Origin of the sequence: Catellatospora aurea (assembly GCF_042663325.1) — a bacterium.
Lineage (GTDB): Bacteria > Actinomycetota > Actinomycetes > Mycobacteriales > Micromonosporaceae > Catellatospora > Catellatospora aurea.
In genome coordinates this window covers 157,032-200,933 of the sequence record NZ_JBHTAC010000011.1, presented here as the reverse complement: position 1 = coordinate 200,933, position 43,902 = coordinate 157,032, and the positions used below count along the sequence as shown (strand labels likewise).

The 43,902-nt window shown below is 71.6% G+C and carries 43 protein-coding genes and 1 riboswitch (1 of these 44 cut by a window edge); of the genes, 31 read left to right on the top strand and 12 right to left on the bottom strand.

The annotated features are described in order from the left end of the window. Positions 1-481 precede the first annotated feature (481 nt). Entirely contained in the window at positions 482-2,602 is a 2,121-nt protein-coding gene (locus ACFQO7_RS13870; protein ID WP_376806730.1) for a S9 family peptidase, read from the bottom strand. Positions 2,603-2,795: 193 nt separating this feature from the next. On the opposite strand from ACFQO7_RS13870, the gene ACFQO7_RS13865 reads away from it, so the two are divergent. The 8 genes from ACFQO7_RS13865 (at position 2,796) to ACFQO7_RS13830 (ending at position 10,855) form a co-directional block, all read left to right on the top strand. After that, on the top strand, positions 2,796-3,992 hold the full coding sequence (locus tag ACFQO7_RS13865; protein WP_376806729.1) for an FAD-binding oxidoreductase: 1,197 nt from the start codon (positions 2,796-2,798) through the stop codon (positions 3,990-3,992). 10 nt (positions 3,993-4,002) lie between these two features. Next, positions 4,003-5,325 (top strand): glutamate-1-semialdehyde 2,1-aminomutase, encoded by a 1,323-nt coding sequence (hemL, locus tag ACFQO7_RS13860; protein WP_376806728.1) that lies wholly within the window; start codon positions 4,003-4,005, stop codon positions 5,323-5,325. A 63-nt stretch (positions 5,326-5,388) separates the two neighbouring features. Beyond that, positions 5,389-6,018: a histidine phosphatase family protein gene (locus tag ACFQO7_RS13855; protein ID WP_360535485.1), complete on the top strand. Its 630-nt coding sequence runs from the start codon at positions 5,389-5,391 to the stop codon at positions 6,016-6,018. An 8-nt stretch (positions 6,019-6,026) separates the two neighbouring features. Beyond that, complete coding sequence (locus ACFQO7_RS13850; RefSeq protein WP_376806727.1) at positions 6,027-6,593, top strand: TlpA family protein disulfide reductase; 567 nt, start codon at positions 6,027-6,029, stop codon at positions 6,591-6,593. Further along, positions 6,593-7,372, top strand: a complete 780-nt coding sequence (locus ACFQO7_RS13845; protein ID WP_376806726.1) for a cytochrome c biogenesis CcdA family protein — start codon at positions 6,593-6,595, stop codon at positions 7,370-7,372. The genes ACFQO7_RS13850 and ACFQO7_RS13845 overlap by 1 nt, the downstream gene beginning before the upstream one ends. A gap of 49 nt (positions 7,373-7,421) precedes the next feature. Further along, positions 7,422-8,975 carry a cytochrome c biogenesis protein ResB gene (resB, locus tag ACFQO7_RS13840; RefSeq protein ID WP_376806725.1) on the top strand — a complete coding sequence of 518 codons (1,554 nt, stop codon included), beginning with the start codon at positions 7,422-7,424 and terminating at the stop codon, positions 8,973-8,975. Continuing rightward, entirely contained in the window at positions 8,975-9,967 is a 993-nt protein-coding gene (gene ccsB / locus ACFQO7_RS13835) for a c-type cytochrome biogenesis protein CcsB (protein ID WP_376806724.1), read from the top strand. The genes resB and ccsB overlap by 1 nt, the downstream gene beginning before the upstream one ends. 258 nt (positions 9,968-10,225) lie before the next feature. Further along, positions 10,226-10,855: a GNAT family N-acetyltransferase gene (locus tag ACFQO7_RS13830; protein WP_376806723.1), complete on the top strand. Its 630-nt coding sequence runs from the start codon at positions 10,226-10,228 to the stop codon at positions 10,853-10,855. Positions 10,856-11,118: 263 nt separating this feature from the next. On the opposite strand, the gene ACFQO7_RS13825 is transcribed toward ACFQO7_RS13830, so the two are convergent. Next, positions 11,119-11,949, bottom strand: a complete 831-nt coding sequence (locus ACFQO7_RS13825; protein WP_376806722.1) for a hypothetical protein — start codon at positions 11,947-11,949, stop codon at positions 11,119-11,121. A gap of 102 nt (positions 11,950-12,051) precedes the next feature. On the opposite strand from ACFQO7_RS13825, the gene ACFQO7_RS13820 reads away from it, so the two are divergent. Beyond that, positions 12,052-13,545: a menaquinone biosynthesis decarboxylase gene (locus ACFQO7_RS13820; RefSeq protein ID WP_376806721.1), complete on the top strand. Its 1,494-nt coding sequence runs from the start codon at positions 12,052-12,054 to the stop codon at positions 13,543-13,545. Continuing rightward, the gene (gene mqnP / locus ACFQO7_RS13815; protein ID WP_376806720.1) at positions 13,542-14,456 is read left to right on the top strand and encodes a menaquinone biosynthesis prenyltransferase MqnP; all 915 of its coding nucleotides are present in this window, start codon (positions 13,542-13,544) and stop codon (positions 14,454-14,456) included. Before ACFQO7_RS13820 ends, mqnP begins: the two co-directional genes overlap by 4 nt. A 120-nt stretch (positions 14,457-14,576) precedes the next feature. On the opposite strand, the gene ACFQO7_RS13810 is transcribed toward mqnP, so the two are convergent. Next, the gene (locus ACFQO7_RS13810; RefSeq protein WP_376806719.1) at positions 14,577-15,218 is read right to left on the bottom strand and encodes a UbiX family flavin prenyltransferase; all 642 of its coding nucleotides are present in this window, start codon (positions 15,216-15,218) and stop codon (positions 14,577-14,579) included. A 58-nt stretch (positions 15,219-15,276) separates the two neighbouring features. On the opposite strand from ACFQO7_RS13810, the gene ACFQO7_RS13805 reads away from it, so the two are divergent. Next, a complete protein-coding gene (locus ACFQO7_RS13805; protein ID WP_360535505.1) occupies positions 15,277-15,735 on the top strand; it encodes an SRPBCC family protein in 459 nt (152 codons plus the stop codon). Between the two features lie 15 nt (positions 15,736-15,750). Here the strand turns inward: ACFQO7_RS13805 and ACFQO7_RS13800 are convergent, their stop codons facing one another. Both ACFQO7_RS13800 and ACFQO7_RS13795 read right to left on the bottom strand, forming a co-directional pair. Then, positions 15,751-17,067: a VirB8 family type IV secretion system protein gene (locus ACFQO7_RS13800; protein ID WP_376806718.1), complete on the bottom strand. Its 1,317-nt coding sequence runs from the start codon at positions 17,065-17,067 to the stop codon at positions 15,751-15,753. A gap of 207 nt (positions 17,068-17,274) precedes the next feature. Continuing rightward, positions 17,275-17,544: a BldC family transcriptional regulator gene (locus tag ACFQO7_RS13795; protein ID WP_308440668.1), complete on the bottom strand. Its 270-nt coding sequence runs from the start codon at positions 17,542-17,544 to the stop codon at positions 17,275-17,277. A 224-nt stretch (positions 17,545-17,768) separates the two neighbouring features. Between ACFQO7_RS13795 and ACFQO7_RS13790 the strand changes: the two genes are divergently transcribed. Next, positions 17,769-18,218: an Lrp/AsnC family transcriptional regulator gene (locus ACFQO7_RS13790; RefSeq protein WP_203696163.1), complete on the top strand. Its 450-nt coding sequence runs from the start codon at positions 17,769-17,771 to the stop codon at positions 18,216-18,218. A 44-nt stretch (positions 18,219-18,262) separates the two neighbouring features. Further along, a complete protein-coding gene (cds1, locus tag ACFQO7_RS13785) occupies positions 18,263-19,354 on the top strand; it encodes an L-cysteine desulfhydrase Cds1 (RefSeq protein ID WP_360535509.1) in 1,092 nt (363 codons plus the stop codon). Positions 19,355-19,427: 73 nt separating this feature from the next. Here the strand turns inward: cds1 and ACFQO7_RS13780 are convergent, their stop codons facing one another. Together ACFQO7_RS13780 and ACFQO7_RS13775 are read right to left on the bottom strand one after the other, a co-directional pair. After that, the gene (locus ACFQO7_RS13780) at positions 19,428-21,287 is read right to left on the bottom strand and encodes a DEAD/DEAH box helicase (protein ID WP_465252384.1); all 1,860 of its coding nucleotides are present in this window, start codon (positions 21,285-21,287) and stop codon (positions 19,428-19,430) included. Positions 21,288-21,464: 177 nt separating this feature from the next. Further along, positions 21,465-22,856: a C40 family peptidase gene (locus ACFQO7_RS13775; protein WP_376806716.1), complete on the bottom strand. Its 1,392-nt coding sequence runs from the start codon at positions 22,854-22,856 to the stop codon at positions 21,465-21,467. 149 nt (positions 22,857-23,005) lie between these two features. Here ACFQO7_RS13775 and mqnE point away from each other — a divergent pair, with 149 nt between their 5' ends. The 6 genes from mqnE to ACFQO7_RS13745 all read left to right on the top strand — a co-directional run bounded on the left by mqnE (position 23,006) and on the right by ACFQO7_RS13745 (position 27,964). After that, complete coding sequence (gene mqnE, locus ACFQO7_RS13770) at positions 23,006-24,175, top strand: aminofutalosine synthase MqnE (protein ID WP_360535513.1); 1,170 nt, start codon at positions 23,006-23,008, stop codon at positions 24,173-24,175. A gap of 3 nt (positions 24,176-24,178) precedes the next feature. After that, on the top strand, positions 24,179-24,613 hold the full coding sequence (locus ACFQO7_RS13765) for a hypothetical protein (RefSeq protein ID WP_376806715.1): 435 nt from the start codon (positions 24,179-24,181) through the stop codon (positions 24,611-24,613). Positions 24,614-24,671: 58 nt separating this feature from the next. Next, positions 24,672-24,977: a DUF4229 domain-containing protein gene (locus tag ACFQO7_RS13760; RefSeq protein WP_360535519.1), complete on the top strand. Its 306-nt coding sequence runs from the start codon at positions 24,672-24,674 to the stop codon at positions 24,975-24,977. A gap of 29 nt (positions 24,978-25,006) precedes the next feature. Then, a riboswitch (cobalamin riboswitch) is annotated at positions 25,007-25,146 on the top strand. Positions 25,147-25,249: 103 nt separating this feature from the next. Beyond that, positions 25,250-26,167: an ABC transporter substrate-binding protein gene (locus ACFQO7_RS13755; RefSeq protein ID WP_376806739.1), complete on the top strand. Its 918-nt coding sequence runs from the start codon at positions 25,250-25,252 to the stop codon at positions 26,165-26,167. A 1-nt stretch (position 26,168) separates the two neighbouring features. Further along, complete coding sequence (locus tag ACFQO7_RS13750; RefSeq protein ID WP_376806714.1) at positions 26,169-27,197, top strand: FecCD family ABC transporter permease; 1,029 nt, start codon at positions 26,169-26,171, stop codon at positions 27,195-27,197. Next, the gene (locus ACFQO7_RS13745; RefSeq protein ID WP_376806713.1) at positions 27,197-27,964 is read left to right on the top strand and encodes an ABC transporter ATP-binding protein; all 768 of its coding nucleotides are present in this window, start codon (positions 27,197-27,199) and stop codon (positions 27,962-27,964) included. Before ACFQO7_RS13750 ends, ACFQO7_RS13745 begins: the two co-directional genes overlap by 1 nt. Here the strand turns inward: ACFQO7_RS13745 and ACFQO7_RS13740 are convergent. Then, positions 27,957-29,276, bottom strand: a complete 1,320-nt coding sequence (locus ACFQO7_RS13740; RefSeq protein ID WP_376806712.1) for an aminotransferase class V-fold PLP-dependent enzyme — start codon at positions 29,274-29,276, stop codon at positions 27,957-27,959. The two genes, ACFQO7_RS13745 and ACFQO7_RS13740, sit on opposite strands and share 8 nt — an antisense overlap. Before the next feature lie 188 nt (positions 29,277-29,464). Beyond that, positions 29,465-31,501: a HelD family protein gene (locus tag ACFQO7_RS13735; protein ID WP_376806711.1), complete on the bottom strand. Its 2,037-nt coding sequence runs from the start codon at positions 31,499-31,501 to the stop codon at positions 29,465-29,467. Positions 31,502-31,635: 134 nt separating this feature from the next. Here ACFQO7_RS13735 and ACFQO7_RS13730 point away from each other — a divergent pair, with 134 nt between their 5' ends. Together ACFQO7_RS13730 and ACFQO7_RS13725 are read left to right on the top strand one after the other, a co-directional pair. Beyond that, positions 31,636-32,205, top strand: a complete 570-nt coding sequence (locus tag ACFQO7_RS13730; RefSeq protein ID WP_360535533.1) for a metalloregulator ArsR/SmtB family transcription factor — start codon at positions 31,636-31,638, stop codon at positions 32,203-32,205. Positions 32,206-32,279: 74 nt separating this feature from the next. After that, positions 32,280-33,128 (top strand): menaquinone biosynthetic enzyme MqnA/MqnD family protein, encoded by an 849-nt coding sequence (locus tag ACFQO7_RS13725; RefSeq protein ID WP_376806710.1) that lies wholly within the window; start codon positions 32,280-32,282, stop codon positions 33,126-33,128. Positions 33,129-33,247: 119 nt separating this feature from the next. Here ACFQO7_RS13725 and ACFQO7_RS13720 read toward each other — a convergent pair whose 3' ends face one another. After that, positions 33,248-34,192, bottom strand: coding sequence for a serine hydrolase (locus ACFQO7_RS13720; protein ID WP_376806709.1), 945 nt, complete (start codon positions 34,190-34,192; stop codon positions 33,248-33,250). 54 nt (positions 34,193-34,246) lie between these two features. Continuing rightward, positions 34,247-35,254, bottom strand: coding sequence for a serine hydrolase (locus tag ACFQO7_RS13715; RefSeq protein WP_376806708.1), 1,008 nt, complete (start codon positions 35,252-35,254; stop codon positions 34,247-34,249). Between the two features lie 226 nt (positions 35,255-35,480). Here ACFQO7_RS13715 and paaA point away from each other — a divergent pair, with 226 nt between their 5' ends. The 9 genes from paaA (at position 35,481) to ACFQO7_RS13670 (ending at position 42,467) form a co-directional block, all read left to right on the top strand. Further along, on the top strand, positions 35,481-36,503 hold the full coding sequence (gene paaA, locus ACFQO7_RS13710; protein WP_376806707.1) for a 1,2-phenylacetyl-CoA epoxidase subunit PaaA: 1,023 nt from the start codon (positions 35,481-35,483) through the stop codon (positions 36,501-36,503). Next, complete coding sequence (gene paaB / locus ACFQO7_RS13705; RefSeq protein WP_239167770.1) at positions 36,500-36,784, top strand: 1,2-phenylacetyl-CoA epoxidase subunit PaaB; 285 nt, start codon at positions 36,500-36,502, stop codon at positions 36,782-36,784. The genes paaA and paaB overlap by 4 nt, the downstream gene beginning before the upstream one ends. Then, on the top strand, positions 36,781-37,479 hold the full coding sequence (gene paaC / locus ACFQO7_RS13700; RefSeq protein WP_376806706.1) for a 1,2-phenylacetyl-CoA epoxidase subunit PaaC: 699 nt from the start codon (positions 36,781-36,783) through the stop codon (positions 37,477-37,479). The genes paaB and paaC overlap by 4 nt, the downstream gene beginning before the upstream one ends. A 34-nt stretch (positions 37,480-37,513) precedes the next feature. After that, entirely contained in the window at positions 37,514-37,981 is a 468-nt protein-coding gene (paaD, locus tag ACFQO7_RS13695; RefSeq protein ID WP_376806705.1) for a 1,2-phenylacetyl-CoA epoxidase subunit PaaD, read from the top strand. A gap of 10 nt (positions 37,982-37,991) precedes the next feature. Beyond that, a complete protein-coding gene (locus ACFQO7_RS13690; protein ID WP_376806704.1) occupies positions 37,992-39,041 on the top strand; it encodes a 2Fe-2S iron-sulfur cluster-binding protein in 1,050 nt (349 codons plus the stop codon). Between the two features lie 152 nt (positions 39,042-39,193). Beyond that, positions 39,194-40,384 (top strand): cyclic dehypoxanthinyl futalosine synthase, encoded by a 1,191-nt coding sequence (gene mqnC, locus ACFQO7_RS13685; RefSeq protein WP_376806703.1) that lies wholly within the window; start codon positions 39,194-39,196, stop codon positions 40,382-40,384. A gap of 189 nt (positions 40,385-40,573) precedes the next feature. After that, positions 40,574-41,389, top strand: coding sequence for a hypothetical protein (locus tag ACFQO7_RS13680; RefSeq protein ID WP_376806702.1), 816 nt, complete (start codon positions 40,574-40,576; stop codon positions 41,387-41,389). Between the two features lie 54 nt (positions 41,390-41,443). Next, complete coding sequence (locus ACFQO7_RS13675) at positions 41,444-42,139, top strand: demethylmenaquinone methyltransferase (protein ID WP_203696104.1); 696 nt, start codon at positions 41,444-41,446, stop codon at positions 42,137-42,139. Between the two features lie 49 nt (positions 42,140-42,188). Next, positions 42,189-42,467, top strand: a complete 279-nt coding sequence (locus ACFQO7_RS13670; protein ID WP_376806701.1) for a hypothetical protein — start codon at positions 42,189-42,191, stop codon at positions 42,465-42,467. Between the two features lie 150 nt (positions 42,468-42,617). On the opposite strand, the gene ACFQO7_RS13665 is transcribed toward ACFQO7_RS13670, so the two are convergent. Next, positions 42,618-43,556 carry an LPXTG cell wall anchor domain-containing protein gene (locus ACFQO7_RS13665; protein WP_376806700.1) on the bottom strand — a complete coding sequence of 313 codons (939 nt, stop codon included), beginning with the start codon at positions 43,554-43,556 and terminating at the stop codon, positions 42,618-42,620. Positions 43,557-43,816: 260 nt separating this feature from the next. On the opposite strand from ACFQO7_RS13665, the gene ACFQO7_RS13660 reads away from it, so the two are divergent. Continuing rightward, positions 43,817-43,902, top strand: the 5' end (the start) of a protein-coding gene (locus ACFQO7_RS13660; RefSeq protein WP_376806699.1) for a geranylgeranyl reductase family protein. 1,183 nt of this gene lie beyond the right edge of the window; the window shows 86 of its 1,269 coding nt (coding positions 1-86); its start codon is at positions 43,817-43,819; its stop codon lies off the right edge, out of view.

Sequence of the window (43,902 nt, the reverse complement as noted above, 5' to 3'; positions counted from 1 at the left end):
CCCGGCCCAGTTCGCCGAGCTGATGGCCAACGCCTACCCGCCGCTCTCCTGACCGACGGCTGACCGAGGGGCATCCTTCGCGAGAAAGCTCGCGGGGGATGCCCCTCGCCCGTTTGGCAATCGATGTGCACAGATGGTTGAAGCATGCGTGCTGGCAAGTTTTGCCATGTATCGTTTCGAACGGCGCGAGGACAAAATGGTCGATCGCGCGATGTGAGTCCGATGGGGTAGATATCGGACAAACAGCGAGAACGTCGCCTCGCCATCGGACGGCCGATCACGAGGGATCGTGATTCGGGCAGCGGCAGGCGATGCGAGCGACGCCGACGCCGGTGTCAACGCTCCGGAACCGACGATCGCCACACGAATATGTTACTAAAGCGCGAGACGGTATAAATCGGACTTATTTGACAAATAATCCACAAAAGAGCGGCGGCGTCGCGCGGGGAGCGCGACGCCGCCGGTGGGGCGAACGTGGAGGTCAGCCGGCCAGGCCGACCCGGTCCAGGATCCAGGCCGCCACGAACGCCTCTTCCTTCCAGGCGTCGTAGCGCCCGGACGGGCCGCCGTGACCGGCACCCATCTCGGTCTTGAGCAGGTATTCGCCGTGCGGGGCGGTGTGCCGCAGGGCCGCGATCCACTTGGCCGGCTCGCTGTAGCGCACCCGTGTGTCGTTCAGGCTGGTCACCGCGAGGATCGCCGGGTACTCCAGGTCGGCGACGTTCTCGTACGGCGAATACGCCTTCATGTACGCGTACACCTCGGGGGATTCCAGCGGGTTGCCCCACTCCTCCCACTCGGTGACGGTGAGCGGCAGCGACGGGTCCAGGATCGACGACAGCGGGTCGACGAAAGGCACCTGCGCGACGATGCCCGCGAAGGCCTCCGGGGCGATGTTGGCGACCGCGCCCATCAGCAGGCCGCCGGCCGAGCCGCCGCGCGCGATGATGCGGTCGGGGCTGGTCCAGCCGCTCTTGGCCAGGTGCCGGGCGCACGCGACGAAGTCCGTGAACGTGTTGCGCTTGGCCAGCAGCTTGCCGTCGTCGTACCAGTGCCGGCCCAGCTCGCCGCCGCCGCGCACGTGCGCGACCGCGAAGACCACGCCCCGGTCGAGCAGGGACAGCCGGGGGATGGAGAACCACGGGTCCATGCTCGACTCGTACGAGCCGTAGCCGTAGAGCACCAGGGGCGCGCTGCCGTCGACGGGCGTGCCCGTCTTGCAGACCAGCGAGATCGGCACGCCGGTGTTGTCGTCGGCAGTGGCCCAGACCCGGTGCTGCTCGTAGTGGGCCGGGTCGAACGGCTGCCCGTCCGGGCCCGGCAGCACCGGCTTCCGCTTGCGCAGCAGCAGTTCGCCGGTGGCCACCACGTAGTCGAAGACCGAGTCCGGGGTGACCATCGAGGCGTAGGTCAGCCGGAGCTGGTCGGTGTGGTAGTCGGGGTTGCCGGACAGCCCGACCGTGTAGAGCGGCTCCGGGAAGGTGATGTCCCGCGGCTTCGAGGTGGGCTCGCCCGAGGTCGGGAACAGGCGCAGGCCGGTGAGGCCCTCGCGGCGCAGCGACACCACGTACTGGTCGGCGAAGGCGTCCACACCCTCCAGCCGTACGCCCTGGGTGTGGCCGATCAGTTCCTGCCAGTCCGAAGGGTCGGCGACCGGAGCCTGGGCGAGCGTGAAGTCGGCGGCGTCGCGGTTGTGCAGGATCAGCAGCCGGTCGCCCTGCGGCTCGACGGAGTACTCCAGGCCCTGCACGCGGGGGGTGACCACGGTCGGCGCGGTGGTCGGCTCGTCGGCCGGGATCAGCCAGACCTCGCTGGTGACCTTGCTGTGGATGTCGATCTGGATGAAGCGCTGCGAGCGGGTCAGCTCGACGCCGATCCAGAAGCGCTCGTCCGCCTCCTCCAGCACCAGGGCGTCGTCGCCGGTCGAGCCGACCGCGTGCCGCCACACCCGGTGCGGGCGCCAGGCCTCGTCCACGGTCAGGTAGAACAGCTGCGTGCCGTCCACCGACCAGGCGCTGCCGTAGAACGCGCCCTCGATCCGGTCGGGCAGGATCTCGCCGGTGGCCAGGTCCTTGATCTGGAGCGTGAAGCGCTCCTCGCCGGTGAAGTCGGTGGAGTAGGCCAGCAGCCGCCCGTCCGGGCTCACGTCGAGCGTGCCCAGGGCGAAGAAGTCGTGGCCGGCGGCCAGCTCGTTGCCGTCGAGCAGGATCTCCTCGTCGGCGGGCGGGGCACCGTCGGCCGGGGTCGGCGGCGCGGTCTCGCCGGCGGTGACCGGGCGCCGGCACTGGATGCCGTACTGCTTGCCGGCCTCGGTGCGGGCGTAGTACCAGTAGGCGCCCTTGCGGACCGGCACCGACAGGTCGGTCTCCTGGGTGCGGCCCTTGATCTCGCCGAACAGCGTCTCGCGCAGCCCGGCCAGGTGGGCGGTGGCGTGCTCGGTCCAGGCGTTCTCGGCCTCCAGGTACGCGGTGACCGCCGGGTCGTCCTTCGTCTCCAGCCAGGCGTACTCGTCGATGACGTCGTCGCCGTGATGGCTGCGCGTGCTCGCGATCCGCGGTGCGACGGGGGCCGTGACCGGCCCGTTGGGGAGATCGGAAGTCATGGCGGTAACGCTACCGGCAGGCCGGGTGGGAAGGCAGTGGTGATTGCCGGAACCGTCGACGTTGACTAGTATCGAACATATGTTCTAACGAGCTTTGTGCGCTGCGTGAAGATTTCCGTCTCACGTGTCGCCAGCCCGCCTTGCGCGGGGTGAACTGTCAGGAGCGGCACCTTCCATTCGGTAGGAGCGAGGGATGACGGCACCGGTGCGTGAGGAATCCGAGCTGGACGGGTTGCGGCTGGGCTGCCCGGTGCGCCCGGCGGGAGCGCTCGACACGGTCGACGGCGCGCTGGTGCGCTGGGTCGCCGCGCCGCGCGACCCGGCCGAGGCCGCCGCCCTGATGCGCCGCGCCCACGAGCTGGGGCTGACCGTGCTGCCCCGGGGCAGCGGGTCCAAGACCAGCTGGCTCGACCCGCCGCCGGTGGTCGATCTGCTCGTCGACCTCTCCGACCTCGCCACGCTCCACTACGACCCCACGACCGAGCAGCTCACCGTCGGCGCGGGCGCGGGGGTCGCGGCGACGCAGGACGTGATCGCCCGGTCGGGTCGCCGGCTGGCGCTGGACCCGCCGTCGCCGCGCGCGACGTTCGGCGGGGTGCTGGCGGCGGCCGAGTTCGGGCCGCTGACCCACCTCTACGGGCCGCCCGCGGTGCAGGTGGTCGACGCGACGGTGGTGCTGCCCGACGGCACGGTGACCACCGTGGCCGACCGCGCCCGCCTGCTCGGGTCCAGCATCTTCGATCTGCGCTGGACGCATCCCGGCGGGCCGCACCCCGCCTGCCTGATCGTCGAGGTGACGCTGCGGACCTATCCGCTGGCTCCCGCCGCCGCCTGGGTGGTCTGCCCGGTGCTGCAGCCGCTGCAGGTCGCGACCCTGCGCGACGACGTGCTGGCCGCCAACCTGGCCCCGGCCGCGATCGAGCTGGACATGCCGGGCATCCGCCGCACCCCGCAGGCGGGCGGGCGGCGCGACGCCACCGGCGTGATGGCGGTGCTGCTGGAGGGTTCGCCGGTCAGCCTGGCCGACCGCGGCCGCCTGCTGGTGCGCCGCCTGGGCGGGCACGCGCACCTGACCACGCAGGCCCCGCTGTGGTGGGGCAAGTACCCGTTCCGCCCCGGCGAGGTGGCGGTGCGGCTGTACGCGCCCGAGGGCGATCTGCACTCGGTCTGCTACACCCTGGTCGACGCGATCGGGTCGCCGGTGCCGGTGCGCGGGAGCATCGGGGTCGGGCAGGCGTGGGCCGCGGTGCCCGGCGAGCTGCCGGCGGGGCGGCTGGTGTCGGTGCTGGAGACGTTGCGGGAGGTGCTGCTGGCACGCAGCGGCTCCGCTGTGGTGCAAGCCGCCCCACCGCACCTGCGTGAGCTGCTCGCGCCGTACCGCGTGCCATAATTCGTACGCTGTGATCGACTTCAACGAGCCGGTGGGTTACCCGGCAGACGCACCCGCCTCCCAGGAACTTTTCGACCGGGCGGCGGCGATCGTGCCCGGCGGTGTGAACTCGCCCGTCCGGGCGTTCCGCGCCGTCGGCGGCACCCCGCGATTCATGGTTCGCGGCGAGGGCCCCTGGCTCTTCGACGCGGACGGCCGCCGCTACGTGGACCTCGTCTGCTCGTGGGGCCCGCTGCTGCTCGGCCACGCGCATCCCGAGGTCGTGGCCGCGATCCAGGCCGCCGCCGCCCGCGGCACCAGCTTCGGCACGCCCACCCCGGGTGAGGTCGAGCTGGCCGAGGAGCTGGTCGCGCGCACCGCCGCCGAGCAGATCCGCCTGGTCAACTCGGGCACCGAGGCGACCATGTCGGCGATCCGGCTGGCCCGTGGCTTCACCGGCCGCACGAAGATCATCAAGTTCGCGGGCTGCTACCACGGCCACGTCGACGCGCTGCTCGCCGCGGCCGGTTCCGGGGTGGCCACGCTCGCGCTGCCCGACTCGCCCGGCGTGACCGGCGCGGGCGCGTCCGAGACGATCGTGCTCAAGTACAACGACCTGGACGCGGTGGCGCAGGCGTTCGAGACGCACGGCGAGGACATCGCCGCGATCATCACCGAGGCCGCCGCGGGCAACATGGGCGTGGTCGCGCCGCGACCCGGCTACAACGCCGGCCTGGCCGAGATCGCGCACCGGCACGGCTCGCTGCTGATCATGGACGAGGTGATGACCGGCTTCCGGGTGTCGCGCTCCGGCTGGCAGGGCCTGGAGCCGGTCGACGCCGACCTGTGGACGTTCGGCAAGGTCATGGGCGGCGGCCTGCCCGCCGCGGCGTTCGGCGGGCGCGCCGAGGTGATGTCGAAGCTGGCCCCGGCCGGCCCGGTCTACCAGGCGGGCACCCTGTCCGGTAACCCGCTGGCCTGCGCCGCCGGTCTGGCCACGCTGCGGCTGGCCGACGACGCGCTGTACGCCAGGCTCGACGCCACCGCCGCGACCATCGGCGAACTGGCGACGAAGGCGCTGGCCGAGGCGGGCGTCCCGCACCGGCTCGCCACCGCGGGCAGCATGTTCTCGATCTTCTTCACCGACGCCGAGGTGCACGACTACGACGACGCCCGGGGGCAGAACACCGCCGCGTTCAAGGCGTTCTTCCACAGCATGCTGTCGCAGGGCGTCTACCTGCCGCCGAGCGCGTTCGAGTCGTGGTTCGTCTCCGGCGCGATCGGCGACGAGGCCCTCGACCACATCGCCGCCGCCCTGCCGGGCGCGGCACGGGCGGCGGCGGCAGCGTCATGACCGGGCGGCACGGAGCGGCCGGACGGGTGCCCGCGAGCCGGACGCGAAAGGCATGATCGGCCGATGAGAACCATCGTCCACCTGCTGCGGCACGGTGAGGTGCAGAACCCCGCCAAGATCCTCTATGGGCGGCTGCCCGGTTTCCAGCTCAGCGGCCTCGGCCAGCAGATGGCGAAGGCGGCCGCGACGGCGCTGGCCGACCGGGACATCACCTACCTGGTCTCCAGCCCTCTGGAGCGGGCGCAGCAGACCGCGCTGCCCTTCGCCGAGCAGCTCGGGCTCGACATCCACGTCGACCCGAACCTGATCGAGAGCGGCAACTACTTCGAGGGTATGCGGGTCGGCGCGGGCGACGGCGCGCTGCGTGATCCGCGCCACTGGTGGGTGCTGCGCAACCCGATGACGCCCAGCTGGGGCGAGCCATACCGGCTGATCGCGGCCCGGATGATCCTGGCCCTGCACGCCGCCCGCGAGCACGCCCGCGGGCACGAAGCGGTGTGCGTGTCGCACCAGCTTCCGATCTGGACGCTGCGTATGGCGCTGGAGGGCAGGCGGCTGTGGCACGACCCGCGCCGCCGCCAGTGCGGGCTGGCCAGCCTGACCTCGTTCGTCTTCGAAGGTGATCAGTTGGCGCAGATCACATACTCCGAGCCGGCAGCCCACCTGGGGACCGGAGCCGGGCGCGGGGCATGATGGGGCGCGTGACATCACGCCCCCGCACCCGCCGCGCCGTGCTGGCGCTCGCCGTGGCCGGGCTGGCCACGACCGCGCTGGCGGCCTGCGGCGACGACGAGAAGCCGCCCGCCGTCGGCGACGTGCTGCGCTTTCCGGCCGCCGAGCGCAAGGCGGCCCCGGCGGTCACCGGTGAACTGCTCGACGGCAGCCCCTACGACATGGCGGGCAAGCTCGGCAGCGTGGTGGTCGTGAACTTCTGGGCAAGCTGGTGCGCGCCCTGCCGGCTGGAGGCCGCCGACCTGGAGCAGATCGCCAAGGACACCGCGGGCTCCGGCGTGGTCTTCCTCGGCATCAACAACCGCGACGGCAGGGACGCGGCCAAGGCGTTCGTGGCCGCCCGCAACTCGTACCCGAGCATCTTCGACCCGGGTGCCCGGCTGTCGCTGCGCTTCGTCGACGTGCCGCCGGTGTCCACCCCCTCGACGCTGATCATCGACCGGCAGGGCCGGGTCGCCGCCGTGCTGCGCAAGGCGACCAACGCCGCCGAGCTCGGCCCGATCGTGCGTGAGATCGCCGCCGAGCAGGCCGGCTGATGGGTGCGGACTTCGCCGCCGTGGTCAACGGCGGGCCGCTGGCGCTGGCGATCGCCGTCGCGGCGCTCGCCGGGCTGGCCAGCTTCCTGTCGCCGTGCGTGCTGCCGCTGGTGCCGGGCTACCTGTCGTACGTGACCGGCCTGGTCGGCGCGGACCTCGACGCCACGCTCGGCGACGACCGCACCGGCCTGGGCCAGGCGCGCCGCGGCCGGGTGCTGGCCGGGGTGCTGCTGTTCATCGCCGGGTTCGCCGCCGTCTTCCTGACCACCACGATCGTCGCCGCGCAGATCGGCCGCCTGCTGCTCACCTACGAGCGGGCGCTGCAGGTCGGCATCGGCGCGCTGATCGTGCTGTTCGGCCTGGCCTTCCTCGGGGTCATCCCGGGCCTGGACAACGAGAAGCGCATCCAGAAGCTGCCCCAGGCCGGGCTGTGGGGCGCGCCGGTCTTCGGCGCCGTCTTCGCGCTGAGCTGGGTGCCGTGCCTGTCCCCGACGCTCGCCGCGGTCGGCGCGCTGGCCGGGGCGTACGGCGACACCGGCCGCGCCATCGTGCTGGGCCTGGCCTACTGCCTGGGCATCGGCATCCCGTTCCTGGTGCTGGGCCTGGGCATGCGCAAGCTCACCGGCGTGGTCGGCTTCATCCGGCGCAACTCGCGCTGGGTCACCCGCTTCGGCGGCGCGCTGCTGATCCTCGTCGGCCTCGCCCTGATCACCGGTGCGTGGGGCGACTTCGTGATCTGGCTGCGGGTCACCTTCGGAGCCGGAGAGATCTCCATATGAGCGAGCGCCGCACGACCCGTCGCGTTGCCACGGTCCCCGGGAACGCCGCATGAGCCTCACCGAAGCCGCCGTCGAGAACCGGCCCGCCGACGAGCCGCCGCACCGGCGTACCCCCCGCTTCGTCGCGGCCGGATGGGCCGCGGCGCGCAACGGGTGGCGGCAGCTGACCAGCATGCGCACCGCGCTGATGCTGCTGTTCCTGCTGGCCGTCGCGGCGATCCCCGGGTCGGTCCTGCCGCAGCGCGCGGTCAAGGTCGAGGACGTGCAGGGCTTCTACGCCGCCAACCCGAAGCTTGCGCCGGTGCTGGACCGGCTGTGGGGCTTCGACGTGTACGCCTCGCCCTGGTTCGCCGCGATCTATCTGCTGCTGTTCACCTCGCTGATCGGCTGCATCACCCCGCGCCTGCGCGACCACGCGAAGGCGCTGCGCACCGCGCCGCCGGACGCGCCGAAGTACTTCAACCGCCTCCCGCAGGCGGCGGTGCTCGACCAGCCCGTCGACGAGGCGGCGGCGAAGGCCGCGCTGCGCGGCTGGCGGACCGTGCGCCGCGAGCAGGCCGACGGCACGATCACCCTGGCGGGCGAGAAGGGCCACCTGAAGGAGGCCGGCAACCTGCTGTTCCACAGCTCGCTGCTGGTCATCCTGATCGGCGTCGGGCTCGGCTCGCAGTGGGGCTGGCACGCCGGGCGGCTCATCGTCGCCGGTCCGGAGCAGGTCTTCTGCAACACCGTGCAGCAGTACGACGACTTCGGGCTCGGCCCGCAGGTCGGCGCGGGCGACCTGCCCGACTTCTGCCTCGAACTCACCGACTTCCGCGCCGAGTACCGCGCGGACGGCATGCCCATCTCGTTCGCCGCCGACGTGGCCGCGACCGACTCCGCGCACGGCGACCTGGGCCGGCACACGTTCAGCGTGAACCACCCGCTGCGCCTGGACGGCGCGAACGTGTACCTGCTCGGCCACGGGTACGCCCCGGTGCTGCGTTACACCGACGCGGCCGGGGTGACCCAGGAGACGGTGTCGCCGTTCCCGTACACCGACCCGACGCTGACCAGCGAGGGCGTGGCCGCGTTCCCGGACGCCAACGGCAGCGACAAGACGAAGCAGATGGCGTTCTCCGGCATTTACCTGCCGACCAAGGACGGGCCGCCGTACCTGCGCTCGGACCACCCGGAGGAGCGCAACCCCGCGCTCATGCTCACCGCGTACCGCGGTGACCTCGGGCTGGACGCGGGCATCCCGAGTTCCGTCTACGACCTCGACCAGCGCCAGCTGGACGCGGGGCGGCTGAAGAAGTACGGCGAGCCGAAGCTGATGCGGCGCGGCGAGACGTGGACCCTGCCGGACGGCAGCAAGCTCGAGTTCGTCGGCACCCGGCAGTGGATCACGGTGTCCATCCGGCACGACCCGGGCGAGCCGATCGTGCTCGCCGGCGCGGTCCTGCTGTTGGTCGGCCTGCCGCTGTCGCTGTACGGCAAGCGCCGCCGGGTCTGGCTGCGGCTGCGCCCCGACGGCACCGCCGAGGCGGGCGGCCTGCCCCGCACCGAGTACCCCGGTTTCGAAGACGAGTTCCGTTCCCTGGTCGAGAGGTGGCAACGGTAGTGGCAGAACTGTCCGACGGCCTTCTGGTCGTCACCCTGCTGTCGTACCTGGTCGCGATGCTGCTGCACGCGGGCGAGTACGCGTTCGGCACCCGCGGCCGGATCGCGAACGCGGCCGCCGCACCCGCCGCCGCCCCGGCGAAGGAGCTCGTCGGCGCGGGCGCGCCGGTCGTCGCGGAGCCTCCGCACGCCTACGCCGCCCCCGCCGCGCCCTCTGCCGCCGCCGGCGGCCGTTCGCGCGCCTCCTGGCTCGGGCCGGCCGCGGTCGGCGCGACGATCCTCGGCGCGGTCACGCACGTGATCACCGTGGTGACCCGCGGTATCGCCGCCGAGCGGCTGCCGTTCGGCAACATGTACGAGTTCGTGTTGTCGATCACGGCGCTGGGCAGCGTCATCTGGCTGGGCACGCTGTTCTTCCAGCGGCAGGTGCGCCACCTCGGCCTGTTCGTGATGCTGTTCGAAGTGCTGCTCGTCGGCGTGGCCGGCATGATCCTCTACACGCCGGTCGGGCCGCTGGTCCCGGCGCTGGACTCGTACTGGTTCGGCATCCACATCGGCGCGGTCATCACCTCGTCCAGCCTGTTCATGGTCGCCGGCGCGGCTTCGATCATGTACCTGGTCCGGACCGGCTACGACAACGGCAAGCGCGGCTTCCTGTACGCCTTCGGCGGCCGCCTGGCCAACGCCGAGGCCGTCGAGCGGCTGTCCTTCCGCCTGCACGCCTTCGCGTTCCCGATCTGGACGTTCGGCGTCACCGCGGGCGCGATCTGGGCCGAGGTCGCCTGGGGCCGGTACTGGGGCTGGGACCCGAAGGAGGTCTGGGCGTTCATCTCCTGGGTCGTCTACGCGGGTTACCTGCACGCCCGGGCGACGCCGAGCATCAAGCGCTCCACCGCGGCCTGGATCGCGGTGATCGGCTTCCTGACGATGATGATGAACCTGTTCGGCGTCAACATCTTCTTCACCGGCCTGCACTCCTACGGCGGCGTCTAACCCCCTCGCGAACAAAAGAAGGGCACCTTCTTAACGCTCCGCGTTGAAGAAGGTGCCCTTCTTGACATGCCGAGCGCCTGGCCAGGCGCGATGAACGGGCACCGCCCGCAGGGTCGGCGCTGCCGCCGAATCCGTCCCGCCGGTTCCGGCCGTGGGCGGCTGCAGTTTCCAGGAAAGTGCAGCAATGCGCTCGTCGATAGCAGCAGTTTCCCGGAAACTGCGGGCCGTCCCTCGGGTGGCCTGGGTTAGCCTTCGGCGGTGCGGATCGCCATCTTTCCGGAGCGGGATACTCCGGCCGCGCTGCGCGCTCAGGCGCTGGCGCTGCAGGCGCAGGCATGGCCGCCTCCCACCCCCGCCGACGTGAGCCCGGCCGGTGAGCCCGGTGCGACGGGACCGGCCAGTGCGGATGGCAGTGACGCGGACGGCGACTGGCACGATCCCGCTCTCGATCCGGTGACGATGCTGCTGCTCGACGGCGGTGACAGGGTGCTGGCCAGCCTCGACGTGCTGTCCAAGTCGATCACGCATGAAGGCCGCGGATATCACGCCCGGGGTCTCAGCCGGGTGGTGACCGACACGGCGTATCGCGGCCGTGGTCACGGCCGCCGCCTGGTCGAGCATGCCCGTGACGAGATCCGCCTCAGCGGTGCGGACCTGGGCATCTTCACCTGCGACCGGGATTTGCAGGGCTTCTACGAGAGTGCCGGCTGGCGATTGGTGCCCGGCGCGGTGCTCGTCGGCGGCACCCCCGACGACCCCTTCCCCAGCGATCGGTTCGACAAGGTCACCATGGCGGGCTTCTTCTCCCCAGCCGCCCGGCGAAACGCGGCCTCCTTCACCGACGCCCGCATCGCACTACATTCGGGCCTGATCGACCGGCTCTGGTGAACCGGCTCGCTGTCCGCCGGCCAGACAGCTCCACCGTGGCCGCGATCACGCAGGTCTGTTGACTGGACCGGCTCACCGATGACCGAACCGCCCCGCCGTCGCCGTGGCATGCGGCCGTCCCGCGAGGCGCAGACGCGGGCATCGCGCGGGCCGTGGATGCCGCACGACAACGCGGCGCGAACACGCTGCTCACACCGTCGCGACGTTTATAAGGGCACCTTCTTAACGCTCCGCGTTAAGAAGGTGCCCTTCCTTTGGTCCGGTCAGCAGGTTGTCGTGGTCCAGGAGGTGTAGGGGAGCCGCCAGTCGAGGCAGTAGGTGGCGAAGTCGGCGCCGGGGCTGGTGGGGACCTCGGCGTTCCAGAGGCGCAGGCCGGCGTCGGGAGAGGTCTTGAGCTGGACGTTGTCAATCGCGAGCCGGGGGATGGTGACCGTGCCGGGGTCGGCGGGGTCGGCGTGGACCTCGACGTACTGCTCGATCTCGGCTTGGCCGGACAACGGCAGCGGGCGGCTGGTGAGCAGGTTCCAGCGGTCGCCCCACCACAGCCAGGCCTGCCAGGACGGCTGCTCGCCGGCGGCTTCGGTCTGCAGGTGCAGCCACAGCTTGTCGCCGGGCGAGACCGCGTACTGGTCGTAGAAGGCCCAGGCGCGGGTGGCCGTGTCGTAGGTGTAGACGCGCTGGCGGGCGTTGCCGGACCAGCCGGTCTCGGTCCAGCCGACCTCCAGCCAGGCCTGCTCGGCACCGTGGCCCGCCTTGGCCATGAACCGGGCCGCGACGAAGTCGTACGTGCCCTGCCGCACCCCGGCGTCGCCGACCTCGATCCGGCCGAGCACGCCCGACCAGCGTCCCCGCGTCGTCGCGCCGAGGTGGTGGTAGCCGGGGCTGGGCACCGCGGCCGCGACGGGCTGCACCACGGTGGCGCGCGAGCGGCAGGCGCCCGGCGCGGCCAGGCCGGCCGGCCCGGTGGGCGCGGTGGTGGAGGCGGGGCGGCCGACGGGGCAGTCGGGCAGGGCGCCGGTGCCGGTCCCGGGGGTGCATCCGGCGGCGAGCGCCAGCAGCGCGGCCGCCAGGACCCTGGCGAAGCGGGGGTTCACATCCGGGTCAACCGGGCGGGACGGGCCGGAGTGACGATGGCGTAGGCCGCAGCGCCTCGCCCCTCCCCGGCGGAGTGACGGGGCGGATGCGAGGATGCCAGCATGGCGGCACCGCGTTTCCCGTTCGACGACCTGCAGGGCTTTCTCGGCGCGCTGGAGCGGGCCGGCGAGCTGCACCGGGTCACCACCCCCGTCGATCCGACGCTGGAGATCAGCGAGATCGTCACCCGTACCGTGCGGGCCAAGGGCCCGGCGTTGCTGTTCGAGAAGCCGACCCGCGGCGTGATGCCGCTCGCGATCAACATCTTCGGCAGCGACCGCCGCATGGCGATGGCGCTGGGCGTGCAGGACTTCGACGAGATCGGCGCGCGGATCGGCGAGCTGGCCAAGCCGGAGCTGCCGCAGGGGTTCAGCGGCATGATGGACGGCCTCGGCAAGATCATGCAGCTCAAGTCGCTGCCGCCGAAGAAGGTCCGGAGCGCGCCCTGCCAGGAGGTCGTGCTCAAGGGCGACGAGGTCGACCTCAACATGCTGCCCGGCCTCGTCATGTGGCCCGGCGACGGCGGCATCTACCACAACTACGGTTTGACCCATACCAAGCACCCGGAAACCGGGAAGCGCAATCTCGGCCTGTACCGGCTGCAGCAGCACTCGCACAACAGCGTCGGGATGCACTGGCAGATCCACAAGGACTCGACCGCGCACCACGCCGTCGCCGAGCGCCGCGGCGAGCGGCTGCCGGTCGCGATCGCGTTCGGCGCCGACCCGGTGGTGTCGTACTCGGCGAGCGCGCCGCTGCCCGGCGACATCGACGAGTACCTGTTCGCCGGGTTCCTGCGCGGGGAGCGGGTCGAGCTGGTCGACTGCCTGACCGTGCCGCTGCAGGTGCCCGCGACCGCCAACGTGATCCTGGAGGGCTGGGTCGAGCCGGGCGAGCGGCTGCCGGAGGGCCCGTTCGGCGACCACACCGGCTTCTACACGCCGGTCGAGCCGTTCCCGGTCATGCACGTCGAGTGCATGACGATGCGCCGCGACCCGATCTACCACTCGATCATCACCAGCAAGCCGCCGCAGGAGGACGGGCCGATCGGCCTGGCCACCGAACGCATCTTCCTGCCGCTCATCAAGATCCTGGTGCCGGACATCGTGGACTACCACATGCCCGAGGCGGGCGTGTTCCACAACTGCCTGGTCGTCGCGATCAACAAGCGGTACCCGAAGCACGCGCAGAAGGTGATGAGCGCCGTCTGGGGCGCGCACCTGCTCAGCCTCACCAAGCTGATCGTGGTCGTCGACGACGACTGCGACCCGCGCGACCTGCAGGAGGTCGCGTTCCGTGCCTTCGGCAACGTGGACTACGCGCACGACCTGGTGCTGACCCAGGGGCCCGTCGACCACCTCGACCACGCGTCGTATCAGCAGTTCTGGGGCGGCAAGGCCGGCGTCGACGCCACCCGCAAGCTGCCCACCGAGGGTTACACCCGCGGCTGGCCGGAGGAGATGCGGATGGCCCCCGAGATCGTCGCGAAGGTCGACAAGCGGTGGAAGGAGTACGGGTTCCCGGAGAGCCCGTCGCGGAAGGGTGGGGGCAGGTGAGCACCGCGTCGCGCGACGTCGCCGCGCCCGGCGCCGAGCTCAAGGAGCCGGGCCGGGTCAAGGCGTTCCTGAAGCTGGTCGCGATCGAGCACTCGGTGTTCGCGCTGCCGTTCGCGTACCTGTCCGCGCTCGTCGCGATGGACCGCACGCTCGGCCGGATCGACTGGCTCGTCCTGCTGCTGATCACGATCGCGATGGTCGGGGCGCGCACCTTCGCGATGGCCGCGAACCGGATCATCGACCGGCACATCGACGCGCGCAACCCGCGTACCGCCCAGCGTGAACTGGTCACCGGTGCGGTGAGCGTGCGCACGGCCTGGCTCGGCGCGGCCGTGGCACTGGTCGTGTTCATGGGCGCGGCGCTCGCCCTCAACCCGCTGTGCGCGCTGCTCGCGCCGCTGGCCGTGGTGCCACTGGTGCTGTACCCGTACGGCAAGCGCTTCACCGACTGGCCGCACGCGATCCTGGCGCTGGCGCAGGCGGTCGGCCCGATCGGGGCCTGGCTCGCGGTCACCGGCACCTTCGCCGGTTCCGGCCCGGCCTGGCTGCTCGGTCTCGCCGTGGGGCTGTGGATCGGCGGCTTCGACCTGATCTACGCCTGCCAGGACGCCGAGGTGGACCGGCAGATCGGCGTGCGCAGCGTGCCCGCCCGGTACGGCGTGCGCAACGCGCTGCTGATCTCCACGCTCACCCACGTGGTGACGTTCGCGCTGTTCGTGTGGTTCGGCGTGTGGGTCGGCCTCGGCTGGCCCTGGTGGATCGGCCTGGCCCTGACCGCGGGAGCCTTCGCCTACCAGCACGTCATCGTGACCCCCACCGACCTGTCCAAAGTCAACCGGGCCTTCTTCACCGCCAACGGCTTCGTCGGCATCGCCCTCTTCGTCTTCGCCGTCCTCGCCCTCTGGCTCTGACCCCCTCCGCGCCCCCACCTGCCGCAACTCTTAAAGAGTCGCGGCATCCCGCCCGCTCGGAGGCCGCGACTCTTTAAGAGTTGCGCCTCGGGGTGGGGCGGGGCGGGACGGGGTGGGGCGTCAGCGGTGGCCGAGGTGGCCGGTCCAGCGGGTGAGGAGGGTGTGGGGGACGGCGACGGTGTCGAGGACCTTGCCGGCGACGAAGTCGACGAGTTGCTGGGCCTGGGCTTTCGCGCCGCTGCCGTAGAAGCCGGGGCTGGCCGGGAGGACCACCGCGCCGGAGTCGATGAGCTCGACCAGGTGCAGCAGGTGGCTGCGGGTCACCGGGGTCTCCCGCGGCACGATCACGACCGGGCGGCGCTCCTTGAGGTTCACCTCGGCCGCCCGCTGCAGCAGGTCCTTGGACAGGCCCAGCGCGATGCCGGCGCACGCCGCCGTCGAGGCCGGCACGACGATCATGCCCTTGGCCCGGTACGAGCCGCTGCTCGGTCCCGCCGCGAGGTCGCCGGCGGGCCAGTAGCGCAGGTCGGCGTCGTCGAGCGGGGTATCCAGCCAGGTGGCCAGGTCTTCGCGCCAGTGCGCGTCCCGGAACGCGTGCCCGGTCTCGTCGAGGATGGTCAGCCGGGCCGCCCGGGACACGACCAGGTCGACGGCCTCGCCCGCCGCGCACAGCCCCCGCAGCACGGCCGCGGCGTACGGCGTCCCGGAAGCCCCCGACACCCCCAGCACCCAGGGCGTACGCGGCGCGACATCGGCAGACACACCGATGACACTAGCCGGGTCCGTTGACCGGCTGGACACGGCTGCCTAGCCTCAGCGCATGGCAGCCCAGTCGGCTGGCGTCCGGATCGCGGTCGAGATCGTGGTCGACCGGCCTGTCGCCCAGGTCTTCGCGTACCTGTCCGATGTTCGCAACGATCAGCAGTGGTGGAGTGGCATCCACTCGTCGCGCCGGATCGGCGACGGCGGTGTCGGCACCTTCTACGAGCTCGACGCGACCCTGCTGCGGGTGCGGCATCAGACCCGCATCGAGGTGACCGCCCAGGACCCGCCGTACCGCCAGACGATCACGGTCCGCAGCGGCCCCCTGCCCTACGTCGCCCACTACGAGTGGTCGCCGCTCACCCCCGACCGCACCCGCTTCAACCTCGTCGCCGAGATCGCCGCGGCTCGCCCCTGGGCCCGCTTCGGCCCCCTCCTCAACCCCCTCCTGTCCCTCCTGGCCCGCCGCTACTTCCGCCGCGTCCCCGCCCTCATCGAATCCGCCACCGCGCCCTGACCCGCCGGGTGGGGGTCAGATGGCGTATTCGCCCAGGGGGTTGGTGTGGGCGTGGGAGTACATGTGTTCGTGGAAGCGGACGAAGCGGTCGATGAGGGTGGTGGCGCGGCGGTCGGGAAGGCGGGCGTCGAGTGCGGCCAGGCCGGCGGCCAGGCGGGCGCTGTGCAGTCCGTAGAGGCCGGCGTGGTAGGTGAGGCTGTCGGCGAGGGCGGTCAGGGCGCCGGTGGCGTCGGGGGCGCGGCGGGCGTGCCAGAGCGCGATGTTGGCCTCGCCGTTGACGATGTCCTTCTGCAGGCGGTTGAAGGCGGTGTCGGGGTCGGTGGCGAGCTGGTCGAGGGCCGCCTCGGCGGTGTCGCGGCCGTCGGCGTCGCAGGTGCGCGCGACGCGATTGATGAGGGCGTGCTGCTGGACGGGGGGCATGCGCAGCAGGCGGGTGCCGAGGTCGTTCTGGAGGCGTACCAGCAGGGCGGCGTCGGACAGCACGTCGCTGAGGGTGCCGTCGGCGAGCACCGCGCGGTGGGCGGGGACCGGGGCCAGCAGGTCGTTGAGCACGCAGACGAAGTAGGCCAGGGTCGGCAGGACGAGAATGCTCTGGCCGCCGAGTGCCGCCAGGTCGAGCCGGGACAGGTGCTCGGCGCGCAGGGTGCGTTCGACGGCCCGGTAGCGGTCGGCGAGGCCCTGGCGCACCAGGGAGGCGGTGGGCGTGCCGTCGATGCCGTCCACCAGGTCGCGGCAGCTCTCGACGTTGGCCACGAGCGCGGCCCACAGGCCGTACTCGACGTCCTGCAGCAGGGGCGCGTCGGCGCCGACGTGGCGGGCGTAGTCCTCGGCCATGCCCGCACGCTTGCTCTTTACCAGGCTCTGCTCGAAGCCGGAGGCATGCCTGGCGGCATCGCGGGCGGGGCCGGACAGCAGCAGCATGGCCGGGGTGTTCCGGCCGGGGGCCAGCGCCTGGAGCATGGCCCGGTTGAGCGCGCCGATCAGGTCGAGCCGACGGGTCTGGGCGGCGTCGAGCACCGGGTGGCCCAGGCCGATGGCGAGGTCGTCGGAGACCACCTCGAACACCTGGTAGGCGTTCATGCGGCCGGCATGGTGGAGCATGGTGGGCCAGTCGTCCTCCTCGACCAGCCCGGTGAGCATCCGGGTGTTCATGGTGACGAGCTGGATGACGCCGGTGCTCTGCAGGTATTCGTGCCGCCGCGGATTGTCCGCCGAATACGCCCACGCGGTGAAGTCCCGGTAAGGGCCGGCGGGCATATGCCGCCGGATGGTCTCGGCCAGCGCCGAGCACGTCGCGGCCAGCAGCTGGGCGGCGCGCCGGTTGGTGGGCATGCGGCGACTCGATCCTCGGGTCCGGCACGGGCCACACGGTTCGGTGGCCCGTTCAAGGAACGTGGTGAGTCCCGCGTCGCAGGCGGGAGGCGAGCGCCGGGACGTGCCGTGTTCCTGGCGCCGGGTCAGCGCCGCTGATGAGGGTACGACCATCTGGACCGCCGTGGCGTACCGCTCGGTAGTTGTCCTGGTGGAACCGCGCCGGGGTCAGTATCCGCCCGGTCGGCTGCCCGCCGCCCGCGGTGCGGCTCCGGCGCCAGGTTGCGGTGCCGGGCTGCCCGGGGGGTTGTCCTCGTCGAACTCGCCCTCGCCCTCGAGCAGTGCCCGCACCTCCGACTCGCGGAACCGGCGGTGGCCGCCCGGCGTGCGAATGCTGCCGATGCGTCCGGCCGCTGCCCACCTGGTCACCGTCTTTGGGTCGACCCGGAACAGCGCGGCCACCTCGCCAGGTGTCAACAGGCGATCTCCTGTGTCCACGCCCACCTCCTTGCGTCGACGGAGTTGGTTCGGGCGCACCCGGTTGCCGCCTCCGCTGGGACGTACGCCCAATTAGAGCACCATCACTAGCAGGCGTCCCTAAAATGGTCGTATGCACCTTTTGGGGGGTTCGCATCCATATGTTGCGAACCTCATTCGTATATTGCCCGAAGATGCGCCCCTCCGTGCCCACTCTGGAAGAAACTGCCTCTAAGGTGCTCTGTGTGGACGCGATCGACCGCAACCTGCTTGACCTGCTGCGCAACAACGCCCGCCTCTCGTACGCGGAGCTGGCGCGCCAGGTCGGCCTCTCCGCGCCGGCGGTGCACGACCGGGTCGGCAAGCTGGAGGCCTCCGGGGTGATCCGCGGCTACCACGCCGACGTCGAGCCCAGCTCCATCGACCTCGGCGTCACCGCGCTGATCGGCATCGTCGCCGACCCGGCCGTCGACATGGAGGACGTCTCCGCGGCCCTGCAGGGACTGGAGCAGATCGAGTCCTGCTACTTCATGGCCGGCGAGGAGTCGTACCTGGTCAAGGCCAGGGTCGGCACCATCGCGGAGCTGGAGCAGCTGATCGTGCAGCTGTCGCGCACCCGCGGAGTGGCCCGCACCCGCACCGCCATCGCGCTGTCCACCACCTTCGAGGGCCGTCCCCGCCCGCTGATGAGCTGAGCGGACCTGCTGACCGGCGTTCGTTTGGTGCTACGGTCCGGGGCATGGAGCAGCTTGATCGGTGTTCGGACAACGACCGCGTCTGGGTGACGGAGGCGATCGGCAAGGTCGTCGCGGACGCCAACCGCAGCGCCGACACGCACCTGCTGCCGTTCCCGCTGCCGCCGTACTGGGGCATCGACCTCTACCTCAAGGACGAGTCGGTACACCCCACCGGCTCGCTCAAGCACCGGCTGGCCCGCTCGCTGTTCCTCTACGCCCTGTGCAACGGCTGGATCCGGCCCGACACCACGGTGGTGGAGGCGTCCTCGGGCTCGACCGCGGTCTCCGAGGCGTACTTCGCCCGCATGCTGGGGCTGCCGTTCATCGCGGTGATGCCGGCCTCCACCAGCAAGGAGAAGATCGAGCTGATCGAGTTCCAGGGCGGCGAGTGCCACCTGGTCAGCGATCCGGCGCAGGTCGTGGTCGAGGCGCGGTGGCTGGCCGAGGACCGCGGCGGGCACTTCATGGACCAGTTCACCTACGCGGAGCGGGCCACCGACTGGCGCGGCAACAACAACATCGCCGAGTCGATCTTCCAGCAGATGGAGCTGGAGCGGCACCCGGTGCCGAACTGGATCGTGATCGGCGCGGGCACCGGCGGCACCTCGGCCACCATCGGCCGGTACGTCCGCTACCAGCGGCACTGCACGAAGATCCTGGTGGTCGACCCGGAGAACTCCGCCTTCTACCCGTCGTACGAGTCCGGCGACGTGTCCGTGACCACCGGCAAGGGCTCGCGGATCGAGGGCATCGGCCGCCCCCGGGTCGAGGCGTCCTTCCAGCCCCACGTGGTGGACCGCATGGTCCGGGTGCCCGACGCGGGCTCGCTGGCCGCCATGCGGGTCGCCTCCGAGGTGCTGGGCCGCCGGGTGGGCGGCTCGACCGGCACCAACCTGTGGGGAGCGTTCGGGCTGATCGCCGGGATGCTGGCCCGCAGCGAGCGGGGGTCCGTGGTCACCCTGCTGTGCGACGGCGGCGAGCGGTACGCGCACACCTACTACGACAACACGTGGCTCAAGGACCAGAACCTCGACCTCACCGAAGCGCTGGCCACGGTGCGCACCTTCCTGGCCACCGGAACCTGGCAGGAGTGAGCGGAACGCAAAACCGAAGGGCCCCGGCCCGCCGCGATTGCGGTGGACCGGGGCCCTTCGAGGTTGCTACAGGTCAGCCGGCGTTGCGGCGGTCGCCGTACGAGCGCTCACCCTGGGGGCGGTCGCCGTAGGTGCGCTCGCGGAACGGGCGGTCACCCTGGGGGCGGTCGCCTCGGAACGGGCGGTCACCCTGCGGGCGGTCGCCTCGGAACGGGCGGTCACCCTGCGGGCGGTCGCCGAACGAACGCTCAGCCCGGAACGGGCGGTCACCCTGGGGGCGGTCGCCGTAGGTGCGCTCGCGGAACGGCCGGTCACCCTGCGGGCGGTCCCCGTAGGAACGCTCGCGGAACGGCCGGTCACCCTGCGGCCGGTCACCCTGGGGGCGGTCGCCGTAGGTGCGCTCGCGGAACGGGCGGTCACCCTGCGGCCGGTCGCCGAACGAGCGCTCGCGGAACGGGCGGTCGCCGTACTGGCGCGGGCCGCGGTCGCCGTAGCCGCGTCCACCGTCGCGGCGCTGGCCGCCCCGCTGGAAGCGCGGCTCCGGCTCGTCCACCACGGGACGGCCGGACGGCTCCTGGGCGCCGGTCAGCTCGACCAGCTTCGGGTCGTCGACGCGCAGCCGGTGCTCGGCGGGCTTGGCCACGCCGGCCTTCTCCATCATCGAGATGGTGGAGCGGCGCTGCTTGGGCAGCACCAGGGTGGCCACCGCGCCCGACTCGCCGGCCCGGGCGGTGCGGCCGGCCCGGTGCAGGTAGTCCTTGGGGTCCTTCGGCGGGTCGATGTGCACGACGAGCGAGACGCCGTCGACGTGGATGCCGCGGGCGGCGACGTCGGTGGCGACGAGGACGCTCATCCGGCCCTCCTTGAACTGCGCCAGGGTCCGCGTACGGACACTCTGGGTCTTGCCGCCGTGCAGGCCGCCGGCCCGCACGCCGACCTCGCGCAGCTGCTCCACCAGGCGGTCCACGCCCATCTGGGTGCGCGCGAACATGATCGTCCGACCCGGACGGTTCGCGATCGCCGCGGTGACCTTGAACTTCTCCTGCGGCGGGATCAGCAGCATCATGTGGTCCATGGTGGACACCGACGCCTCCGCGGGGGCGGTCGAGTGCGTCACCGGGTTGTTCAGGAACCGCTTGACCAGCGTGTCCACGTCACCGTCGAGAGTGGCCGAGAACAGCAGGCGCTGGCCGCCGGCCGGGGTCTTGGCCATCAGCTCGGTGACGTCGGGCAGAAAGCCCATGTCGGCCATCTGGTCGGCCTCGTCCAGGACGGTGACCTCGATGTCGTCCAGCGCGCAGGCGCCGCGCTGGATCAGGTCGCCGAGGCGGCCCGGAGTGGCGATCATCACGTCGAGCCCGCGCTGCAGGCCCAGGATCTGCCGGTCGTACGGCACGCCGCCGACCGCGGTGCCGGTGTACAGCTCCATCGCCTTGGCCAGCGGGCGCAGCGCGTCCGCGACCTGCATGGCCAGCTCGCGCGTGGGCACCAGGATCAGGGCCTTGGGGTGGTGCGGGCGGGCCGGCTTGCCCTCGGCGATGCGCGCCAGCAGCGGCAGTCCGAAAGCGAGGGTCTTGCCGGAGCCGGTCTGGCCACGGCCGAGCACGTCGCGTCCGGCCAGTGCGTCCGGCAGGGTCGCGGCCTGGATCTCGAAGGGCTGGGTGATGCCGGCCCGGGTCAGCTCGCGCACCATGGCACGCGGCAGGCCGAGCTCGGCGAAGGTCGGGACGCGCTCCGTGACGGCCTCGTCGGCGGCGGTGTCCGCAGCCTCGACGACGTCCGTGACGGTGGTGGCGGTCGCCGCTGCGGCGTCCGTCTCGGCGGCGGCCTTCGCGGCCGCGGCCTTGCCCTCGGTATCAATGTTGATCTCGAAGACGGACGGGAACAGGGCAGGGTCGTGCATAGTCAAAGCGAAACCTCTCGGGTGGCGCATCCCCGCGCCGCGCGGCCTCGTGCCGCTGCAAGTCACCCGCAGGAACGCTCAAAAGCGCGCCGAGCGCGCCCAGAACAACCCGATGAGTGTACCGGGCGTTGCGGTCACTGGCGCCCGAATAACACGACGGTGTAGTGGGCGTCACCCCGAAAGGCCATTGCTGCGGGGTGACGCGCGTCACGCAGCGGGCACCGGGTCGGGGCTCGGCGACGTCGACTCGGCCGGCTTCGGGCTCTCCGCCGGAGGCAGCGGGGACGGCGACTCGGCCGGCGGCTTCGGCGACGGCGAGGTGCTGGCCGGAGCGCTCGGCGAGCTGGACGGCGAGGTGCCGGTCGTCGGGCTCGGCGAGGTGGTCTTGGTCGGCGACGGCGTGGGGCCGTGCGTCGGGTTCGGCTGGTTCGGGGCGGGCACCGCGTCGACCACCCGGGTCGCGAAGTCGATGCTGCCCAGGCTGACCGACGCGCGCCGCACCACGTCGCCGGTGCGCGGCGAGTGGACCATCCAGCCGTCGCCGAGGTACATGCCGACGTGGTGGATGGTGCGCCAGTCGTTCGGGTCGGTGGCGAAGAAGACCAGGTCGCCGGGGAGCAGCGCGTACTTGCTGACCGTCTTGGCGCGGGTGCCGTAGTACTGGTCCTTGGCGACCCGGTTGAGGGTGATCCCGGCGGCCTTGTACGACGCCAGCATCAGGCCGGAGCAGTCGTAGGTGTTCGGACCCTCGTCGCCCCAGCGGTAGGGCTTGCCGCGCTGGCTGAGCGCGAACAGGACGGCCTTCTGCGCCTTGGCCGCGGCGACCAGGCCCGCGTTGCTCTTGCCTGGGCTGTAGTTGCCGAGGTTCTGCTCCTGGATCTCGCGCAGCCGGTCCGCTTCGGACTGGAGCTCGGCGAGCCGCCGCTTCAGCTCCAGGAACGCGACCTCTTTGCGCTTGAACTCCTTCTCCACAGCCGAATACGCCGTGGAGGCGTCCTGCTCGGCGGTGATGGCCGTGGTGAGCACCGTGTAGGCCTGGCGCTCGGCCTGCTGCGCGGTGGCGAGGTCGTTGAGCACCGCCTCGGTCTCCGGCGTGGACTCGGTGCGCGGGATCAGCTGACCCAGCTCGCCGAGCGAGTCGCCCAGCCGCGGCGGAGCCTTCACGGCTGCCTGGTATTCGGCGACGGCCGCGGCCTCGGCGGCCTCCTTCGCCACCCGCAGCGTGTCGGCGGTGGCCCGCCAGGCGTAGTCGGCCATCGCCTTGGCCACGACCGAATTGCTGTAGGCCTGGTAGAGCTCGCTGCGGCGGGCGCCGAGCACGGACAGCTCCAGCTCGGCGGCGCTGTACTGCGCCAGCAGCGCGGCGTGGGCGGTCAGCGGCTGGGTGCGGGGCATGCTCAGCGAGCCGAACGGCAGCGTCGGCAGCCCGTCGGGCTGGGGGCGCAGACCGGCGTCGGGAATCGAGGTGATCTTCGAGCCGATCGGCGGGTCAGCGGCCGCGGGCATGGCGATGCCACCGGCGATGAGCGCGCTGAGAACAGCCGAGCCCACCGCGACCTGACTCTGCCGTCGAGCCTGCCCGCTGCGACGCTTGGACATCGTTGGCCCCGTCCTCCCCGTTGGTCCCACAAGGTTCCTACCGGAAATCAGGATCGCTGTCGACCCTTCTGTCCCGGTGGCGTCAAGCTGAACAGCAGCTGTCAAGGGCAGCAGCAGGCACGTCGGCGGCACGTCGTAGGCTCACTGCCATGGACGTTGGTTTGAAGCGGGAGCTGGAGCAGAAGGTCTACGCCGGGGAGCGGCTCAGCCGCGAGGACGGCGAGGCGCTCTACGCGAGTGACGATCTGGCCTGGCTGGGGCGGCTCGCGCACCACGTCCGGACGGAGAAGAACGGCGACCGGGTGATGTTCAACGTCAACCGGCACCTGAACCTGACGAACGTCTGCTCGGCCAGCTGCGCCTACTGCTCCTTCCAGCGCAAGCCTGGTGAGAAGGACGCCTACACCATGCGGGTGGAGCAGGCCGTCGCCAAGGCGCTGGAGATGAAGGACGAGCAGCTCACCGAGCTGCACATCGTCAACGGTCTGCACCCGACGCTGCCGTGGCGCTACTACCCGCGCGTGCTCAAGGAGCTCAAGCAGGCGCTGCCGAACGTCAAGCTGAAGGCGTTCACCGCGACCGAGGTGCAGTGGTTCGAGAAGATCTCCGGCCTGACCGCCGACGCGATCCTCGACGAGCTGATGGAGGCGGGCCTGGAGTCGCTGACCGGCGGTGGCGCCGAGATCTTCGACTGGGAGGTCCGGCAGCACATCGTCGACCACGCCTGCCACTGGGAGGACTGGTCGCGCATCCACCGCCTGGCGCACAGCAAGGGCCTGCGCACCCCCTCGACGATGCTCTACGGCCACATCGAGGAGCCGCGGCACCGCGTCGACCACGTGCTGCGCCTGCGTGAGCTGCAGGACGAGACCGGCGGCTTCACCGTCTTCATCCCGCTGCGCTACCAGCACGACTTCCACGACAGCGCGGACGGCAAGATCCGCAACCGGATCCAGGCGCGCACCACGATGGCGAGCCCAGCCGAGTCGCTGAAGACGTTCGCGGTGTCCCGGCTGATGCTGGACAACTTCGACCACATCAAGTGCTTCTGGGTCATGCACGGCCTGTCGCTGGCCCAGCTGTCGCTGAACTTCGGCGTCGACGACCTGGACGGCTCGGTCGTCGAGTACAAGATCACGCACGACGCGGACTCGTACGGCACGCCGAACACCATGCACCGCGACGACCTGCTCCACCTGATCTGGGACGCGGGCTTCAGCCCCGTCGAGCGGGACACCCGCTACCAGGTCGTCAAGGAGTACGGCGCGCCGGTCAGCATGGCCGAGCGGCGCAGCGAGCCGCAGCAGGTCTGGGCCTGACGGGTGGCCGATCCGCAGAGCCCGGCCGAGGAGCAGCGCAAGGGCCCGCGGCGGGACGCGTCCGGGCGCATCGTCTCGCTCACCGACCTGGTGGCGTACGCGCTGGCCGGGTTCGCCATCAGCGTGCTCGGCATGGTCGCCTTCGACGGACTGTTCGCCCTGCTCGGCATGGGCGAGTTCGGTGACCTCACCGGCTGGCTCGCGGTGATCTTCCCGGCGATCATCTTCGTCGAGCAGTTCAAGGCGGCGGCGGGCCACCGCGGGCGGCTCGCCGTGGCCCCGGCCGCCGGTCTGGCGGCCGTGGTGCTCGGCGTGCTCGCGGTGGGCGTGGCGTCGGGATTGCCGCCGCTGGTCTCCGGCGGGCTGGGCGCGCTGGTCACCACGGTGGTGTACGCCGTGCTCTGGCACCTCGGCCTGGCGGCCGCCGAACGGGGCTGACCGGCCTCTCGCGCGGGGCTGACCGAGGCCTGGCAGGTTCGGCGGCTACCCTGGACCGGTGAGTCCTGCTGTCAAGTACACGCTCGCCAGGCTGATGCTCTTCCTGGCCGTCTTCGCCGCGCTGTGGTTCGTGCCGAACCTGAGCATGCTGCTCAAGCTGATGATCGCCATCCTGGTCTCGGCAGCGGCGAGCTATTTCCTGCTGCGCAACCTGCGTGACGACGTGGCTGCCCAGGTCGAGGGCGCGGTGGACCGCCGCAGGGCCGAGAAGGACCGGCTGCGTGCCGCCCTGGCCGGCGAGACCGAGCCCGGCGAAGACGTGCCCGCCGCCGAGGCCGAAGAGGTCCACAAGACCCAGGCGTGATGAGCCTGCGCACATCCTCCACTCCGCGTCGCGAGCATCGGCACGGGTGTGTATTAGCGTGTCGGCTGACTGTCCCGCAGCGAAGCCGGTGTGAACCCGGCGCTGTCCCGCAACTGTGATCCCACCTCGGTGGGCGAGCCAGGTCGCCTGCGGCAGTCGCGAACCACGCTCTCGAGGAAGGGCGTCTCGCGGACCGGGCTGCCCCACCTGATCGGGCCCTGTCGGCGAAGGACCTGCCTCGACCGATAGGAGGATCAGTGCGTACCCGTTTCCTGTCCCGCCGCGCGTTCGGCGCGCTGGCCGCCGCCGGCCTCGTCGCCGTGCTCGGTGCCTGCGCCACGAACGACCCGGCGACCCCTACCCCGTCGAGCGCCGCCGCGGCGTACCCGGTGACCGTCGGCTCGGTGACCCTGCCCGCGCAGCCGGTGAAGATCGTGTCGCTGTCGCCGACGACGACCGAGATGCTCTTCGCGATCGGCGCCGGCGGCCAGGTCGTCGCCGCCGACGACAACTCGAACTTCCCGGCGAACGCGCCGAAGACGGAGCTGTCCGGCTTCCAGCCCAACGCCGAGGCCGTCGCCGCCAAGAGCCCCGACCTGGTCGTGCTCAGCACCGACGCCAACAACGTGGTCGCCCAGCTGACCACCCTCAAGATCCCGGTGTACGTGGCTCCGGCCGCCGTGACGCTGGACGACACGTACCAGCAGCTCGCCGAGCTGGGTGAGCTGACCGGGCACAAGACCGAGGCCGCCGCGCTCGCCCAGCGGATGAAGGACGACATCGCCAAGCTGGTCAAGGACCTGCCCAAGCGCGCGACCCCACTGTCCTACTACTACGAGCTGGACCCGACGCTGTACTCGGTGACCTCGAAGACGTTCATCGGCTCGCTGTTCGAGCTGGCCGGGCTGGAGAACGTGGCCGACGCCGCCGACACCAAGGGCAGCGGCTACCCGCAGCTCACCGCCGAGTCGCTGGTCAAGTCGAACCCTGACCTGATCTTCCTGGCCGACACCAAGTGCTGCCAGCAGAGCCTGGACACCGTCAAGGCCCGTGCGGGCTGGGCCGGCATGACCGCGGTCAGCAAGGGCCAGGTCATCGCGCTGGACGACGACATCGCCTCGCGCTGGGGTCCCCGCGTCGTCGACCTGATCCGCGCGATCGTCGACGCCGCGAACAAGGTCCCGGCCTGACGTGACGACACTGCGACCGGCACGGCTGCGTCCCGGGTGGCTCGCCGCCGGGATCGGAGCCGTGCTGGTCGCGCTCGTCGCCGGGGTCGCCCTGGGCCCGGTGACGCTGCCGCCCGGCTCGGTCGCCGCCGAGCTGCTCAACCTGATCCCCGGCGTGGACCTGCCGTCGGGGCTGAACGAGCGCGAGATCGCCATCATCACCGAGCTGCGGCTGCCCCGGGTGGTGCTGGGCCTGCTGGTCGGCGCGATGCTGTCCCTGGCCGGCGGCTGCTACCAGGGCGTCTTCCGCAACCCGCTGGCCGACCCGTACCTGCTCGGCGTCGCCGCGGGCGCCGGGCTCGGCGCGACCATGGCGATCGCGTTCCGGGCCGGGGCGGTGCTGCCGCTGGCCGCGTTCGCCGGGGCGGGTATCGCGGTCGTGGTCACCTACCTGCTCGGGGTGGCCGGCGGGCGGGACCGCTCGTCGGCGACGCTGATCCTGGCCGGGGTGGCCGTGTCGAGCTTCCTCGCCGCGATCCAGACCTACCTGCTCCAGCGCAATGTGGACACCATCCGCGAGGTGTACTCCTGGCTGCTCGGGCGGCTGGCCACCAACGGCTGGCACGAGGTGACGCTGCTGCTGCCGTACTCGGTGGTCACCACGGTCGTGGTGCTGGCCCTGCGCCGGGAGCTGGACGTGCTCAGCGTCGGCGACACCGAGGCGGCGAGCCTGGGCCTGCACCCGCAGCGCTCCCGGTTGATCCTGCTGGCCGCGGCCTCGCTGGGCACCGCCGCCGCGGTCGCCGTGTCGGGGCTGATCGGCTTCGTCGGCATCATCGTGCCGCACGTGGTGCGCCTGCTGGCCGGTGGTTCGTACCGCTCGATCCTGCCGCTGTCGCTGCTGTTCGGCGCGGCCTTCCTCGCCCTGGCCGACCTGGCCGCGCGCACCCTGATCGCCCCGGGCGAGCTGCCGATCGGCGTGGTCACCGCGTTCTTCGGCGCCCCGTTCTTCATCCTCGTGCTGCGCTCGACCCGGCGGGTGAGCGTCTGATGCTGGCCGTCGAGGACGTCCGGGTGACCCTGGGCGACGCCGAGATCCTGCACGGCATGGACCTGACCGTGGCCTCCGGCGAGTGGGTCACCGTGATCGGCCCCAACGGCGCGGGCAAGTCGACCCTGCTGCGGGCCGTGGGCGGCGCGGTGCCACACCACGGAAAGATCATCATCGACGGTACGCCGACCAGCGCGCTGCCACGCCGCCGCCGCGCCCAGCTCGTTGCGACCGTGGCGCAGCAGCCCGTGGTGCCGCCCGGGATGCGGGTGCTCGACTACGTGCTGCTCGGGCGCACCCCCTACATCGCCCCGCTGGGCCGTGAGTCGGCGCAGGATCTGTCCATCGTGGAGCAGGTGCTCGACTCCCTGGAGCTGCGCCGGTTCATCGGCCGGGAGCTGGAGACGCTGTCCGGCGGCGAGCGTCAGCGGGTGTTCCTGGCCCGTGCGCTGGCCCAGGGCGCGCCGCTGCTGCTGCTCGACGAGCCCACCTCGGCCCTGGACATCGGCCACCAGCAGGAGGTGCTCGAACTGGTCGACCGGCTGCGCAAGGAACGCGCGCTGACCGTGCTCGCCACCATGCACGACCTGTCCGTGGCAGGCGAGTACGCCGACCGCCTGGTGCTGCTGGCCGAGGGCAGGGTCGCCGCCGACGGGCCGCCGGAGCAGGTGCTGACCGAGGAACTGCTCGCCCTGCACTACCGTGCCCGGGTGCGGGTGATCGCGGGCGAGTTCGGCCCGATCGTGGTCCCGGTCCGCGTCAACTGATCTCGCGTACCGCCGCGAGCGCCCGGTCCACGTCGGCCTCGTTCGTCACGATGCTCGTGCCGAACCGCAGGTAGGACGGGTTGTACGGGGTCGTGCTGGTGATGACGTCCTTGGCTGCCAGCACCGAGACGGCCGCAGCCGGACTCATCGACTTCAGCTCGCAGCAGACGAGTCCCGCACTCAGCTCGGGAGACTTCGGCGTGATCACTGTGACGCCGTCGATCCCGGCCAGGCCTTCCTTGAGCCGGGTGGCCAGCTCGGTCGTACGCGACGCGACGCGGGCGCGGGTCAGCGCGGCGTGGAAGTCGAACGCCTGCTCCAGCGCCCACAGGTGCTCGAAGTTGTGGTAGCCGCCAGGCGACGCCGACGGCGCGGGCAGCGCCGGGTCGAAACCCAGCCAGTGCGCGAACCCGGCCTGCTCGAAGGTGGGGATGGCGGGCCGGAACCGGGCCCAGGCCTCGGGGCGGCCCCAGATCATCCCCGTGCCGCGCGGCCCGAACAGCCATTTGTGGCAGCCCGAGACGAGGAAGTCGCAGCCCAGGTCGACGGCGCTCGCGTCGACCGCGCCGAAGCCGTGCACCCCGTCCACGCACAGCAGCGCCCGCCGGTCCGGCGGCAGGTCGCGGTTGTGTGCGGAGAGCACGTCGGCGATCGCCCGGATCGGCATCCGCAACCCGGTGCTGGAGTGCACCCAGGTCACCGCGACGATCCGGGTGGCCGGGGTGAGCGACTTGGCGACGGCCTGCGCGATCTGGTCGGTGCTCGCGGTGGCGGGCTCGGCGAACAGCCGCACCCGGCGGACCGTCACGCCGTCGCGGGCCGCGCGCAGGCGCAGGGACTCGTGCGTGGAGTAGAAGTCGTGCTCGGTGGTCAGCACCTCGTCGCCGGGCCGTAGCGCGATCCCGCCGTAGAGCAGGCCGAGGCCCATCGTGGTCGAGTCGGTGAAGTAGACGTGGTCGCCGGATCCGCCGAGGTACTTGCCCGCCGCGAGGTGCAGCCGCTGCCGGGCGTTCTCCTCCTGGGCGTGCAGGTAGCCGACCGTGTCCTTGTCCAGGCCCTCGCGGTGCCGCGCGATCGCCGCCCGTACGTCGGCCGGCGGACTGGCGAACACGAAGGCGGCGAACTGCGCCTTGGCCGTGTCCAGCAGGAACTGCCGCCGCACGCTGTCCCAGCTGGTCGGGTCCAGCGGTGCGTACACCGGCGGCGGATTCTCGACGACGGCGTCCTCGTCGCATGCCGACAGTGCGCCCAGCGCGGCGGTGGCGGTCAATCCGCCCAGCAGCCCCCGACGGCTGACAGAGAGCTCACCCATCGCCATATCGGACCACGCCCGCCGCCTATGTGCCACCACCCGTTGACCCGATCCGGCTTGCGAGCGGCACCCGCGTAGTCCTCGGTGAGCGTCTACATCTTTTTTGATGTGGCCACATCAAAAAAGATGTAGACGCAGCCGGACATGCTTGCTCGCGCGGAGCCGTCAAGCGGTCGCGCCGGTGCGGGTCAGACGCGCAGGGGTTCCGGGAGGGGTTCGGTGTGCAGGACGATGAGGCTGGTGACGGCGCGGGTGAGGGCGACGTAGAGGCGGTGCAGGCCGCGCGGTTCGGCGGCGACGATGGCGGCGGGTTCGAGCACGATCACGTGGTCGTACTCCAGACCCTTGACCATGGTGGCGGGCACGACGGTGAGGCGGCCGTCGCCGTCCAGCTCGGACGGTTCGAGACCGGCCGCGTGCAGGGCGTCGAGCACGTCCGGCACGGCCGCGTCGGCGGCGATGACGCCGACCGAGCCCTCCCGGGTCAGCGCGGTCCGGGCCGCGGCGACCACGTCGGCGGACTCGGTGACCTCCAGCGAGCCGTCCCGGCGCAGCGAGCGGGCGGGTGGCACCGCGACGTCGAGGGCGGGCAGCAGCCGGTTGGCCAGCGCGACGACCGCGGCCGGGACCCGGAAGCCGGTGCTCAGCGGCACGATGCGGCCGTCGGGGCGGCCCAGGTGGCCGAGCATGTCGCGCCAGTCGCGGGCGGCCCACGGCGTGGTGCCCTGGGCGAGGTCGCCGAGGATGGTCAGCGAGCCGTGGCCGCTGCGCCTGGCCAGCGCTCGCGCCTGCATCGGGGACAGGTCCTGCGCTTCGTCGACGACGATGTGCCCGAACCCGGCGGGCCGGTCGAGCAGCCCCGCGATCTCGTCGGCCAGCACTGCGTCGGCCGCGGTCCACGGGGCGGTACGCAGGCTGCGCGGCGGTTTCGGCCAGTGCAGCAACTCCTGCTCGTCGGGGGAGAGTAGCCCGTCGGCGGCCCGGCTCAGCGCTTCGGCGTCGGTGTAGAGGTCGGCCAGCAACTGCTGCGGGGTGACGGCGGGCCAGCAGTGGTCCAGCAGGTCGGCCACGGCCTTGACCTTGCCCATCTTGCGCAGCCAGGAGTCCGGCGGGGAGTCGCCGCGGCGGGCTTCGGACTGCCGTTGCAGCAGCCCCACCACCCGGGCGCGCACCCGCTCCCGGCCCAGCGCGTACGGCGGCTGCTCGCGGCGGACCTCGTCGACGACCCGGCGCAGCACACCCTCGTCGACGCGCCAGCGGTAGGAGCCGTCCGAGACGGTGATCGGGCCGGCGGGGCGGGCGATCCGGGCCCACAGGGCGCGGTGCAGCACCTGCGCCATCCGTGCGTCGTGCTTGAGCGTGGCGGCCGCGACGCCGTCCTCGGCGCGGACCGGCAGGTGGTCGAGCAGCTCGGCGACGGTGGACTGGGACACCTCCAGCTCGCCGAGGGCGGGCAGGACCGCGGAGATGTAGTGCAGGAACGCGCGGTTCGGACCGATGATCATCACGCCGGACCGGCGCAGCCGCTCCCGGTGCAGGTAGACCAGGTACGCGGCGCGGTGCAGGCCGACCGCGGTTTTTCCGGTGCCGGGCGCGCCCTGTACGCAGATGGTGTCCTCCAGGTCGGCGCGGACCAGTTCGTCCTGCTCGGGCTGGATGGTCGCGACGATGTCGCGCATCGGGCCCACGCGGGGCCGCTCGATCTCGGCGGTGAGGATGGCGCTGTCGGTGCCCAGTTCCTGGCCGCTGTCGAGGTGCTCGTCCTCGAAGCTGGTCAGCGCCGTGGTGCCGCCGGCCCCCGCGGGCGACCAGCCGAACCGGCGGCGGACCGCCACTTCCTGCGGATCACGGACGCTGGCCTGGTAGAAGCGGCGCGACATGGGCGCGCGCCAGTCCAGCACCAGCGGCTCGCCGACCGCGTCGGAGACATGCCGCCTGCCGATGTGCCAGCGCTCGGCGCCCATGGTCAGCTTGCCGAAGAACAGCGGCACGGCCGGGTCGTCGGAGAGTTCCTTGATGCGCTGCGCCATCTGGCGGCCGAGCTGCTCGGCGGTGTACGCGTCCCCGGCGACCTGGTCGCCGACGGAGAACAGCTGCTCGGCGCGCTCCCGCATGGCCTTCAACGCGGCGCGCGAGGTGACCAGGTGGGCGCGTTCGGCGGCCAGCTCGTCGGAGGTCGCGATCGTGGTGGATATCTCAGGGGCGGTCGGTGCTTCGGCGCTCATGGCCGTCCTCTCGGGTGAGAAAGATCGGCCGCCCGGCGCTGCGCTTGGAAGATAAGCGCTGTCGGCAGTGCCCTTCACAATCGACCGACCATGGTAGCTGTCATCGACGGGCAGTCACGTGATTTTCTTTACCGGTGAGCTCTGAGGGACTGCTGAAGATCACCGACCCGTCGGTGATGCGGGCGCTGGCGCATCCGGCCCGTATTGCGATCATGGATCACCTCTCCGCCACCGGTGAGGACGCGACGGCCACCGAGTGTGCGGAGATGGTCGGCCTGTCCCCCAGCGCGACCAGCTACCACCTGCGGGCGCTGGCCAAGGCGGGGCTGATCGAGGACGCGCCGAGCCGGGGCGACGGCCGGGAACGGGTGTGGCGGGCCCGCACCCGCGGCTGGTCCCTGGAGATCGGGCCGGACGGCGGTTCCGAGGCCCGCGCGGCCGAGAGCGCCGTGGCCGGGGTCTTCCTGGCTCAGGGCGACGAGCGGGTGCGCCGATGGCTGTCGCGCTCGCACGAGGAGACCACGCAGTGGTACGACGCCGCGCTGATGAGCGAATTCGGCATCGTCATCACCGCCGAGGAGCTGACCGCGCTCACCGACAAGATGGCCGAACTGCTGGAGCCGTACAAGGTGAGCCAGCGCCAGGAGGTGCCCGGCGACGCACGGCGGGTCACCTGCCAGATACGCGCGGTGCCGGTCGACTGACCGGACACGCCACAGGTCACAACCGCCGCGGGCACCGCCCGAAGGGTCGCCCGCGGCGGGTAGGCTCCCTGATCATGAACGCGGTGCAGCGTCCCCGGGTAGGGCACATCCAGTTCCTGAACTGTCTCCCGATCTACTGGGGACTGATGCGCTCAGGCGCCCTGATCGACGTCGAGCTGCGCAAGGACACCCCCGATCGGCTGAGCGAGGCGCTGGTCGCCGGCGACCTCGACATCGGCCCGATCTCGCTGGTGGAGTACCTGCGCCACGCGGACGAACTGCTGCTGCTCCCCGATCTCGCGGTCGGCTCGGACGGCCCGGTGCTGTCGGTCAACGTCGTGTCCACCAAACCGCTGCAGGAGCTGGACGGCACCCGGGTCGCGCTGGGCAGCACCTCGCGCACCAGCGTGCTGCTCGCGCAGATGCTGCTGCTGGAGCGCTACGGCGCGAGCCCCGACTACTTCACCTGCCCGCCCGACCTGACGCAGATGCTGCTGGAGGCCGACGCGGCCGTGCTCATCGGCGACACGGCGCTGCGTGCGCTGTTCGAGGCGCCCAGGCGCGGGCTGGCGGTCACCGACCTCGGTCAGGCCTGGCGCGAGTGGACCGGACTGCCGATGGTGTTCGCGGTGTGGGCGGTCCGGCGCGACTTCGCCGCCGCGCATCCCGGCCTGGTCAAGGACGTGCACCAGGCGTTCCTGCGCTCGCGTGACCTGTGCGTGGACAACCTGGACGAGGTCGCCGCGTCGGCGGCCCGCTGGGAGCCCTTCGACGCCGGCACGCTCGCCTCGTACTTCCGCGTGCTGGACTTCTCGCTGGGCGGTCGGCAGATCAACGGGCTGCGCGAGTTCGCCCGCCGCGCCGCACTGGCCGGCCACGCCCCGGCCCTGCCCGACGGCGGCCCGGAGTTCATGGAGCTGTAGTCCCGGCTCGCGGGCGGGCACGCCTTGATCGCCGGACTTGCCTGGCACCTGTGCATACCTTGGGCGCGAATAAGCCCAGCTGCCTGGCAAGTCGGGTGATCTCGGGGTGCCGGGCGGGGTCAGACCAGTTCGGTCTTGGTGCGGAGCTGGGTGGCGACGGACTTGGCGATCTCGCCGCCGTGGGTCCAGGACGTGCTCAGCGGGAAGCGGGTCAGCACGGCCATGGTCCAGTCGTCGCCCAGGGCCAGGCAGTTGACGTTCCACTCGCTGGTGGCCTGCCGGTCGACCCAGCCGTTCTTGATGGCGATGCGGGACTGCTCCGCGGCCGGGAACGCCTTGCGGATGCCGAAGTCGCCGGTGCCGCGCACCGCGCGCATCTCGCCGACGAGGTAGCTGGTCCAGGTGGGTCCGGCGGCCCGGCCGGTGCCGATGGCGTGCGCGATGCGGCAGGTGTCGCGGGCGGACAGCCGGGTCGTGCTCCAGCCGTCGCCCGCCTTGGAGTCGGTCAGCCCGCAGACGTCGATCAGGCGCGCGATCGTCGCCGAGCGGCCCAGCTCCGCGTACAGCGTGGAGGCGGGGCCGTTGGCGCTGTCGCGGATCATCGTGCGAATCTCGTTCATCCGGGTCGAGCTGGGCGTCTGACCTGCCTCGGCGGCGCGGCGCAGGTAGTCGGCGGCCAGCCACGCCTTGATCATCGAGGCGGTCATGTTGGTCTGGTTGAAGTTCTTCGAACCGACGATCTTGCCGGTCTTCCGGTCCATCAGCGCCCAGCTCCACCAGGCACTGGTCTTCACGGTGACCAGCGCGCCCGCCTCCGGGGCGGTCAGCACGTCCACTTCCGCGTGCGCGAGTCCCGGCCGCCCGGGCTGCACCGGGACGCTGCGGGCGATCGCGGACTCCGGGCTCGCGGAGGCGCTCGGCGACACGGCCGGTTCCTGCCAGTTGGCGGCGACGGTAGATGCGTCGCCGCCGCGGCCGGCCAGCCAGAAACCACCACCGGTCAGGGCGGCCAGTCCGGCGGTGCCGGCCAGCAGCATGCGTCGACGGGAGAACAGCTCTGTCATGAGGGGGAACTCCGGGGAGGGGGAGGCGGGGGCGCGGAGGGGTGGTCCGCCGGGTCAGGTCAGCGGTGGCGTCACCAGCTGACGCGCCACGGAGGCGCAGACGTCGGCCCCGTACTGCAGGCCGTTCTCGACGGGGTAGCGGGTCATCACGTTCATGATCCAGTCATCGCTGATGGCGAGGCAGTTCAGGTGCCAGTTGCTGTCGGCGCCGATGGCCGTCCAGCCGTTCTTGATGGCGAGGGTGCGGGCGAGGGTGTCCGGCACGCCGTCGATGATGCCCCACCGGCCGCCGCCCGTGGTTGCGAACTGCTCCTCGGCGGCCGTCGTACCGGTCACCTGGCGCATCTCGGAGAGCACCCAGCTCGTCCAGGTCGGGCCCGCGGCGGTGCCGTCGGCGACACACTGCGCCAGCCGGACCGCGTCGCGCGGGGACATCTGGGTGCGGCTCCACCACTGGTCGAACAGGGTGGTGTCGGTCAGGCCGCAGATGTCGATCATCCGCTGGACGACCTCGTTGCCGCCGCCGGACAGGTAGAGGGCCTGCGCGGCGCGGTCGTCGGAGTGCCTGATCGCGGCGCTCGCGTCGGCCAGCTCCTGCGGGGTCACGGTCTGGCCGGACTCGGCGGCCCGGCGCAGATGGTCGGCGACCAGCCACACCTTGATCATCGACTCGGTGCTGCTGGTCTGCGTGGCGTTGCGAGACGCGATGAGCTCGCCGGTGTGCCGGTCGAGCATGGCGTAGCCGATGAAGTCGCCGGTGAAGGCGAGGTTGACCCGGCCCGCGGTCAGCGACCGACTCGGCCGCTCGGCAGCGCGGGCGGAACCGCCCTGTTTCGCGGCGGCGGGCTTCGCGGCGCTGGCGGCCGGGGCGGGAGCCGTGGTGGCCGACGGGGCCGCGGCGGGCACGGCGGTGGCGGCCGGGGGCGGGGTCTCGCCTGCTTCTGCGCTCACCCGGACATTCTGCGAGCCGGTGAGAGCGGCGGCGGCCCTAGGGGCCACCAGTGCGAGGACCAGAACGCCCAGCGCGATCGTCGCGGCGAGGAGGGGGGTACGGCGGCGCATGTCGAGAGGTGCTCCCGTTCGACGGCATTGTCGTGGGTCGCCCGGGTATGGGGTGGTCCCGGATTGGCAGCAACGGTAGGTCGCACCGCGCTGAGCTGCCATATCCGAGTCTTGCTCGCGCTCATTCCCCGTGCCAGCGGTGACGCAGGTCACGTCGGGCCGGGCACGGGAGCGCTGGTTGTGACAGTTGTTGCGCCGATACGCGCAAAGCTGTAACACTGGCCGCATGGAGACGGGTATGCCGGGCGTTGCCGGCGCGGAGAGCCTGCTCGGCGAGGTCGAGGAGGCGGAGGCCGCGCTGCGCGAGGCCGCCGACCGGGCGCTGGACGGCGAGGCGTCGTTCGAGGCCGTGATCGCCGCCGATCAGAAGATCGAACCGCGGGACGCCATGCCCGACGCGTACCGGGCTGGGCTGATCCGCCAGATCGCCCAGCACGCGCACTCCGAGATCATCGGTATGCAGCCCGAGGGCAACTGGATCAGCCGGGCCCCCTCGCTGCGGCGCAAGGCGATCCTGCTGGCCAAGGTGCAGGACGAGGCCGGGCACGGGCTCTACCTGTACGCCGCCGCGGAGACGCTGGGCGTCAGCAGGGCCGAGCTGGACACGGCGCTGCTCACCGGTAGGCAGAAGTACAGCTCGATCTTCAATTACCCCACCCTGAGCTGGGCGGACGTCGGCGCGATCGGCTGGCTGGTGGACGGCGCGGCGATCGTGAACCAGGTGCCGCTATGCCGCTGCTCGTACGGGCCGTACGCCCGCGCCATGATCCGCGTGTGCAAGGAGGAGTCCTTCCACCAGCGCCAGGGCTACCAATCGCTGTACGTGCTCGCCCAGGGCACCCCGGAGCAGCGGGCGATGGCGCAGGACGCGGTGGACCGCTGGTGGTACCCGTCGCTGGCGATGTTCGGCCCGCCGGACGCCGACTCCACGCACTCGGCGCAGTCCATGGCCTGGAAGGTCAAGCGCTTCTCCAACGACGAGCTGCGCCAGCGCTTCGTGGACATGTGCGTGCCGCAGGCGGAGATCCTCGGCGTGACCCTGCCCGACCCGGACCTGAAGTGGAACGAAGAGCGCGGGCACTACGACTACACGTCCCCCGACTTCGAGGAGCTGATGCGGGTGGTCAAGGGCGACGGCCCCTGCAACCGCCAGCGTCTGGCGCACCGCAACCGGGCGCACGAAGAGGGCGCGTGGGTGCGCGAAGCGGCCGCGGCGTACGCGGAGAAGAACAGGAAGGTAAAGGCGTGACCAGCGACGAACCCCTGTGGGAGGTGTTCATCAGGCCGCGGCGCGGGCTGGCGCACACCCATGCCGGCAGCCTGCACGCGCCGGACGCGGGCATGGCCCTGCGCCACGCGCGTGACCTCTACACCCGCCGCCAGGAGGGCGTCTCGATCTGGGTGGTGCCCGCCGCGGAGATCACCGCGTCGAGCCCCGACGAGAAGGACTCCTTCTTCGACCCGGCCGCCGACAAGATCTACCGGCATCCGACGTTCTACGAGCTGCCGGAGGGGGTGGCACACCTGTGAGCGAGACCGCTACCGGAGTCGAGCTGCTGGGGCTCGGGGACGACGCGCTGATCGCGTCGCAGCGGCTGGCCGAGTGGGTGTCGCGCGCGCCCACGCTGGAGGAGGACGTGGCCCTGGCCAACATCGCCCTCGACCAGCTCGGCGCGGCCCGGATGCTGCTGGCCGCCGTCGGCGACGAGGACGAGCTGGCGTACCGGCGCGACGACCACGGGTTCCGCAACTGCCTGCTGGCCGAGCTGCCGCTCGGGCCGGGCCGCGGCGACCTGGACTTCGGCTGGACGATGAGCTGGCTGCTGATGCTGTCGGCGGCGCAGCTGCTGCGCTACACCGACCTCGCGGCGGGCTCCGACGAGCAGGCCGCGGCGATCGGGGCGAAGGCGGTCAAGGAGTCGACGTACCACCTCGACCACGCCACGCAGTGGATGCTGCGGCTGGGCGGCGGCACCGAGGAGTCGCACCGCCGGGTGCAGCAAGGGCTGGACGGGCTGTGGCCGTACGGCCACGAGCTGACCGAGGGCATCCGGGACCGCTGGCTGGCGATCGTCGAGCCGGTGCTCGCGGAGGCGGGCCTGACCCGGCCCGCCGACCGCTGGCGGCCGGACGGCGGCCGGGCCGGACGGCACACCGAACACCTGAGCTACCTGCTGGCCGAGATGCAGTCGCTGCACCGGGCGCACCCCGGGGCGCAGTGGTGAACACCGCCGGCGGCTGGGCGGGGAGGAGGCCGTGATGACCACGACACCGGCCGAGATCGCCGAGATCGCCGGTGCGGTGCCGGATCCGGAGCTGCGCGTGGTGACCATCGGCGAGCTGGGCATCGTGCGCGGGGCGGAGTTCGCCGACGGCCGGGCCGTCGTGACGATCACGCCGACGTACTCGGGCTGCCCGGCGATGGACGCGATCCGCGACGACATCCGGTCCGCGCTGGCCGCGGCCGGATACGCCGAGGTCGAGGTCAAGACCGTGCTCAGCCCGGCCTGGTCGACTGACATGATCACCGAGTCGGGCTGGGCGGCGTTGGAGCGCACCGGCATCGCCGCGCCGGGCCCGTCGGGGACGCCGACCTGCCCGCGCTGCGGGCACCAAGGCCGGCCGACGCCCGTGCTGCAGATCAGCCGGTACGCCTCGACGCCGTGTCAGAGCCTGTGGAGCTGCCGCTCCTGCCTGGAACCCTTCAACGCCATCAAGAAACTGTGAGCACGCCGCTGTGAGCACGACCTTCCACGAGCTGACCGTCACCGCGGTCGAGCAGCTGACCCCGTCCGCGGTGGCGCTGACCTTCGCGGTGCCCGCCGAGCTGCGGCCCGCCTTCGCGTTCCGGCCGGGACAGCATGTGACCGTACGCCTGGACGGCGAGCTGCGCCGCTCGTACTCGATCTGCTCGACGCCCGCGCAGCTGCGGGAGCGCGGCACGCTGACGATCGGCGTGAAGCGGGTGCCGGGCGGGGTCTTCTCCACCCGGGCGCAGGCGCTCGCGGCGGGCGAGACGCTGCCGGTGCTGCCTCCGCTGGGCCGGTTCACCACCGAGCTGGACCCGGCCCGTGCCCGCCGGTACGGCGCGATCGTGGCGGGATCCGGGGTCACACCGGTGCTGTCGCTGGTGTCCACGGCGCTGGAGACGGAGCCGGGCAGCACGTTCGCGGTGGTCTGCGGCAACCGCAGCGCCGCCGAGGTGATGTTCGCCGACGCGCTGGCCGACCTGAAGGACCGCTTCCCGGGCCGGTTGCAGCTGGTGCACGTGCTGTCCCGGGAGACGCAGCCGAGCGAACTGCTCACCGGCCGGCTGGACGCCGACCGGGTGACCACCCTGCTCAAGGAGTTCGACCTGGGCGGGGTGCAGGAGTGGTTCCTGTGCGGGCCGCTGGGCGTGGTGCGCTCGGCGCGGGAGGCGCTGGCGGCGGTGGACGCGCCGGGCAAGGTGCACGTCGAGCTGTTCCACGCCGAGGAGCCGCCACCGCCGGTCGCCGACGTGGTGGGCGGGGAGGTGGAGGTCTCCATCGTCCTGGACGGACGGTCGACGGACTTCACCATGGACCGGTCCGAGCGGGTGCTGGACGCGGCGCTGCGGCACCGCGGCGAACTGCCGTACGCGTGCAAGGGCGGGGTCTGCTCGACCTGTCGCGCGAAGGTGGTCTCGGGCGCGGTGCAGATGGCCGCGAACTGGGCGCTGGAGCCGGACGAGGTGGCCGCAGGATACGTGCTGACCTGCCAGTCGAGCCCCACGAGCGAGGAGCTGGTGCTCGACTTCGACGCCTGACGGGGCGTACCCCGCCGGTTCTCCGATCAAGCCGGCGGGCGCGCGACGGAAGCTGCTCGGCCCAGCCGCGACCTGCCCGTCCGCGGCCCGCCGCGGGTGCTGTGACGGACCAGCCAGACCCACCACGGCGGCGACCCGATAGTCTCGGTGGCGTGACTGCGAACCGGGAGATCGACAGCATCGTGCAGCGGGCCGCGGACGGCGGCCGGATCAGCTCCGAGGAGGCGCTGCTGCTGTACACCGACGCGCCGTTCCACGCGCTCGGTGAGGCCGCGGACGCGGTGCGCCGCCGCCGCTACCCGGACGGCATCGTCACGTACCTGATCGACCGCAACATCAACTACACCAACGTCTGCGTGACGGCGTGCAAGTTCTGCGCCTTCTACCGGGCCCCCAAGCACAGCGAGGGCTGGACCCACGACACCGCCGAGATCCTGCGCCGCTGCGGCGAGGCGGTCGAACTCGGCGCGACGCAGGTGATGCTGCAGGGCGGCCACCACCCCGACTACGGCGTGGACTACTACGAGAACCTGTTCTCCTCGGTGAAGCAGGCGTACCCGCAGCTCATGATCCACTCGATCGGGCCCAGCGAGATCCTGCACATGGCCAAGGTCTCCGGCGTCTCCATCGAGGACGCCGTGATCCGGATCAAGGCGGCCGGCCTCGACTCCATCGCGGGCGCGGGCGCGGAGATGCTGCCCGACCGGCCACGCAAGGCGATCGCCCCGCTCAAGGAGTCCGGCGCGCGCTGGCTGGAGGTCATGGAGGTGGCGCACCGGCACGGCGTCGAGTCCACCGCGACCATGATGATGGGCACCGGCGAGACCAACGCCGAGCGCATCGAGCACCTCACCATGATCCGCGACGTGCAGGACCGCACCGGAGGCTTCCGCGCCTTCATCCCGTGGACCTACCAGCCCGAGAACAACCACCTCAAGGGGCGTACGCAGGCGACCTCGCTGGAGTACCTGCGCCTGATCGCGGTGGCCCGGCTCTTCTTCGACAACGTGGCGCACCTGCAGGCGTCCTGGCTGACCACCGGCAAGGACGTCGGCCAGCTCGCGCTGCACATGGGCGTGGACGACCTGGGCTCGATCATGCTGGAGGAGAACGTCATCTCCTCGGCGGGCGCCAAGCACCGGTCCAACCTGCACGACCTGGTCCAGCTCATCCGCACCGCCGGGCGCATCCCGGCCCAGCGCGACACGCTGTACCGGCACCTGAACGTGCACTGGACCCCCGCCGACGACCCCACCGACGAGCGGGTGACCTCGCACTTCTCCTCGATCGCCATCGAGGGCGGCGGCGTCGGCAAGCAGCTTCCCCTGGTGGAGGCCCGCTGACGCGGACCGCTCGCGTGGGTCGCGCCGCTCGCGGCGAAGATCGCTGATTCGGGGCGGGAAGTCGGGTGGGACCTGACTTCCTGCCCCGAACTCGTGATCAAGCCCACGCGGTGCGTGACTGATCGGCCTATGGGCGACCCCCGCACGCGCGGTTACCGTGCGGGGTTGGCGACCCGTAGGAGGACGGCGATGAAGCGGCACGTGATCAGGCTTGCGGCGGTGCTGGCGGCACTGGTCGCCGGGCTGGGTCTGCTCGCGTCCCCTGCGTGGGCGGACGGAGCCGATATCGCGGTGCAGTCCGATGACCAGAAGGGCGACATCGGTCAAACGGTGAGCGTCTCCGTGGGCCTTGCCAACAAGGGCGACAAGCCGCTCGACGCCGGGCAGGTGACTCTGTTCTACCGCGCGCCGACCGGTTCAGTGATCACCCAGGTGGGCGGCGGGACGAACTGCCAGTTCAACACGTCCCGCACCACGGCGCGCTGCCAGATCGGAGCCGGTTGGCGAGCGGCGATCGTCGCGCCCGGCGGGCCGTTCGTGCGGCGCAACCTCGACCTGCGTATCAACGGGAAGATCACAGCACCCGGCGAGTTCCGCGTGGCCTGCGAATGCGATGCGAACAAGGGGAACAACTCCACGAGCATCGTGCTCAACGGTGTCACCAAGCCGCTGCCGAGTGCCTCGCCCAAGCCGTCCGTGAAGCCGTCGCCCTCCGTGTCGCGGTCGGCCAGCCCGTCGGCGACGCCGAGCGAGACGCCCGAGGTGACCGACGAGCCGACGGAGGAGGAGCCGGTCGGGCCGGGTGTCGCCGAGCCGTCGACCCCCGCGGCTTCGGGCGACTCCCTGCTGAGCGGGATGATGCTGGTCGGCTTCGGGATCGTGCTGCTCGGCCTGGTCGGGCTCGGTGGAGCCGTCTACCTGTGGCGGGTGCGCGCCGGACGGGACGAGGACGAGGGCGGCGACGACGGCGGCGTCGACATGGACGCCACACAGGTGATCAGGTAGCGCAGTGTGGCGGCCGCCGCAGCGCGCCCGGACGGCGTTTGGCAGAGTGGCGATGTGAGCCGCGCAGACCTGGATAAAGAGCCGTACGAGATCGCCGCCATGTTCGACGGCGTCGCGGAGAAGTACGACAAGACCAACTCCGTGCTGTCGTTCGGCCAGGACAAGGGCTGGCGTCGCGCCACCCGGGCCGCGCTGAACCTCAAGCGCGGCGAGAAGGTGCTCGACCTGGGCGCGGGCACCGGTGTCTCCACCGAGGAACTGGCCCGCTCGGGGGCGTACGTGGTCGGCGTCGACCTGTCGCTGGGCATGCTCGCGGTGGGCCGCCGCGACCGGCCGCACGTGCCGCTGGTCGCCGGGGACGCGCTCGCGCTGCCGTTCCCCGACGCCACCTTCGACGCGGTGACCACGTCGTTCGTCATCCGCAACGTGGCGAACACCCCGGCCGCGCTGCGCGAGCTGGCCCGGGTCACCAAGCCCGGTGGCCGCCTGGTGATCTGCGAGTTCTCGCACCCCGTCAACGGCGCGTTCCGCACCGTGTACCTGCAGTACCTGATGCGCTCGCTGCCCGCGGTGGCCCGCAAGGTGTCCAGCAACCCCGAGGCGTACGTCTACCTCGCCGAGTCCATCCGGGCCTGGCCCAACCAGAACGAATTCGCCAAGATCATTGGTGAGAACGCCTGGTCGCAGGTGAAGTACCGCAACCTCACCGGCGGCATCGTGGCCCTGCACCGGGCCGTCAAGCCCGCCTGATCCGGGCGTTCGCCGGACAGCGCCCGCTCTGCCGCCGCACGATCGACTCATGCGGTATGACGAGAGCGCGGTGATCGGCGTCCTCGGCGGCGGCTACGGCGAACCACCGGTCCGCGTCGCCGACCTGGAGGAGGCGGCTCGCCGCGCCGCGGCCAGGCGCGCCGCGGCCCGCGAATCCGCGCCCACACCCGCCGGCACATCCACACCCGCCGGCATACCCGCGCGGGACGGCGTGCCCGCGCCCGACGGCGTGCCCGCGCCCGAGGCCGTGCTCGCGCCCGATGGCTCGCCCGCGGGCGGGCTCGGGGACCTGGGCGACACTCACTGATCGCCGGCGATCCGGCTTCCACCGAACGCCGACCGGCCGCCCTCCGGATCGAGGCCCGGATGGGGCGGCCGGTGAATCAAGATCTGTTTTTGTGGACGCCTGCGGCCCCCAGAGGGGCGTTCAGTGTCCACAAAAACAGATCTTGGATGGTCAGGCGCGGCGGCGGCGGCCGATCAGCATCAGGATCGCGCCGGCGAAGAGGATCGCTGCGCCCATGCCGGCCATCGTGTAGATCTTGGTGCCGGTCAGCGGCAGCTCGCCGGCGGCGGGCGCGCTGCTCGTCGGGGAAGCCGAGGCCGTCGCGGTACCGGTGGCCGTCGCGGAGGCGCTCGCCGACGGCGTGCCGGTAGCCGAAGCACTGGTCGACGCGGTCGGGCTCGGCGAGGCGCTCGCCGAGACCGACGCGGACGGGCTGGCCGACGCGGACGGGCTCGTCGAGGCGGACGGGCTGGGCGACGGGCTCTGGCTGGTCGTCGGGGTCGGGGTGGGGGTCACCGCGACCGGGCGGACGGTGACGTCCACATAGTTGTTGTCGGGGTCGGCGTCCAGTTCGTCGTTCTGCTCGTACGCCCAGTCGTCGGCGAAGGCGAACAGGCCCTGCTCGGAGTTCTTGGTCAGCTTGACCGTGATCTCCTTGGTGACTGTCGCGCCGGCCTTGAGCTGGGCGAGCGTGCAGTCGAAGTACGAGCCGAACTCGGGCTCCGCCGCAGCCGCGGCGGCAGCCTCGTCGGCCAGTCCCGAGGCGTCGTACTCGACGCACTCGGCCGGGGCGGCGACGACCTGGATGCCGGTGGTGGTCAGGAAGCCGTAGTACGGCTCGACGGGGTTGTTGGTGCCGAGGTTCTTGACGGTGAGCTTGATCAAGGCGGTCTCGCCCACCTTGATCTGGGCGTACGTCGGTGTCGCGGAGATCGCGATGTCGCGGACCTGTGCCGGGGCGGCGGCGGCGGCGGCCGGGCCGCCTGCCGACGGGGTCGCGGTGGGTTCGGCCAGGGCCGGGGTGGCCAGGCCGAGCACGGCGGCAGCCAGCGGGGCGGTGGCGACAGCGCCGAGCCGAAGGGCGAGGCGGGGTCCGGGTACGACGTGCACGGGGGAACTCCAGAAAGGGGTGGGGATGAGCGCGCGAATCGTAAAGGACCAGTTCAGAGGCAGTCAAACAGGGGTGTCCGTGAATGTCTCAACCCTCTTGGGCGGACAAATCGGAAACGGCACTCCGGCTGCCACAGATCTTCACTTAGGTTCACCTAACCACTACGGGTCCTTGATGCAGTTCTAGACTGCTCGCCGGACTTGCTTGTGAAGACTTTCACGAGCCCCGAACGAGCGTTAAGGCCGAGGTGGAGGTGAGCATGACACCGACCGATGTCGATGCGGATGTGATCGTCGTTGGAGCCGGTCCGGGTGGCTCCGCCGCTGCCTATCACCTTGCCAAGCA

Excerpts from the sequence above, each read along its gene's own strand:
- ACFQO7_RS13870 (WP_376806730.1), bottom strand. The coding sequence starts at position 2,602 with ATGACTTCCGATCTCCCCAACGGGCCGGTCACGGCCCCCGTCGCACCG.
- ACFQO7_RS13865 (WP_376806729.1), top strand. The coding sequence starts at position 2,796 with ATGACGGCACCGGTGCGTGAGGAATCCGAGCTGGACGGGTTGCGGCTG.
- ACFQO7_RS13855 (WP_360535485.1), top strand. The coding sequence starts at position 5,389 with ATGAGAACCATCGTCCACCTGCTGCGGCACGGTGAGGTGCAGAACCCC.
- ACFQO7_RS13845 (WP_376806726.1), top strand. The coding sequence starts at position 6,593 with ATGGGTGCGGACTTCGCCGCCGTGGTCAACGGCGGGCCGCTGGCGCTG.
- resB (WP_376806725.1), top strand. The coding sequence starts at position 7,422 with ATGAGCCTCACCGAAGCCGCCGTCGAGAACCGGCCCGCCGACGAGCCG.
- ACFQO7_RS13820 (WP_376806721.1), top strand. The coding sequence starts at position 12,052 with ATGGCGGCACCGCGTTTCCCGTTCGACGACCTGCAGGGCTTTCTCGGC.
- ACFQO7_RS13805 (WP_360535505.1), top strand. The coding sequence starts at position 15,277 with ATGGCAGCCCAGTCGGCTGGCGTCCGGATCGCGGTCGAGATCGTGGTC.
- ACFQO7_RS13800 (WP_376806718.1), bottom strand. The coding sequence starts at position 17,067 with ATGCCCACCAACCGGCGCGCCGCCCAGCTGCTGGCCGCGACGTGCTCG.
- cds1 (WP_360535509.1), top strand. The coding sequence starts at position 18,263 with ATGGAGCAGCTTGATCGGTGTTCGGACAACGACCGCGTCTGGGTGACG.
- ACFQO7_RS13780 (WP_465252384.1), bottom strand. The coding sequence starts at position 21,287 with ATGCGCCACCCGAGAGGTTTCGCTTTGACTATGCACGACCCTGCCCTG.
- ACFQO7_RS13775 (WP_376806716.1), bottom strand. The coding sequence starts at position 22,856 with ATGTCCAAGCGTCGCAGCGGGCAGGCTCGACGGCAGAGTCAGGTCGCG.
- mqnE (WP_360535513.1), top strand. The coding sequence starts at position 23,006 with ATGGACGTTGGTTTGAAGCGGGAGCTGGAGCAGAAGGTCTACGCCGGG.
- ACFQO7_RS13745 (WP_376806713.1), top strand. The coding sequence starts at position 27,197 with ATGCTGGCCGTCGAGGACGTCCGGGTGACCCTGGGCGACGCCGAGATC.
- ACFQO7_RS13740 (WP_376806712.1), bottom strand. The coding sequence starts at position 29,276 with ATGGGTGAGCTCTCTGTCAGCCGTCGGGGGCTGCTGGGCGGATTGACC.
- ACFQO7_RS13735 (WP_376806711.1), bottom strand. The coding sequence starts at position 31,501 with ATGAGCGCCGAAGCACCGACCGCCCCTGAGATATCCACCACGATCGCG.
- ACFQO7_RS13725 (WP_376806710.1), top strand. The coding sequence starts at position 32,280 with ATGAACGCGGTGCAGCGTCCCCGGGTAGGGCACATCCAGTTCCTGAAC.
- ACFQO7_RS13720 (WP_376806709.1), bottom strand. The coding sequence starts at position 34,192 with ATGACAGAGCTGTTCTCCCGTCGACGCATGCTGCTGGCCGGCACCGCC.
- ACFQO7_RS13715 (WP_376806708.1), bottom strand. The coding sequence starts at position 35,254 with ATGCGCCGCCGTACCCCCCTCCTCGCCGCGACGATCGCGCTGGGCGTT.
- paaA (WP_376806707.1), top strand. The coding sequence starts at position 35,481 with ATGGAGACGGGTATGCCGGGCGTTGCCGGCGCGGAGAGCCTGCTCGGC.
- paaD (WP_376806705.1), top strand. The coding sequence starts at position 37,514 with ATGACCACGACACCGGCCGAGATCGCCGAGATCGCCGGTGCGGTGCCG.
- ACFQO7_RS13680 (WP_376806702.1), top strand. The coding sequence starts at position 40,574 with ATGAAGCGGCACGTGATCAGGCTTGCGGCGGTGCTGGCGGCACTGGTC.
- ACFQO7_RS13670 (WP_376806701.1), top strand. The coding sequence starts at position 42,189 with ATGCGGTATGACGAGAGCGCGGTGATCGGCGTCCTCGGCGGCGGCTAC.